Annotated in this window: 49 protein-coding genes (2 of these 49 only partly in view); 38 read left to right on the top strand and 11 right to left on the bottom strand. The window is 45.5% G+C overall.

The features are described from left to right. A protein-coding gene (locus ACYFDN_RS09005; protein ID WP_483510804.1) for a hypothetical protein crosses the window boundary here: on the top strand, window positions 1-3,880 show its 3' portion. The gene continues 407 nt to the left of window position 1, outside the view; 3,880 of the gene's 4,287 nt are visible here — the last part of the coding sequence; its start codon lies beyond the left edge, outside the window; it ends in the stop codon at window positions 3,878-3,880. 30 nt (window positions 3,881-3,910) lie between these two features. Next, window positions 3,911-4,249: a hypothetical protein gene (locus ACYFDN_RS09000; RefSeq protein WP_483510803.1), complete on the top strand. Its 339-nt coding sequence runs from the start codon at window positions 3,911-3,913 to the stop codon at window positions 4,247-4,249. 192 nt (window positions 4,250-4,441) lie between these two features. Here ACYFDN_RS09000 and ACYFDN_RS08995 read toward each other — a convergent pair whose 3' ends face one another. From ACYFDN_RS08995 to ACYFDN_RS08975, 5 genes are all read right to left on the bottom strand, one after another. Beyond that, window positions 4,442-5,020 (bottom strand): hypothetical protein, encoded by a 579-nt coding sequence (locus ACYFDN_RS08995; RefSeq protein ID WP_483510802.1) that lies wholly within the window; start codon window positions 5,018-5,020, stop codon window positions 4,442-4,444. A 716-nt stretch (window positions 5,021-5,736) separates the two neighbouring features. Then, complete coding sequence (locus ACYFDN_RS08990) at window positions 5,737-6,984, bottom strand: hypothetical protein (protein WP_483510801.1); 1,248 nt, start codon at window positions 6,982-6,984, stop codon at window positions 5,737-5,739. Between the two features lie 5 nt (window positions 6,985-6,989). Continuing rightward, window positions 6,990-8,129, bottom strand: a complete 1,140-nt coding sequence (locus ACYFDN_RS08985) for a hypothetical protein (protein WP_483510800.1) — start codon at window positions 8,127-8,129, stop codon at window positions 6,990-6,992. Between the two features lie 471 nt (window positions 8,130-8,600). Further along, the gene (locus tag ACYFDN_RS08980; protein ID WP_483510799.1) at window positions 8,601-9,509 is read right to left on the bottom strand and encodes a response regulator; all 909 of its coding nucleotides are present in this window, start codon (window positions 9,507-9,509) and stop codon (window positions 8,601-8,603) included. Further along, complete coding sequence (locus ACYFDN_RS08975) at window positions 9,509-12,886, bottom strand: ATP-binding protein (protein ID WP_016401338.1); 3,378 nt, start codon at window positions 12,884-12,886, stop codon at window positions 9,509-9,511. The genes ACYFDN_RS08980 and ACYFDN_RS08975 overlap by 1 nt, the downstream gene beginning before the upstream one ends. Before the next feature lie 309 nt (window positions 12,887-13,195). Between ACYFDN_RS08975 and urtA the strand changes: the two genes are divergently transcribed. From urtA to ACYFDN_RS08935, 8 genes are all read left to right on the top strand, one after another. Next, window positions 13,196-14,458 carry an urea ABC transporter substrate-binding protein gene (gene urtA / locus ACYFDN_RS08970; protein WP_016401337.1) on the top strand — a complete coding sequence of 421 codons (1,263 nt, stop codon included), beginning with the start codon at window positions 13,196-13,198 and terminating at the stop codon, window positions 14,456-14,458. A 65-nt stretch (window positions 14,459-14,523) separates the two neighbouring features. Next, window positions 14,524-15,450 carry an urea ABC transporter permease subunit UrtB gene (gene urtB, locus ACYFDN_RS08965; protein ID WP_016401336.1) on the top strand — a complete coding sequence of 309 codons (927 nt, stop codon included), beginning with the start codon at window positions 14,524-14,526 and terminating at the stop codon, window positions 15,448-15,450. An 8-nt stretch (window positions 15,451-15,458) separates the two neighbouring features. Next, the gene (gene urtC / locus ACYFDN_RS08960) at window positions 15,459-16,664 is read left to right on the top strand and encodes an urea ABC transporter permease subunit UrtC (RefSeq protein ID WP_483510798.1); all 1,206 of its coding nucleotides are present in this window, start codon (window positions 15,459-15,461) and stop codon (window positions 16,662-16,664) included. Next, window positions 16,651-17,412: an urea ABC transporter ATP-binding protein UrtD gene (gene urtD, locus ACYFDN_RS08955; RefSeq protein ID WP_221074594.1), complete on the top strand. Its 762-nt coding sequence runs from the start codon at window positions 16,651-16,653 to the stop codon at window positions 17,410-17,412. The genes urtC and urtD overlap by 14 nt, the downstream gene beginning before the upstream one ends. Before the next feature lie 10 nt (window positions 17,413-17,422). Further along, window positions 17,423-18,112 (top strand): urea ABC transporter ATP-binding subunit UrtE, encoded by a 690-nt coding sequence (gene urtE / locus ACYFDN_RS08950; protein WP_221074593.1) that lies wholly within the window; start codon window positions 17,423-17,425, stop codon window positions 18,110-18,112. Between the two features lie 34 nt (window positions 18,113-18,146). Then, window positions 18,147-19,382, top strand: a complete 1,236-nt coding sequence (fmdA, locus tag ACYFDN_RS08945) for a formamidase (protein WP_016401332.1) — start codon at window positions 18,147-18,149, stop codon at window positions 19,380-19,382. 11 nt (window positions 19,383-19,393) lie between these two features. Beyond that, the gene (locus ACYFDN_RS08940; protein ID WP_163132969.1) at window positions 19,394-19,750 is read left to right on the top strand and encodes an FmdB family zinc ribbon protein; all 357 of its coding nucleotides are present in this window, start codon (window positions 19,394-19,396) and stop codon (window positions 19,748-19,750) included. Window positions 19,751-19,911: 161 nt separating this feature from the next. Continuing rightward, window positions 19,912-20,148: a ribosome alternative rescue factor ArfA gene (locus ACYFDN_RS08935; protein WP_152784483.1), complete on the top strand. Its 237-nt coding sequence runs from the start codon at window positions 19,912-19,914 to the stop codon at window positions 20,146-20,148. On the opposite strand, the gene yjjG is transcribed toward ACYFDN_RS08935, so the two are convergent. After that, window positions 20,114-20,791 (bottom strand): pyrimidine 5'-nucleotidase, encoded by a 678-nt coding sequence (yjjG, locus tag ACYFDN_RS08930; RefSeq protein ID WP_483510797.1) that lies wholly within the window; start codon window positions 20,789-20,791, stop codon window positions 20,114-20,116. The two genes, ACYFDN_RS08935 and yjjG, sit on opposite strands and share 35 nt — an antisense overlap. 283 nt (window positions 20,792-21,074) lie before the next feature. Between yjjG and rpsP the strand changes: the two genes are divergently transcribed. Genes rpsP through rplS form a run of 4 tightly spaced genes read left to right on the top strand, consistent with a single transcriptional unit; the run spans window position 21,075 to window position 23,035 of the window. Then, the gene (gene rpsP / locus ACYFDN_RS08925) at window positions 21,075-21,320 is read left to right on the top strand and encodes a 30S ribosomal protein S16 (RefSeq protein ID WP_016401327.1); all 246 of its coding nucleotides are present in this window, start codon (window positions 21,075-21,077) and stop codon (window positions 21,318-21,320) included. A gap of 24 nt (window positions 21,321-21,344) precedes the next feature. Next, on the top strand, window positions 21,345-21,875 hold the full coding sequence (gene rimM / locus ACYFDN_RS08920; protein WP_016401326.1) for a ribosome maturation factor RimM: 531 nt from the start codon (window positions 21,345-21,347) through the stop codon (window positions 21,873-21,875). An 8-nt stretch (window positions 21,876-21,883) separates the two neighbouring features. Continuing rightward, window positions 21,884-22,657, top strand: coding sequence for a tRNA (guanosine(37)-N1)-methyltransferase TrmD (trmD, locus tag ACYFDN_RS08915; RefSeq protein WP_483510796.1), 774 nt, complete (start codon window positions 21,884-21,886; stop codon window positions 22,655-22,657). 27 nt (window positions 22,658-22,684) lie between these two features. Further along, on the top strand, window positions 22,685-23,035 hold the full coding sequence (gene rplS, locus ACYFDN_RS08910; protein WP_016401324.1) for a 50S ribosomal protein L19: 351 nt from the start codon (window positions 22,685-22,687) through the stop codon (window positions 23,033-23,035). Between the two features lie 58 nt (window positions 23,036-23,093). Here the strand turns inward: rplS and ACYFDN_RS08905 are convergent, their stop codons facing one another. Both ACYFDN_RS08905 and mutH read right to left on the bottom strand, forming a co-directional pair. Beyond that, on the bottom strand, window positions 23,094-23,414 hold the full coding sequence (locus ACYFDN_RS08905) for an isoamylase early set domain-containing protein (protein WP_016401323.1): 321 nt from the start codon (window positions 23,412-23,414) through the stop codon (window positions 23,094-23,096). A gap of 98 nt (window positions 23,415-23,512) precedes the next feature. Further along, the gene (mutH, locus tag ACYFDN_RS08900) at window positions 23,513-24,181 is read right to left on the bottom strand and encodes a DNA mismatch repair endonuclease MutH (protein ID WP_338624408.1); all 669 of its coding nucleotides are present in this window, start codon (window positions 24,179-24,181) and stop codon (window positions 23,513-23,515) included. A 638-nt stretch (window positions 24,182-24,819) separates the two neighbouring features. On the opposite strand from mutH, the gene rppH reads away from it, so the two are divergent. The 8 genes from rppH to ACYFDN_RS08860 all read left to right on the top strand — a co-directional run bounded on the left by rppH (window position 24,820) and on the right by ACYFDN_RS08860 (window position 37,034). Then, window positions 24,820-25,359: an RNA pyrophosphohydrolase gene (rppH, locus tag ACYFDN_RS08895; protein WP_163132963.1), complete on the top strand. Its 540-nt coding sequence runs from the start codon at window positions 24,820-24,822 to the stop codon at window positions 25,357-25,359. 3 nt (window positions 25,360-25,362) lie between these two features. After that, a complete protein-coding gene (gene ptsP, locus ACYFDN_RS08890) occupies window positions 25,363-27,630 on the top strand; it encodes a phosphoenolpyruvate--protein phosphotransferase (protein WP_483510795.1) in 2,268 nt (755 codons plus the stop codon). Window positions 27,631-27,715: 85 nt separating this feature from the next. Then, window positions 27,716-28,522: a prolipoprotein diacylglyceryl transferase gene (lgt, locus tag ACYFDN_RS08885; RefSeq protein WP_483511096.1), complete on the top strand. Its 807-nt coding sequence runs from the start codon at window positions 27,716-27,718 to the stop codon at window positions 28,520-28,522. Further along, a complete protein-coding gene (locus ACYFDN_RS08880) occupies window positions 28,519-29,370 on the top strand; it encodes a thymidylate synthase (protein WP_483510794.1) in 852 nt (283 codons plus the stop codon). The genes lgt and ACYFDN_RS08880 overlap by 4 nt, the downstream gene beginning before the upstream one ends. A 192-nt stretch (window positions 29,371-29,562) precedes the next feature. Beyond that, window positions 29,563-30,786: a Na+/H+ antiporter NhaA gene (gene nhaA / locus ACYFDN_RS08875; RefSeq protein WP_051147592.1), complete on the top strand. Its 1,224-nt coding sequence runs from the start codon at window positions 29,563-29,565 to the stop codon at window positions 30,784-30,786. A gap of 65 nt (window positions 30,787-30,851) precedes the next feature. After that, window positions 30,852-31,790, top strand: a complete 939-nt coding sequence (nhaR, locus tag ACYFDN_RS08870) for a transcriptional activator NhaR (RefSeq protein WP_016401316.1) — start codon at window positions 30,852-30,854, stop codon at window positions 31,788-31,790. A gap of 554 nt (window positions 31,791-32,344) precedes the next feature. After that, window positions 32,345-36,601, top strand: a complete 4,257-nt coding sequence (locus tag ACYFDN_RS08865) for a PKD domain-containing protein (RefSeq protein ID WP_483510793.1) — start codon at window positions 32,345-32,347, stop codon at window positions 36,599-36,601. 139 nt (window positions 36,602-36,740) lie between these two features. Continuing rightward, entirely contained in the window at window positions 36,741-37,034 is a 294-nt protein-coding gene (locus ACYFDN_RS08860; RefSeq protein ID WP_016401314.1) for an ArsR/SmtB family transcription factor, read from the top strand. Between the two features lie 65 nt (window positions 37,035-37,099). Here the strand turns inward: ACYFDN_RS08860 and rpsT are convergent, their stop codons facing one another. Then, window positions 37,100-37,360 (bottom strand): 30S ribosomal protein S20, encoded by a 261-nt coding sequence (gene rpsT / locus ACYFDN_RS08855; RefSeq protein WP_152784499.1) that lies wholly within the window; start codon window positions 37,358-37,360, stop codon window positions 37,100-37,102. A gap of 238 nt (window positions 37,361-37,598) precedes the next feature. Between rpsT and murJ the strand changes: the two genes are divergently transcribed. From murJ to ACYFDN_RS08795, 12 genes are all read left to right on the top strand, one after another. Further along, window positions 37,599-39,176 (top strand): murein biosynthesis integral membrane protein MurJ, encoded by a 1,578-nt coding sequence (gene murJ, locus ACYFDN_RS08850; protein ID WP_483510792.1) that lies wholly within the window; start codon window positions 37,599-37,601, stop codon window positions 39,174-39,176. Between the two features lie 42 nt (window positions 39,177-39,218). After that, window positions 39,219-40,157, top strand: a complete 939-nt coding sequence (ribF, locus tag ACYFDN_RS08845; protein WP_152784503.1) for a bifunctional riboflavin kinase/FAD synthetase — start codon at window positions 39,219-39,221, stop codon at window positions 40,155-40,157. 20 nt (window positions 40,158-40,177) lie between these two features. Beyond that, entirely contained in the window at window positions 40,178-43,009 is a 2,832-nt protein-coding gene (ileS, locus tag ACYFDN_RS08840; RefSeq protein ID WP_483510791.1) for an isoleucine--tRNA ligase, read from the top strand. Continuing rightward, window positions 43,002-43,514 carry a signal peptidase II gene (gene lspA / locus ACYFDN_RS08835; RefSeq protein ID WP_152784507.1) on the top strand — a complete coding sequence of 171 codons (513 nt, stop codon included), beginning with the start codon at window positions 43,002-43,004 and terminating at the stop codon, window positions 43,512-43,514. The genes ileS and lspA overlap by 8 nt, the downstream gene beginning before the upstream one ends. Then, on the top strand, window positions 43,511-43,936 hold the full coding sequence (gene fkpB / locus ACYFDN_RS08830) for an FKBP-type peptidyl-prolyl cis-trans isomerase (protein WP_016401308.1): 426 nt from the start codon (window positions 43,511-43,513) through the stop codon (window positions 43,934-43,936). Before lspA ends, fkpB begins: the two co-directional genes overlap by 4 nt. Before the next feature lie 9 nt (window positions 43,937-43,945). After that, on the top strand, window positions 43,946-44,890 hold the full coding sequence (gene ispH, locus ACYFDN_RS08825; RefSeq protein WP_249483306.1) for a 4-hydroxy-3-methylbut-2-enyl diphosphate reductase: 945 nt from the start codon (window positions 43,946-43,948) through the stop codon (window positions 44,888-44,890). Window positions 44,891-45,020: 130 nt separating this feature from the next. Beyond that, a complete protein-coding gene (pilV, locus tag ACYFDN_RS08820) occupies window positions 45,021-45,581 on the top strand; it encodes a type IV pilus modification protein PilV (protein ID WP_338624434.1) in 561 nt (186 codons plus the stop codon). Then, entirely contained in the window at window positions 45,578-46,588 is a 1,011-nt protein-coding gene (locus ACYFDN_RS08815) for a PilW family protein (protein WP_472589045.1), read from the top strand. The genes pilV and ACYFDN_RS08815 overlap by 4 nt, the downstream gene beginning before the upstream one ends. Then, on the top strand, window positions 46,588-47,049 hold the full coding sequence (locus ACYFDN_RS08810) for a hypothetical protein (RefSeq protein ID WP_483510790.1): 462 nt from the start codon (window positions 46,588-46,590) through the stop codon (window positions 47,047-47,049). The genes ACYFDN_RS08815 and ACYFDN_RS08810 overlap by 1 nt, the downstream gene beginning before the upstream one ends. 56 nt (window positions 47,050-47,105) lie before the next feature. Further along, window positions 47,106-50,837 (top strand): pilus assembly protein, encoded by a 3,732-nt coding sequence (locus tag ACYFDN_RS08805; RefSeq protein WP_483510789.1) that lies wholly within the window; start codon window positions 47,106-47,108, stop codon window positions 50,835-50,837. Beyond that, window positions 50,838-51,269, top strand: a complete 432-nt coding sequence (locus ACYFDN_RS08800; RefSeq protein WP_016401302.1) for a type IV pilin protein — start codon at window positions 50,838-50,840, stop codon at window positions 51,267-51,269. Next, window positions 51,253-51,564 carry a hypothetical protein gene (locus tag ACYFDN_RS08795; protein ID WP_406610620.1) on the top strand — a complete coding sequence of 104 codons (312 nt, stop codon included), beginning with the start codon at window positions 51,253-51,255 and terminating at the stop codon, window positions 51,562-51,564. Before ACYFDN_RS08800 ends, ACYFDN_RS08795 begins: the two co-directional genes overlap by 17 nt. A gap of 26 nt (window positions 51,565-51,590) precedes the next feature. On the opposite strand, the gene ACYFDN_RS08790 is transcribed toward ACYFDN_RS08795, so the two are convergent. Next, complete coding sequence (locus ACYFDN_RS08790; RefSeq protein ID WP_406610621.1) at window positions 51,591-52,112, bottom strand: GspH/FimT family pseudopilin; 522 nt, start codon at window positions 52,110-52,112, stop codon at window positions 51,591-51,593. A gap of 333 nt (window positions 52,113-52,445) precedes the next feature. Between ACYFDN_RS08790 and ACYFDN_RS08785 the strand changes: the two genes are divergently transcribed. Beyond that, window positions 52,446-52,784 (top strand): P-II family nitrogen regulator, encoded by a 339-nt coding sequence (locus ACYFDN_RS08785; RefSeq protein WP_016401299.1) that lies wholly within the window; start codon window positions 52,446-52,448, stop codon window positions 52,782-52,784. 60 nt (window positions 52,785-52,844) lie between these two features. On the opposite strand, the gene ACYFDN_RS08780 is transcribed toward ACYFDN_RS08785, so the two are convergent. Next, window positions 52,845-53,582 (bottom strand): outer membrane protein assembly factor BamD, encoded by a 738-nt coding sequence (locus ACYFDN_RS08780; RefSeq protein ID WP_483510788.1) that lies wholly within the window; start codon window positions 53,580-53,582, stop codon window positions 52,845-52,847. Between the two features lie 246 nt (window positions 53,583-53,828). On the opposite strand from ACYFDN_RS08780, the gene rluD reads away from it, so the two are divergent. The 3 genes from rluD to clpB all read left to right on the top strand — a co-directional run. After that, complete coding sequence (gene rluD, locus ACYFDN_RS08775) at window positions 53,829-54,797, top strand: 23S rRNA pseudouridine(1911/1915/1917) synthase RluD (protein ID WP_152784521.1); 969 nt, start codon at window positions 53,829-53,831, stop codon at window positions 54,795-54,797. A gap of 2 nt (window positions 54,798-54,799) precedes the next feature. Beyond that, complete coding sequence (gene pgeF, locus ACYFDN_RS08770) at window positions 54,800-55,528, top strand: peptidoglycan editing factor PgeF (RefSeq protein WP_483510787.1); 729 nt, start codon at window positions 54,800-54,802, stop codon at window positions 55,526-55,528. Window positions 55,529-55,644: 116 nt separating this feature from the next. Further along, window positions 55,645-57,671 carry the 5' portion of an ATP-dependent chaperone ClpB gene (clpB, locus tag ACYFDN_RS08765; protein WP_016401295.1) on the top strand. 544 nt of this gene lie beyond the right edge of the window, so the window shows 2,027 of its 2,571 coding nt (coding positions 1-2,027); it begins with the start codon at window positions 55,645-55,647; its stop codon lies off the right edge, out of view.

Here is a 57,671-nt window from a genome sequence, read left to right as displayed (position 1 = left end):
TGAGGCTCCTTCTGCACCCGATGAACTGATGCCAGGGATGATTGGTAGCACACATAGTAGCGTTCGCTTCTCTAGCTACGTGAAGGGACAAAGATATCAACTGCAAGGCTTACGCATAGATGCGCCAACCGCTGACAATAGCTTTGCCGGCCAGTTGATGAGTGAAAGCGTGTCGGCGCTCATGGAACAAAAGCCACCGCTAAGTTTCTATCTTGGGTACATTGTTCACCTTAAGCAATATTGGCGCAACATGGGGACACATTTAGGCGAGGTTATTCACTCGTTGGCGCTAGCACCCGGCGAGTCGCGCAATATTGCCGTGATTGACTGGTATCGCAAACAAAGCTCTAGCAGAGGCGAGACCACGCGGATTGATGAGCAACTAAGCAATAGCATGACCCATACTCGGGCCCTAGATGAAGTTACTCAAGCTACGGCTTTGGAGCATCAACGTGGCCAAACCAATAGCGAGGCCTCTACCAGCTCGGTGGGTACTGGTTTGTCTGCTGGTGTCGGAGGTGGACGTTCCGATGGGGGCAGCGCTAGTGGCACCTTACCACTCAAAGAGCTGACCGGTATTCCGATGGATCTAGACCTCTCTGCTGCCAGTATTTTATCCAGCGCCGGCGGGGCAGGGGGCTCGGCAGTGTTTTCGCATGTAGCTCAAGAAGGGGTGGTGCAAACCGAGACCAACTCTACCCGGCAACTGGTGTCTGAGTTGCAGCAGAACATTACCGATCGCAGCGTGCAAAACGCCTCATCAATGCGCTCTATTCGCTCTTCGGTGGTGGTCACGGATGAACAACAAGAATCTGAGCAAATTACTACCCGTAATATTACCAATTACAATCATATGCACGCCTTAACCGTGCAATATTTTGAGGTGCTACAGAAATATCAAGTAGAAATAGATACGCTCGATTACACCCCGATCATGTACTTGCCCTATCGCCCCATCACTTTTGACTTCGAGTTTATCCGTGCCCATTGGCGGGTGTTACAAGCCTTAGTAACACAGGATTCAGCGCGGCTCTATCAGCGCTTTGCTTCAATCATAGAGCGGCCTGATTATTCGACAGAAGTGATTGATATTGGCAGCGATCTTTCTGTTACTGCGATCACCGCTCATATTGTCACCCTTGAAGATAGTCAGTGGGCCTTGATCTACCGTAACAGTAGCTCGGTTGAACACCGGGTAACGGGGCTCGGGCCTAAGATAGCTCGAGACTTCGATTTTGGTGGTCGTGACCGCATGCGCTTGAGTGATTTAGTGTTATTGGAAGTGACGACATTTTTACCTCCAGTAGCAGGTAGACCGGATTTATCTCATACCCAATTTATTAAAGCTGAGTTGGATATGACAATAGTCGATGATGGGGGAAACGAAACTAAGGTGAGTCTATCCGTCCCATATACTTCGCTTGCTCAGGACTCAGAAGTACTATTTTCTGATTTGAAATCTGAAGTAATTAGTGCGCTTGAGCAGCAAGCGAGCATTGTCCCCTTGGATTACATTAAAGAGATTGAGCTGTTTTTTAATCGACAGCGTTATGCTGCTACGCGTTTATTGATTTTTACGACCGAACGCGAGCAGTTAAGTGCGGTGCTAGAAAGTATCCACATCCAGTCGGATCTTTATCCACCGTTACCCTTGATGGAATTGGCTTCCGCCACACCGGTGGGCTTCACCGAGAACTTCATTATTCTTAAGCTTCATCAGCCGGAACTACAAGCGGCAGAGCAGTCTTTGGTGCTGAGTGAAGCCGTTAGTACGGTTCACGGTAAGGATCAGCAAGCTTCTTATACTCGGCCACTATCTGGGCGCTTAGAAGTACGAATGCAGGGAGAGTGTTGTCAAATAGAAATAGAGTTAATGTCTTCAGCGGAACGCAGTAGTGATGACATCATTGCAGAAATTACCTTACAGCTGCATGGTCAAGGTCCGAGTTATCAGGGGAGCGGCTTTATCCGAGAGCCTAGTCCTGACGGAGAGCTAGACATTTCACTTCACAAGGTTAGCTTGGATTGGCAGGACACTAAGTTTGAGCTTTATAGTGAATTTCTTAATCAGGGTAAAGTGACCCACTATGACTTAGAGGGCGTTATTAGCCCCGCTATTGCCGAGCCTCATCCTTTACGTTCAAGCATCAACTGTTATTTAAGAACATTGCGTAGCAGCTTTTCGGATCTCATTGGCCAACAGCGCGTTACTGATACTGTTTATCTTCCTTCGGCCGGTGTCTTTGGGGAAGCGATACTTGGGCGGGCGAATAGCGCAGAGAAGATAGATGCCAGCCGTTATTTCAATTGGCAAGACTCGCCGATCCCGCACACAGCCTCAGAGATAGCCGCCATTCAAGCGGGCAGCCGTGACAGCGGTATCCCCGATATGAATGCCACGGTAACTGACGGCAATCTTAGCATTATGCCGCCCACGCCTTTGCCTAACTCACAGACCGCCGCTGCTACGTTAGCCGCATTGGGCACACCAGGACTATTTCGCGATGCTTCAGGCAGTGCCTTATTAAGCTCAACCTTATCTACCTTGGCCGAGGTTGCACTGCAAACCGCACAACACGCTGGAACACTGGCGGGCGATGCGCGCAGTGATGCTTTAAATAGTGCGGTTTCGCTAGGTCAACAAGTATCCGATGTGTTGGCCAGTGTTAACTCCAAGCCATCTGGTCCAATAGCCAATCCCAGCAATGTGACAGAGGCGGGAGCGGGAATTAACCAGGGGTTGGGAATTAATAACAGCAATCAAAACGCTTTTAATGGTGAGAATTCTAGTCAAAATAATAACCATAACCTAAATGACAATGCCGCGAACAATGAAACCAACGTTTCTACCGGTGCTAGTGCCGGAGCTGGTGCAGGATCGGGAGCTAGTGCAGGCGCAAATGCCGGGGCGGGAAGCGCTTCAGGGGGTGGTTCTGGAGGGAGTGGCGGTAGCGGTAGTGGCGGAGCTGGACGTGGTGGAACACAAACGGAAACCGTAAATGTCACGCTCAGGGGCTTTGTGCCCAGCCAGTTATGGGCTCTGTCAAACGCCTTTGATATTAACGAAATGTCAGTCACTTCCGTGGCGAGCACTTTGGTCGATATGAAAGACTTTATCACTACGTTGATCAGTGAGGGCTGGGATAAAGCGGTAACTAAAAGTGGGCTTGGCAATACTGAGTGCGCCGATTTGTTACGGGCAATTTTCCGCTTTGAAGGCGATGACCGAGGGTTTAGTGAAGGTGATGCTCAGGGTATCGGTTCCATGTTCGAGTTAAGCGCCCAAGTTAAGTTGAATAAGGCGACGGGCGAAATTAGACAAGTGACAGAACAAAATAAGGCCTTTGGAACCCCAGGCTTATATACGCAGTTAGACTCTACGGGGGATGTTGGTGACGTTTGGTGGGCTGAAGGTAAGGAGGCTGACGCGACGGTTTTCGATAAAACCGACGTTCATCTTGACGACAAATCGCTGTTAGAGCTAGGGGCCAACGGAAGGACTTTGACTTTGGCTGTGTTAGGGGCGCGGCCTTACGCACCTTATGATGGCGCGAGTTTTGGCGAAATGAAGAGTACCATAAAGTTAGGCGATTATGTGGACTTTGAGTTGCCCTTAAAAGATGTGTTTACCGCCGTAGTTGACCGAATTGGTCTTGGATCTGTTCACGCGCTGTTTGAAGTGAGTTTCAATTGGGAGCATGGTCAACTGAGGGTGTCTGTCGCCGCGGAACACCAGTATTTTCCTTGTTATGAAGTTATCGTTGACTACGCTGGGGAGTCGACCTCGGTTTATACTTTTGATGCGCGACAACATGGTCAAGGGCCGAGCTCATTATCTCGCTCAAAACAAAGCCAAGAAGGTAAAGTTACGAGGTTGTAAGAAGTTTCATCGGTGGGCTAGGATGGTTTGGTGGAATTTTACCGCAGTGATACGCGGGTACAATGGACACCAACCGGTACCAACGTGCCAGACTATCCAAAATTGGCGCAGCTTTGGTGGCAATACGTGGCAGAAGCAGCCAGTGGTGAGAAAACCCCGCAACAAGCAATGGATGGCCTAGCCGCCGCGCAAGACAAAGTGCTAACACGCTTAGAGCGCAGCGGTGCGCAAGGCGAGTGTGGTCCTAAGCTTAATCCCAAGCAAGACGCCTCTTACTGGCTAAACCAACCTGGATCACCTAAAGCCAAGTTAGCCAACGAGAAGCCGCAAGGTAAAACCATTGCTTATAAAGATTTAATTGCCCAATAAGCAAGTGCGTAAATCAAAAGACCCAGCTTAGGCTGGGTCTTTTTGTAAGCAGTTAAGTTCAAACTGTAGGCGGCATGTTAGTGGAAAGAAGGGTCTAGATAGGGAAGCAAAGGTATTTAAAGTGACTCTGCCCCTTTTATTAAGCGAGGAACGAGCAAAAGCCAACTGTTTTTTGTCCGTTTAAGCAACTTGTTAACTTTCGTTATTATTCCAAAATTCGCTTCTTTCTTCTTGTAATGAAGAATGGTAATAATTTATAGCTGCGGCCCAATTTCTTACATCGAGCTCTATTTTCCACTCTTTTTTTTGAAATGTTCCGGTTAAATGGCACAAACCATTCCAGTAAGGAATATTTAAGTTTTCATTCTCTTTAATTAAATAAAACTTTTTTGCATGTATTATTTTATTGCAGCTCTCTCTCAGTGAAAGAGTAAAACTGCCATTGAGTACGTTTCCAATATATCCACCCACAGAATCAATAGCATCTTTGTCAAACGATGAAAAACCACATTCAAAATGATCTTCAGTGAAGTGGTCTTGAAATATTCTTGTTTTAACTGCGCATTCGATCATATAGCTACTAATCAATGTTTCAGTCAAAGCTAAATCATCCTCTAACTCTATTTGAAGTTCCGTTACCTGCCAATCTTCTTCCTTATTAGATTTTAAGTAACTAGATTTCCATTTAGCGTTCTCTTGACTGGCACTGGATAACTGTTGGATAAGAAAAAGTTTTTCTTCGAGGTTTCCGAAATCGATTGGATGACCCACGGACTCTCCTAGAAAGTTAACGCCCCAACCATGGGCGGATTGAGCAGGCTAAATTGAGGAGCGGAGCGACTAAAGCCTGCGAAAAGCCGTCCACGTGGGTTGGTTTGTTATATGACGCCACCGCTATTCGCTTAGTGAAAATATAGATGGCTCGCAAACTTATCCCCTCGACAGTATCCCGAGGATGACCCAAACGACTATGCATGTGAAAGATAGACGCAGCAACGCAAGAGCTATGCCCCGCTTGTCTTCTCGAATCCAGTTATAGACCATCATTTTATAGTTAAGCGCAACCCACCGATCCCCTTTAGAGGCTTTCGAGTCTCTAAAAAAGACAAACAGGACAGCGAGGCAGACCCAACCTAAGATAAATAAAACAAGGCAAGCTTGCCTCGCAATTTCAACAATATACTCTTCAGGCATCACAAGTAGTCATATAACAGCTTATTAATAGGAAAATCTCCTTGTTTAAACACGGAATTTTTCCTCTTTTCACGCATTTGATAAATCCAAGATTACCACCTTTCCTAAACTGCATCAGCCATCTAGCTCTAAAAGTAACAAAAACATCAGCACGAAAGGCGGAATGTGTTTGGGGAAAGAAGGAAAAGCAATTTGTATGTGTAAAATCACAGAACTTTGTTGGTTTGAACTTACTAAAGCTAAGAGTAAGCAGGAGTTTGTTTACTGCTTAGTGCCGCCGAAGCTGCATGCGTTTAATCAAAAACACTGCCGATGTTAGCGCTAGAGATAAATCGTGGATTTTGTTTTATGCGTTGATGCAAGCGCTCTAATTGGATGGCGTCACTGTATTTGGGAAATACGTTTACATCGGCCAGTTGATGATTGGCTATTTTCTTTTGTCGCCACTTGCTACAAACAGAATGCAATAACAGGCGGTCGGTTTCGCGTGCAAAGGCTTTGGCGCGATAACGCCAAATTATCTTACGTAGTACTTGGCTTAATTGGCGGTTGTGCTGCTTTATCGCCAGTTGGTAGAGGTATTCGTAAAAGGAGAGGTCTTCGTCGCTTTTGGGGCTGAGTTTGCTTAGTGCGGAAAACTCGACTTCTTGGGAGAACTGAAAGTGGGAAATGTTATTGAGCTGCAGAGCCATGTAGGTGCGGTGGCATTTGGAGCAGCGCCCACAGTTGCTGCTTGGGTCTTCCCAGCATACCCATAAGTTGTCTAAGGCTTCTGGGTAGTGTTTGATTAAGGCGATTTTAGCGGCTCGATCGGCTTCCAAACCAAGGTGTGAAATTTGGCAAGACTCGCTAGACCATAAGGGGTCTAGTAGCGGGTGGCTGTTAGAAGGGTTAATCGCATCGTAGGTAACTGCCCCACTAATTGCCATGCTTTTAGGGTTGAGCAGTAAGCTAACACTGGCCAAAGACGCGCCAAAGTTGGCAAAGCGGGCTAGGCCTGTCCAACCGGTAAACTCTTTTAAGTTACTTTCTACGCAAATTAGCCTTTTGTTAAACAGCTTGGCGGTTTTTTGGCAGCGGGCGACTAGCTGCTGCCAGGATGGCTGGGGCATAGAGAAGTCGAAGCCATTAATTAGCACTAAATTGTCTAACTGCTCTTGGTGTTTAATTAGGTTATAGGTGCCATCTACTCCGCCAGAGAAAAAGGCGCTGTGGCCTAGTTGGCTAGCTGATGGCTTAAAGGTTTGGGTATTAGCGTTTACCTTAATGCGCTTAAAAATGGGGTTCCAAGCGTGCATCATGGTTTGAATAAGCGGCAGTTTTTCTAACAAGCTTGCCGATACGTAATACCGGCGATCGATCTCGATGTCTTCGCCCAAAAACATGGCTGGAATGAGCGCGGAGCACAAAAACGGGCTAGCGTCGTTACAGGCTATTAAGCACTCACTACTGGTTTTAAACCATAGCGGGAAAGGGCCCAGCATGGCCGATATTTTGTGGTAATTGTTATGTTTTTCTAAGTTGAGCTGGTGGATTTTCATCGATTTTAATGCCGCACGAGTAATTGTTTTAGCTTGTGGGCATAGCCATGCAGGATAAGTTCGTCGGCTTGTTTGATTAAAGCACGCATATCAAAATCATGTTTGATATGCTGCAGCGCTTCGATCATCACTGTGTCGTTTACCGCGATGGCTTGGTCGAGGTTTTCTTCAAGAAACTGTACATCGTGAATGTTATAAAGCTTTTGTTCTCGTAGTTTTTGTTTAACTAATTGGTCGCTAAGCGGGGGAAAAGAGTCGGTCTTTATACCTAATAAACGCAGGCTGCTCATAGTACGCAAACATTTCTCACATTCTCCGCAGTTGTAGCCATGGTCGTGCCAGCAAACCCTTAAAATTTTTAAAAAGTCTTGGTCTTGAGCGAGTTGTTTAAGTTTGTCGATACGCTTCACTTCGGCGCCATGATGGACAATTTGGGTGTGGTGATTACTCCATAAATGGTCGGTAATGTAGTTAGAGCCTTCGGGAACATTGTTTTGGTAGGTTAAGCCAGCGGCAATAAAACACTTCTTTACCCCCAAGGCGAGCGCAATGCTGGACAGGCCGCCACCAAAACATACGCCCCATTTTAGTTGGTTGTGGTAACCCAAAAACCTAACGTTCGTTTCGATTGGATAAAGTAGCTTGTGGTGTTTTTCCAAATACTGTTGATTGCACCTAAAGGCCTGTTGGTATAGCTCGTCGCTAGACAGCTGCATATCAATGCCTTTGGCAAATAGAAGGTAATCGATGTCTTGTTGGTTTTGTTGGTAAGTATGGTAACCGTCGACCCCTCCTGAGAAAAACGACACTTTATCATTGCAGGGAAACGGCTCTTCCTTAGCGGTGCCGCCCTTTATCTTAATATGGTGCATGTTGTGGCCAAGGTAGTCTTGCCAATAAGCAAAAATGTCCTGCAGCTGTTCGAGGTTGCGCAGCAAGGTAGGGGAATAGGTTGCGCTGTCTTCTAGCTGCAAGTCTTGGTTTTTTGCCATGCAAATCAGTAAACAAGCGGCAATAAATGGGTCGGCACTTAAGCACGGCTGGAGCGGGGCGGGGAATTTGTACCATAAGTCGAAGCCAGCGCAATCGGCCCGAAGAATAGCGTGGTCGGGTTGCTGCTCAATGCGGATTTGGGAAATCTTCATAAAGCCTCCTTGCTGACTAGGGTCTGTGGATCTTTCGAGCTGATGTTTGCAGCTGTTTGTGGCTTATACTTATTCAGCCAGACGCTTTGATATGCAGCTAAGCTACATGAGAAGCCGATAACGCAGTAGAAATGAGCCACAAACACTGCCCGAAGGGTTCGGCTAAAACCAGTTTATGCTTTGTTAAGGAGTATTTGCTTAGAATTGCTAGGCAGCACACCCCTTGCCGCGCCTAAAACGATTTTATCTCGAACAAAATTTAACCGCGAAAGTTCAACAGACCCTAGTAAGCGTAGTGCGGGCAAGGAGATTTTAAAAATTCAAGTGCACAAAAATGACTATTTAGCTGCTAGAGAGTTGCTGTGTGTAGTCTGCATTTGTTTACAACAAAGCAGTTATAGAGAGCCCAAGCGCAAGGCCAATTAGGCTTTTTAAGTCGTGCTAAAGCATTCAAATAGCCGCAAGGTTAAGTTAGCTGTCGTTTAAGTGGGCCAAACAAACGGCTGTTGCACTGGTTCGGTTTTCCACTGCCAGCTTGGTAAACACCGCTTCAAGGTGTTTGTTTACGGTACGCGGGCTCATGTCTAAAATCTGCGCGATTTCTCGATTGGTTTTCCCCCGTGCTAGCCACAGCACCACTTCTGATTCGCGCTCGGTTAAGCTGAAGCGCTGGCGCAAGGAGTCGCGCTGGCTTTGGTCGTCGTTATTTACCAAGCGAAGTAAGTGCTCACCTGGTGACGATTGCCCCAAGTAGCGAACTTGCAACGCTGTGTTGAGGTTTTTAAGTGACAGCATGCTGTGTTTAGCTGGGGTATGGGCTAGCCACTGCTTAAGTTGAGGGCTAATCACCTCGGCTGCTGGGGTGGGTAAATCTTTTTGTGATTCCAGTGTTTCGCTTGCTTTGGCGCTTACCCAAATCATTTCGCCTCGGCTATTGGCGGTAAAGCTAGCTTGGCCTATTTCGTCTAGGGCGCCATGAGCACTGCGGGTGAGGCGAGCATTGCTAATATGTACTTTTATCCGAGCAAACAGTTCATCAAGTTTTACTGGTTTATTGATGTAGTCTACCCCGCCAGATTCTAGGCCCTTAACCACCGACTCACTGCTGCTTAATCCGGTCATAAAGATCACTGGAATATCGCTAAGTTGAGTATTTTGTTTAAGTTGCTGGCAGGCTTCAAAACCGTCCATATTCGGCATTAATGCGTCCATGAGTACTAAGTCTGGAGTAATGCGTTGGCTAATGTTGAGTGCTTGTTGCCCGTCCATGGCAATTAACACGGTGTAGCCTTGTTCAATTAAAGCGGTGTTAAGCATGGCCACCGATTCGGTAGCATCGTCAACAACGAGGATTAGTCCCTTTGAGTTTGTGGCGTTCATTAGATTACGACCTTTTCACAATAAGCGGTAATGCTGGCAAATTGATACTGTTCTAATTCCTTTCTTAGGGCGCGAGTTATGGTGTGTAACGCGCTGTCTTTCTCTAGGTTTTTTATTAGTCTATCAATCCCTTGTACAAAGCCTAGTTGCGCCATTTCGGCGATTTCTTGCAGCTGTTCGCGTTGGCTTTGGTTTAGTTGAATGTTTAGCGCTTGCGGCTCGGGCGAGGCGCTTTGCGTGCTGGTGTTTTGGTAGTTCCAATCTATGGCTAAGGCTTTGGCAACTTTTTCTAGTAGCGCGTTATCGCGCATGGGCTTAGCTAGGTAGTCATTGTGTAATGCTGGTTCGTGAATTTCTTCAGCGGCATTGAAGTAAGGTGCTTCTGTGGCATCGGCCGACACCATGATGATCGGTACACTAATGCCATTGCTGCGAAGTTTTTTAAGCAGTTGCCAGCCATTCATATCGGGCATGGAGATGTCGAGCAAAAACAGGTCAATGGCACTTAAGTAGGTGTTGCTTAAACAAACTAATGCATCGTTTGCTTCATGAACCACAAAGCCCAGTGGCGAGAGGATTTCTGATACTAAGTTACGGTGATTAGGGTCATCGTCTACCACCATTACGGTTTTGCTAGGGCCTTTGATAGAGTTTACTGGCGCTTGCACAGATTGCGGCTGCTGCTCTTTGTTTAAGCTAGCCAGCATGATGCTTAGTTTGAAGCTGCTACCTTTTCCAATCTCGCTGCTTACACTAATGTTTCCACCCATTATGTCGGTAAGCAACTGAGTAATGGTTAAGCCTAAGCCAGTGCCGGGAGAGCTGGGGATGTCCCTTTTCTCTACTCGCTCAAAGGGTTTGAATATTCGCTCGATATCTTGCTCGCTAATGCCTACGCCGCTGTCGGTAATGGTGAATTCTGCCACTTGATTACGGTAATAAACGTCTAAGGTTACTGAGCCTTGTTGAGTAAATTTAACCGCGTTGGACAATAGGTTGATGAGTATTTGCCGCAATTGAGTTTCGTCTGCGGTTACCCAGTTGGGCAGGTAAGGGCTAGGGTTGTAAACGAAGGAAATGCCTTTGCTTTTGGCTTGAAGGCTGAACATATCTACCAAGTCATCCAGCAATTCACCAATGGCCACTTCATCACGTTGTAATTCGATGCGGCCTGCCTCGATGCGCGAGATATCTAATAGGCCTTCAATTATGTCGGCGAGGTGTTCTCCGCTGCGTTTGATAAGCGAGACTTTAGCGCTGTGCTCGGGCGCTAAACTTGGCGATTTTTCTAAGAGTTGTGCGTAACCCAGCACCGAGTTAAGCGGGGTGCGAAGCTCATGACTAATGCCCGTGAGGTAGCGGCTTTTAGCTTGGTTGGCTGATTCGGCCGTTTCTTTGGCCTGCTGTAGGGCTTGGTCGGTCACCTCGTGGGCAGATATCTCGCGGCTAAGTAACTCGGTTTGGCGCTGCGACTCATCTAATGCAAATTGGCGACTGTCGTTGGCTAAAACAAATAGCCAAACTAGCACGCCAACAATAATCATCAATAAGAAAAATACGTGGCTTAAGGTTGCTGAAACAGCCGCTTTAGTGGCAAATTCGGTAACTGGGATCCGCGAATAGACCAGATAAAACAAGCTGGCAATGAGCAGGGCAATTAGCGCCATTAAGCCAGAGAAATTCAGCAGGCGAGTATTCATTAAGGATGACACGGCTTTAGGAAGCACCAGGCTAACAAATTGACTTAGTTGCTGACCAAAGCGGGCGTTTTCTTTGCATTGATCATGGCAGCGCGCATCTAGGGTGCAACATAGCGAGCATATTGCTCCGCCATAGGCTGGGCAGCTGGCGAGGTCTTCAATTTCAAAGTGATTTTGGCAAACCGTACATTCTCCTTGGTGGGCCTGCAGTAGATTGGGCTCTCTAGCTAGGTAGTAGCGGCCTTTGGTTAAAATGGCGATAATAGGAGAGCACACAAAAGCGGTGCTTAAGCCAATGTAAGGCGCCAGCGCTTGGGCTGTGTCGCCGGCATTTCCGGTATAACAATAGATACTTAAAACAGATGCAATCACCATAGAGCCAACCCCAACAGGGTTAATATCGTAGAGGTGGGCGCGTTTAAACTCGATGTGCTTGGGGCTATAACCCAAGGGTTTGTTTATCACTAAATCGGCCACCAGTGCGCCAACCCAAGCAACCGCTACATTCGAGTAAATGCCAAGTATGTCTTCTAAAGCGGCATAGATGCCTAACTCCATAATCAGCAGGGCAATGATTACGTTAAATACCAGCCACACTACGCGACCAGGGTGGCTATGGGTTAAGCGAGAGAAAAAGTTTGACCATGCGATAGAGCCGGCATAGGCGTTAGTTACGTTAATTTTAAGCTGACAAACCAAAACAAAAATACCCGCCAAGGAGAGCGCAAGCAATGGGGACTGGGCCATGTAAGAAAAGGCCACTTGATACATTTGAATAGGATCTCCGGCCACATCTTCGGCTACTCCGGCATTAATGGCTAGCACCACTAAAAACGATCCTAAGAGTATTTTAAGTGCACCAACAATAATCCAACCTGGGCCTGCCGATAGCAAGGCTACCCACCAACAGGCTCGGTGTTTTTTCTTGGCCTCGGGCATAAAACGTAAGAAGTCTACTTGCTCTCCAATTTGCGCCATTAACGAGAATAGGATCCCCGATGCTGCACCAAATAAATGCAGGTTAAACTCACCTGAATTACCGCTCTCTAGCTTGCCTTCAAACTGTAGCCAGTTGTTAATTGCACTGGACTCATGCCACAAAATAAAAATGAGTGGAGCCAGCTGTAGTACCAGCCATATGGGTTGGCTCCACAGTTGAAAACGGCTGATGAAGGTGATCCCATGTGTTACTAGAGGGATCACCACAATGGCACTAATTAAGTAGCCAATGCTTAAGGGAATGTTAAATAACAGCTCTAAAGCCGAGGCCATAATGGCCGCCTCAATGGCAAAAAAGATAAAGGTAAACGAGGCGTAAATGAGAGAGGTAATGGTAGAGCCAATGTAGCCAAAGCCCGCGCCGCGCGTAAGTAAATCGATGTCGACGCCATAGCGTGCGGCGTAATAAGAAATAGGCAGCCCGCAGAAAAATATAATTGCCGAAACCAGCAATATGGCGATTAAAGAGTTGTTGAAACCAAAGTTAAGGATTAGTGCACCACCAATGGCTTCTAAGGCTAAAAAAGATATTGCGCCCAAGGCGGTATTGGAGACGCGTGCAACCGACCACTTACGGGCATTTTTAGAGGTAAACCTTAGCGCATAATCTTCTAAAGTTTGGTTGGCTACCCAGCGGTTATAGTTTCTACGGGCTTTAAATACATGCTGGTCCTTCATCCCTTAAACGCCTTCCTTTGCGAATTCACAGGTTTTATAAGCATTTTTCGCGCCGTGGCTTTATCACCCTTTTGTTAAAATGGTTATTAAAATCAGACTGTTATGCTTGTTTAACTGAGTTATTTGTTGGTAGTGGTTTGCCACTCTCTTTAATATCTTGACCCTAAATCAATCTCTTATTCACCGCTATGCGTCAAATGACGTAGGTCGCTAGGGTGAACGGCGAATTTTGCTCAGCCTTGCAATTTCGCATCATGGTATTCACCAAGTACGGACACTTTGTCTTACACACTCAGTAGGGATACCACTATGCAAAATCTCAAGAAAACAGGCTTAAGCAATTCGCTACGCCGTAATCTGTTAAAAGGAATGATGGCTTTGCCTGCCGCAATGCTGGTTTCACAACTAAGCTTTGCTGCGGCGCCTAGCACCGCTGAAGTAAATACTACCGGCTTAGCCGTAACCGACGACACGGTGAAGGTAGGTATTCTGCACTCGGTAACTGGCACCATGGCCATTAGTGAAACTGGCTCGGTGCAAGCCGAGATGCTAGCCATTGAGCAAATTAACGCAATGGGCGGCGTATTAGGGCGCCAAATTGAATATATTCAAGAAGATGGCGCCAGTGACTGGCCAACCTTTGCCGAAAAATCGAAGAAGTTATTAGTTAAAGATAAAGCAGCGGCGGTATTTGGCTGCTGGACCTCTGCTTCTCGTAAAGCGGTATTACCAGTGTTTGAGCAATATAACGGCATGCTTTACTACCCAACGTTTTATGAAGGTTTAGAGCAATCTCCTAACGTAATTTACACCGGCCAAGAAGCTACTCAGCAAATTATTGCAGGGATTGATTGGGTAACCGATACCAAAGATGCCAAGAGCTTTTTCTTACTGGGTTCTGACTACATTTGGCCACGTACTTCTAACAAAATTGCCCGCAAACACATTGAAAAACTGGGTTTAAAAGTAGTGGGCGAAGAGTACTACCCACTGGGTCATACTCAGTTCAACTCGGTTATCAACAAAATTAAACTCAAAAAGCCTGATGTGATTTACGCCATTGTAGTAGGTGGCTCTAACGTTGCTTTCTACAAGCAGCTTAAAGCCGCGGGCATCGATATGAACAAAGAGAAGCCACTGGTACTAACTATTTCGGTAACCGAAGACGAGATCTTGGGCATTGGCGGTGAAAACATTCAAGGTGCTTACGCTGCCATGAAGTACTTCCAAAGCTTAACCAACCAAAACAATGAAGAGTTTGTAGCAGCCTTTAAAAAGCGCTGGGGCGACGACATTGTAATTGGCGACGTGACTCAAGCTGCCTACTTAGGCCCATGGTTGTGGAAAGCTGCGGTAGAAAAAGCCGGCTCGTTTGATATCGACAAGGTACGTGCTGCTTCGCCAAACCTAGAGCTAACCACTGCGCCAGAAGGTTATGTGAAAGTTCACGAAAACCATCACCTATGGTCTAAAACGCGAATTGGTCACGCTCAAGCTGATGGTCAATACGACATTGTTTATGAAACCGCAGACTTAATTGAACCAAACCCATTCCCTAAAGGTTATCAGTAACCGCTGTAGGTGGCTCAGCTCGCTGGGCCACTTGTTCTTTCGCTAGCTTTTAAGAGGGACTGAATATGTTTGCCGATTATACCAGCTCAGAGCTAACCGCCATTTTCGCCATGCAGGGATTTGCCGGTCTTATTTTGTTTTCTGTATTTGTTCTTATGGCCCTAGGTCTAGCCATTATATTCGGTCAAATGGGCGTAATTAATATGGCCCATGGCGAGTTTATGATCCTAGGTGCTTACATTACTTACCTTACTTCGCAGCTATTTAGCAATTACCTTCCGGGTCTATTTGATGGCTACTTTTTTGTGGCAATGCTGCTGGCGTTTATTGTCACTGCAGCGCTGGGTGCGCTGGTGGAGTGGGCGATGATTCGCCATTTGTACAAGCGTCCACTAGATACCTTACTAGCTACTTGGGGTTTAAGCCTTATTTTACAACAGCTCTATCGCACCGTGTTTGGCGCTCGAGAAGTGGGGGTGAGCCTACCTGATTGGCTAATGGGCTCTTATGCGATTACCGACATTATTGAAGTGCCGATTAACGGCATATTTGTGATGGCATTAACCATCATGATCACCATTGGCGTGTACTTGCTAATGCAAAAATCTCGCTTAGGTAAACAAACTAGAGCGGTGGTGCAAAACCGCGCAATGGCGGGCGCTGTTGGTATTAATACCGAGAAGGTTGATCGTTACACCTTTGCCTTAGGTTGCGGTATTGCCGGTATTGCTGGCTCGGCCTTTACCATGGTGGGTTCTACCGGCCCAACAGCAGGGCAGCTCTACATTGTAGACACCTTCTTAGTGGTGGTATTTGGTGGCGCGTCAAGCTTGCTTGGTACCGTTGCATCGGCCTTTACCATCTCACAAGCGCAATCAACCATGGAGTTTTTCCTTAGTGGTTCGATGGCCAAAGTTCTCACCTTATTGACCGTGGTAGGCATTTTAATGCTGCGTCCTCAAGGTCTGTTTTCGCTCAAGGTTCGTCGTTAGGGAGAATGATGATGTTATCTCAACTTAGTGCTACTGCAGCACAAAATACCAGTAAGGTTGATTGGTGGAAGTATCTACTGTTGGCCGCGATTATTTTCATTGTGTTGCCTTTGTCTTTGGATATTTTCCGACTCAACTTAATTGGCAAGTATTTAACCTACGCCTTTGTGGCGATTGGCTTAGTGCTGTGCTGGGGTTGTGGCGGTATTTTAAGCTTAGGCCAAGGCGTGTTTTTTGGCTTAGGTGGTTATTGCATGGCGATGTTCTTGAAGCTGGAAGCCTCAAGCCCCGAAGCCACCTCGATTCAATCAACGCCAGGCATTCCTGATTTTATGGATTGGAATCAGCTCACCGAGCTTCCGTGGTTTTGGCAGCCCTTTGATAGCTTAGCCTTTACTTTGGTGGCGGTGATTGCAGTGCCGGTATTGTTCGCCTTTATTATTGGTGTCGCTATGTTTACCCGTCGGGTAGGTGGGGTGTACTTCGCCATTATTACCCAGGCTATTGCTGCCATTCTCACCATCTTGATTATTGGCCAGCAAGGCTATACCGGTGGGGTAAACGGCATTACCGATTTACGCACCTTTTTAGGTTGGGATATACGCACCGAGTCGGCGCAGTACCTTCTCTACTTTATTAATGCAGTGTTGCTGTTCGGCTGTCTGTTTGCCGCCTTATACATCAAGCGTTGTAAGTTAGGCCGTTTGCTGGTGGCGATGCGTGAGAAAGAAGATCGAGTGCGCTTTTCTGGCTATAACGTTGCCAGTTTCAAAATCTTCATCTTTTGTGTTGGTGCAGCCTTTGCTGCCATTGGTGGGGCAATGTTTACCCTTCAAGTGGGCTTTATGTCGCCCTCCTTTGTGGGCATTGTTCCTTCCATCGAAATGGTGATTTTTTGTGCCGTGGGTGGGCGTTTATCTTTGCTTGGTGCGGTATATGGCACTTTGCTGGTAAACCTCGCTAAAACCAGCTTCTCTGAGTCCTTCCCTCAATTGTGGTTATTTGCCATGGGCGCGCTATTCATTGGCGTGGTGTTAGCCTTTCCCGATGGTTTAGCTGGTCTCTATCAATCTTACATTCAGCCTTGGTTTAAGCGCGTGTTCAAACCTAAAGCCAGCAAACCCGATGTGCCAAAGCAGACGGTTCAGGCTGCAGAGCCTGAGGCAGATAGTGCTTCGCCATCTCTAAAGGAGAGCCCAAATGCCCCAGCCTAATTCATCAAAGAACAAAGATTTTGTACTCAGCGTTGAAGGTTTAACTGTGTCTTTTGATGGCTTTAAGGCCGTTGATGACTTGTCGCTATACGTTGAAGAGCAAGAGATTAGGGTGATTATTGGCCCTAATGGCGCCGGTAAAACCACGGTATTGGATCTGATATGTGGCCGAACTAAAGCCACCAATGGCTCGATTAAGTTCAAACAAAAGGAGCTTACCAAGCTGAAAGAACACCAAATAGTGCATGCCGGTGTAGGGCGTAAGTTTCAAACCCCTTCCATTTATGAAGATCTGAGTGTTTTTGAAAACTTGGAAATCTCTTACCCGCGGGGTCGCAATGTGTGGGGAGCCTTGACCTTTAAGCGTGATGAAGCGGTGCACGCCAAGATCATGGAAATTGCCGAGATGGTATTTCTTAGCGACAAACTTAACGACCAAGCTGACTTGCTTAGCCATGGCCAAAAGCAGTGGTTAGAGATAGGCATGCTGCTTATTCAAGATCCAGAGCTGCTGATGTTAGACGAACCGGTGGCGGGTATGTCGGTAGCCGAGCGCAAACAAACCGCGCAGTTGCTGCAAAGCATTACCAAGCAACGCTCGGTATTAGTGATTGAACACGACATGCAGTTTGTTGAAGACATCGCCGACCGAGTGACGGTATTACACCAAGGAAAGGTGTTGTCTGAGGGCTCGATGCAGCGGGTGAAGAACGACCCTAAAGTGGTCGAAGTTTACCTAGGCCATTAAGGAGAAAGTGATGTTAGAACTGAGCGATTACCACGTGGCCTATGGCCAGAGCGAAGTGATAAGTGGCATGAATTTTAGCCTCAAAGAAAATGAAATTGTGGCGATTCTTGGCCGTAATGGCATGGGCAAAACCACTTTAATGAAATCGCTGATTGGCATGATTCCGAGCAAAAGTGGTGAAGCCAATTTAGATGGAGAGCCCTTAGCCGAGAAAAAGAGCCATCAGCGGGTGGCTTCTGGTTTGGGTTTTGTGCCGCAGGGCCGGATGATTTTCTCCACCATGACGGTGCAAGAAAACATTGAAACCGGCTTAACCAGCACTGGCGAAAACAAAGTACCCGATGACTTATACAGCATTTTCCCAGTGTTATGGGAAATGCGCCATCGTAGAGGCGGCAACCTTTCTGGCGGACAGCAACAACAGTTGGCAATTGCTCGTGCTTTGGCGAGTAACCCCAGCGTACTGCTACTGGATGAGCCCACTGAAGGTATTCAACCTTCAATTATTAAAGATATGGCAAAAACCCTAAAACAAATTCGCGACCAGCGTGGTTTGTCGATAGTGGTGTCGGAACAGGTATTGAGCTTCGCCCTTGATGTGGCGGACCGAATACTGGTGATTGAAAAAGGACAAATCGTGCATGACGTACAGCGCGATGACGTTGATGAACAGCAAGTGGCCGCGTACTTGTCGGTATAGCTTGCTGGGGAATTTACATTCAAGGAGAAAGACCATGGCAGAAACAATTATCAAGATTGACTTAAACAAATCGGCGTATGAAAACGAGAAGTTACATAATCGCTGGCACCCCGATATTCCTATGGCGGCTACTGTAAAACCAGGGGACGATTTCATTTTAGAATGTGTAGATTGGACTGGCGGACAAATCAAAAACGACGATGATGCTTCTGATGTGCGTGATGTTGATTTGTCTCAGGTGCATTTTCTTTCTGGACCGGTTGGGGTAGAGGGAGCAGAGCCTGGCGATTTGTTGGAAGTGGATATTCTCGATATTGGCACCTTTGATGATTCGCAATGGGGCTTTAATGGCTTCTTTTCTAAGCAAAATGGCGGTGGTTTTTTAACTGAGCATTTTCCTGAAGCGCAAAAGTCGATTTGGGATTTCAACGGTATGTTCACTAAATCTCGTCATGTTCCCGGTGTCGAGTTTGCTGGCCTGATTCACCCCGGCCTGATTGGCTGCTTGCCCGACAAAAAGATGCTAGATGAGTGGAACCGCCGAGAGAAAGAACTGTTTGATACCGACCCTGAGCGGGTACCAATGTTAGCGGCACTGCCTTACGCACCTACTGCTCACATGGGGAAAATGAAGCCCGATGATGCCAAAGTAGCGGCTGAAGAAGGTGCTAGAACTGTTCCGCCGCGTGAACACGGCGGTAACTGTGACATTAAAGATTTATCGCGTGGTTCTAAAATCTACTTCCCGGTGTATGTAAAAGGCGCGGGTTTGTCGGTAGGCGATTTACACTTTAGCCAAGGTGACGGCGAAATCACCTTCTGTGGTGCTATTGAAATGGCAGGCTGGATCCACTTAAGGGTTAATTTGATTAAAGACGGTATGTCTAAGTATGCGATTAAAAACCCAATCTTTAAACCAAGCCCAATTACGCCACGCTACGATGACTATCTAATCTTTGAAGGTATCTCGGTTGATGAAGATGGCAAGCAACATTACTTGGATGCTAACGTGGCTTATCGCCAAGCCTGTTTAAATGCCATTGAGTACCTCAAGAAATTTGGTTATAGCGGCGCGCAGGCTTATTCGTTGCTTGGCACTGCGCCAGTGCAAGGCCACTTAAGTGGGGTAGTGGACGTACCTAACTCCTGTGCGACGTTATGGTTACCTACCGATATCTTTGAGTTTGACATTAAGCCGAATGCAGATGGGCCAACTAAGTATTTAGATGGCAGTGTCGATATGCCTTTGGCTCCAGACTTAGACAAATAGAGAGGTGAGCTATGCCAGTTTATGACTATAAATGTGCCGAACATGGTTTGTTCTACGAGCTAGCCACAATGGCCGATAGCGCTAAACCTGCGAAGTGTCCCAAGTGTGAGGCTTTGTCCGCTAGAGTTATCATGTTGCCTCCTGAGATATTGGATATGGCAGCCGAAACCAAACAGGCGATTGAGCGTAATGAGAAAGCGCGGCATGAGCCGCAGCATTCAACGGTGGATACGCGGGCCGAAAATGCCGAAAAGCTTAAAAAAGGCTGCGGCTGTAAGCATACTAAGCGCGGTGGTTCTAAGCTGCTGTATACCGCTAATGGCGAGAAAATGTTCCCGTCTATGCGGCCTTGGATGATTAGCCATTAAGCTGGTGTAGGATAAACCAAGAAGCTGGCGGCGGCTGGCTTCTTGGTTAGGCTGTTTATTTGCGATGTTTAAATAATATACAGTGTGTATTTGGCTTAACTTGGTTTACACTAGCCACCCCAAGTGGCTATAGGAGCTGCAGGGCAAATGAGAGAAAGATTATGGCTAAGAAAAAAGTCGCTAAGTTGTTAGCGCATGAGCACGGTCGTGGGCAAATAAACGACAATGCAATTAAGGCGCTGGTTACCAGCCAGTTATTTAAAGCAAAAGTTGAACGGCCGAAAAAAGGTAAAGGTTCATACACTAGAAAGGGGCATAAGCTGAAGGGCAATGCCCCTTTCGACTTTTTGGGATTAACTCAAACTAAGCGGCTTCTAACAGGGTTTGCAGTTGCTTAAGCGAACTCACCTCATAGTGGGGCTCTATTCCCTCTGGCCTTTCTTCTCCGTGGCGATTTAACCAGCAAGTTCTAATCCCAGCATTAATACCACCTTGTATATCTGAATGTGGATTATCTCCCACCATTAATACCCGATGTTTCTCTGGTTGCTGCATTTGAGCAAAGGCATGCTCAAATATATCTTTATGCGGTTTTGCAACGCCCACTTGCTCAGAGATAACCAAAGGTGAGAAATAGCCGCTCAAACCGGTGCGTTCTAAACGAATTTTTTGTAGCGCGGTAAAACCGTTGGTAATAATGCCCATCTTCACTTTGCTCTTAAGTGCATCTAGCAAGTCTTTAGCGCCGGGTAATAGGCTGCATATGTCTGCCATTGCCTCTAGGAAGGCGTCATTGAGCGCTTGCGGGTGTTGTTCAAGCTGCTTGGCCCAATACTCAAAGCGTTGCTGTTGAAGCTGCTCTGCATTCACCTGGCCGGCTTGATAGGCTTCCCACAAGGGCAGGTTGCGGGTTTGGTAATGTTGATAGTCCTGTTGCTCAAATTTAACCCCATAGCGAGAGAACATTAACTGTAAGCCGGCAAAAGCGTCAAAATGAAACAAGGTCTCATCGGCATCAAACAATATCCATTGGTACTTCATAAACAAATGGCTCGGTGATTAGTAGAGTTAAGCGCCTATGTTGGTAGAAGCTTGCAGCTAAGTCAAAGCGTGCGTTAGTAGCTTGAGTCACTTAGCTTTTTTAGCAGTAAAAACAAGCATAGAAAGTATTGGCCATTTTGCGCCGATAAGCGCTAGCAATTTAGATGCTCGCCAAAGCGGGTTATAGCTTGCAATTAAGCAAAAAAGGAGTACAATTCCGCGGCTTCAATTAGCGGGGATCCCATTTTGGGACCTTAAATTTTTTAACTAGTATGAGGACGATATGGTTACCATTCGTTTGCAACGTGGCGGCGCTAAGAAGCGTCCATTCTATCAAGTAGTTGTTACTGATAGCCGTAATTCACGTGACGGTCGCTTCATTGAAAAATTAGGTTTTTTCAATCCGATCGCAAAAGGTCAAGAAGAGCGTATTCGCTTGGAACAAGACCGCATTGATCACTGGGTTGGCCAAGGCGCTGCGGTTTCTAACCGTGTAGCTAAGCTAATCAAAGATTCAAAAGCAGCTTAATTTAGCCTTTTTAGTGGAGTTAAGATGAGCAATAAAGAACAGCCCATCGTACTGGGTCGCCTCGGTGCCGTTTACGGTATTAAAGGATGGCTAAAAGTTAACTCATTCACTGAAGATGCAGAAGCTGTATTTAACTATCAACCTTGGTTGATAGGTCGTTCTGGCGAATATACTTCAATTGAAGTGACAGAATGGCGGCGACACAGCAAATCTTTCATCGTTAAGCTTGAGGGCTACGATGTAAGAGAACAAGCACAGAGTTTAACCGGAATGGATATTGCGGCTTTGCCGGAAGTTCTACCGGAGCTTGCTGAAGATGAATATTACTGGCGTGACCTAATGGGCATGCAAGTGGTTAATCGTAGCGGCTATAACTTCGGGCATGTGACCGATTTAATGGAAACAGGCTCTAATGATGTTTTGGTTGTGAAAGCCAATTTAAAAGATGCCTTTGGCAAAAAGGAACGGTTAATCCCGTTCATAGAGTCTCAGATAATTGATAACGTCGATCGCGAGTCTCAAACTATTACTGTTGATTGGGACCCTAGTTTCTAGGTTCCTTTATGGCTGAGCAAACACCACAATTGTGGGTGGGAATAGTAAGTCTATTTCCAGAAATGTTTTCTGCCATAAGCGAGTACGGTGTAACTGGGCGCGCGGTAAAACGTGGCCTGATTAAGATTGAGTGTTGGAATCCTCGTGATTTTACTCATGACAAACATCGTACGGTGGACGACCGACCTTACGGCGGTGGCCCTGGCATGCTAATGATGGTGCAACCTTTACGGGATGCGATTCATGCTGCGAAACAGGCCGCTGGTGATGGGGTTAAGGTGATTTATATGTCACCGCAAGGGCGTACCTTGAAGCAAGATGGAGTAATAGAGTTAGCTCAACAGCAAAAGCTGATTATTGTTGCTGGTCGCTATGAAGGCATTGACGAACGCTTGATTCAAGCGGAAGTTGATGAAGAATGGTCGATTGGTGATTATGTGTTAAGTGGTGGTGAGCTGCCAGCAATGAATATGATAGACGCCGTCTCGCGGTTAATTCCGGGAGTTCTGGGGGATAAAGCTTCAGCTGAGCAGGATTCATTCTCTGATGGATTGTTGGATTGTCCACACTATACTCGTCCAGAAGTTTTGGATGGGCAAACAGTACCCGAGGTACTGTTAAGTGGTAACCATAAAAAAATCGAAGAATGGCGCTACAAACAGGCACTTGGGCGAACTTACTTGAGGCGACCGGAGTTATTGGAGAATCTAGCTCTGACTGACAAGCAAGAAAAGATTCTTGCTGAGTTTATCCAAGAGCAAACGCCCTTGGATAGTGAATAAAGATTCAGTTAATTCTAGGAAATAGTAATGAGCAATATCATTAAACAGCTCGAAGAAGAGCAATTGAAGCAAGACGTACCTGCGTTCGCACCTGGTGACACAGTTGTAGTTCAGGTAAAAGTAAAAGAAGGTAACCGTGAGCGTCTACAGGCGTTTGAAGGTGTAGTAATTGCTAAGCGTAACCGTGGTTTACACTCTGCATTTACTGTACGTAAAATTTCAAGCGGTGAAGGCGTTGAGCGAGCATTCCAAACTCATAGCCCGCTAGTTGAGAGTATTACTGTTAAGCGTCGTGGTGACGTTCGTCGTTCTAAGCTTTACTACTTGCGTGAACTTTCTGGTAAGAAAGCACGTATTAAAGAAAAATTGGCTAAGTAAGCCCTTTTCTTCGAGAATAAAAAAGCCCGCAGTAGCGGGCTTTTTTTATGTTTGTGGTTTAAGCCACTTCAAGTACAGAGTTGTCACCATCCACGCCATTTGGCTGGTAGCTGTCTGCTGCCCAGTCATTGTCATAGGCTTCTGCACCGTCGCTCAAGCAAAGTTTGTATTTAAACTGGTAGCTGCTTTGTTGATCTGTTGGCACGTTTACCACTACTTTGAACTTACCGTTTTTTAGCTTAGTAAGTTCTATAGGTTGCCATTCGTTAAACTCAGCTAGCAAGAAAATTTGCTCCGCTTCTTGAGTGGCTTCCTTCTCAATTTCAAAGGTAACTTTTACTTCTGGCTTCGATTTTAGGTATTGCTTCTTCAACGGCATGGTTTCTCCTCCGAGAGATAATATAAATCCGTATACTATGTGACCAATATCGATTCTTTCAAAAAAGTGAGAGCTTGGTCAATAGTTGATTAATTTTTTTACAGTTGAAAGTAGTCTTGAAGCAGGGCTGCGGTGAACTTTGTTCTTAAGTAATAACCACGAGGAAGGGTTTGAATTAGTTGGCCATTTGGGCCAATTGCGCTGGTTCGAGCCTTGTTATTAGCGGCTTTAGGGCGTAACTGTAGCACTTGACCATGACGCGCGGTGATTTGCTCTATTTGACCAAAAGCAATCATTTCCATGATTTCCTCCCAATCTGATCGGAGCAGTTGTTCTTGTTGGGGATTGGGGCTCCACAGGATGGGATTGGCCACAACGCGCTGATCTAAAGGAATATGCCGCTCTGCTAAAATGGGGATCCACAATACCCTCGATAGCTTGTTATACACATTGCTATTGTGCCAAGTTGATCCGGTGACATTGCACAGAGGAGTTATGCACACGTAGGTACTTTCTAGTGGTTTGCCCGAAGCATCAATAGGAATGGTTTTAAGTTCTATACCCAGCTCTGGAAAGTCTTGGATAGGTTTACTGCCCGCACTCGCGCCCAAGCACCATTCGAGCAATTGACCGCTCCAACCTTTTTCTCTTTTTAGATCTTTTGGAATGGCAAAACCTTCACGATGTGCAAGTTCGCCTAAGCTTAATCCGGCTAAAGACTGAGCACGTTCGAAGAGTTCTGTTTCACTTTGTGGTTTAGCGATCATGCATGCCTAGCGCCAACAAAAACACTATTGTATAGAAGCTGTTCAACAATTGCAGCAAAGCTTAAATGCTTAAGTGAATATAGCTAAGGCTATGTTTAAAAAAGGTTTTTATTAGAAAGTGTGGGTTTTGTTAGGAGGCAGTGGGGTTTATTCATAACTAATGTGCACTTACTAACAGCTTTGTCCACACATAATAGGGATAACTATCTGTCATTGTTATTAACTTAGATTTTATGCACAGAATTATACGATTTAATCAAAAGTGGTTTATTTTTAGTCAGAAAGATTAGCCGTTTGCCTAAAAAATTAGAACTGTGTGTTTTTTAAACGCTATGACTTATAAACAGTTTTAACTTGCCAAAAATAAAGCTTACTCAAATCATGGTTTTTTAAACCATTGTTTTTAAATGTATTTGTATTCTATTGCTGGTGTGTTTTTTGTTCGGAGCTGAACCGTGATTTTGTCTCTAGGGGGTTTAACCCAAGTTATGCACAGGATTTCTCACAGATAAGTCGAATAACTTTAGTTAAGCCTGCATTATTACAATTTATTCCCTTTGTGATAGGCGTATTTGCCGCGCTTGTGATTCTGTGAAAGAATCACTTTATCTATAGTTTTTTAGCTGAAGGTTGTTTCAGTGATTGATGGGGATGGTTATCGTCCCAACGTAGGCATCGTTATTTGTAATCAGCGTGGTCAGGTTTTATGGGCACGTAGATATGGTCAACATTCATGGCAGTTCCCTCAGGGAGGCGTAGACGAGGGAGAGTCTGCTGAACAAGCGATGTATCGTGAGTTACATGAAGAGGTCGGCTTGTTGCCGCAAGATGTAAAGATTGTAGCAACAACCAGACATTGGCTGCGTTATAAATTACCAAAGCGCTTAATTCGTTGGGATAGTCCGCCGGTTTGTATCGGACAAAAACAAAAGTGGTTTTTGCTCCGCTTAGTGGGCAAAGAATCTAATATAAAATTTGATCGCTGTGGCCACCCAGAGTTTGATGATTGGCGTTGGGTGAGTTACTGGTATCCCGTAAGGCAGGTTGTGTCTTTTAAGCGGGAGGTTTATCGCCGAGCATTAAAAGAGTTTGTAACGGCGGCCATGCCGTTTAACCGCTCGGAGAAACACCAAGGCAAAGATAAACGCCGGCGTTATAAAAAGCGAAAAGGAGCTTAGTAAGTGTTAGGAGAGTTACGCGCCATTGTTGAACAGGTAAGCAATGCCGATACTCTCGACAGTGCTTTAGCTATTCTTGTCGAAAAGATTCGCCTTACCATGCACACCGACTGTTGTTCGGTGTATGTGATGGACTCGCAGCAACAAAATCTTGTTCTGCGAGCAACCCATGGCCTTGCCAGTGAAGCTGTGGGTAAAGCAATGATGCCTTTGGGAGAAGGGGTTGTTGGTCAAGTAGCGGTTCGCGAAGAGCCGATTAATTTAGCTGATGCGCGTTTAAATCCTCATTTTAAGTATTTACCCGAAACCGCAGAAGACGGTTTCTTTTCATTTCTTGGAACACCAATTACTCACCAACGAAAGGTGTTGGGAGTATTAGTTGTACAACAGTCCGAAACCCGCAGTTTTGATCAAAGTGAAGAGTCATTTTTGGTAACGCTGGCTGCGCATCTAGCCGGGGTATTAGCCAATACCGATTTTCAAACGGTGTTACAAGAACCTACTAAGCACAAGTGGACTGAAGCAATAAAAGCAGGCTCTAGCTCTAGTGGGATAGCCATTGCCAAAGCTTGGATAAATCGCTCTACCGGCGCCTTAGAGCAGCAAGCTGTAGAAAAAGCTGAGGATAGTGAGCACCAATTACAGCGCTTCGATGTTGCCTTAGAAATTACTCGAGATGAATTTCATAGTTTAGCGATTAAGCTGTCTGAGCAGTTGCCCAAAGATGTCGCCTCCATCTTCGATGTTTATCAACACATGTTGGCTGATGCTAGCTTAGCTGGCGATATTCGCCGCAAGATTAGTGAGGGCTATCAGGTTGAAGGTGCGCTGCGTTTAGTGATAGAGCACTACGTGCAGCAGTTTGAAGAAATGAACGACCCCTACTTGAAAGAGCGGGCGGTGGATGTAAAAGATGTGGGTTTACGTTTGCTGCATGCCTTGGAACTAGGCCCTAGCGCAGAAATTATTCCTAGTGAGCCGGTGATTGTGGTTGCTGAGGAAGTCACTGCCACTATGTTCGCAAAAATCCCGCGTAAGTTTTTGGCTGGGGTTATTTCTCAGCGAGGGGCTGCAAACTCACATGCAGCCATTTTAGCTCGCGCCATGGGCATTCCTGCCTTAATGGGCTTAAGTTTTAACGTTAATAAGCTACGCGGTTGTGAGCTTATTTTAGATGGTTACTCCGGCGAGCTGTTTGTTGAGCCAGACAAAATTGTTCGTGATGAGTACATCGCTTTATTGGCGCAAGAGAGCGAGCTAAATAGTTTAGTTCAGCAAGATTTAGATAAACCCGCTGTTAGCATCGACGGTGAAAACGTTGAAATGTTAATTAATGCTGGCCTTAGTGCCGATAGCGACATTGCGATTAATGCGGGTGCCGATGGCGTGGGTTTGTATCGTACCGAAGTGCCATTTTTGATGCAGGACCGCTTCCCTTCTGAAGACGAACAATATACGCGTTATCGCGATATTCTAAACAGCTATCGCGGTAAAGAAGTGTGTATGCGCACCCTTGATGTGGGCGGTGATAAACAGCTTCCTTATTTTCCTATTGTGGAAGAGAACCCATTTTTAGGTTGGCGCGGTATTCGCCTAACTCTCGATCATCCCGAGATATTTTTGGTACAGGCCAGGGCGATGTATCGCTCGGCTATCGAGTGTGGCAATTTATGCATTATGTTGCCGATGATTAGTTGCCTTAATGAGGTAGATGAAGCCTCGCGCTTGCTCGAGCAAGCTTGGGCGGAAGTGGTTGATGAATTAGATTTAACCGAACCACCAGAGCGGCCTAAACACGGGGTGATGCTAGAAGTACCCTCGGTACTATTTTTGTTGCCAGAATTAGCCCAGCGAGTGGACTTTTGGTCGGTGGGCAGTAATGACTTAACCCAGTACTTATTAGCAGTAGATCGAAACAATACCCGCGTTGCCGAGTTGTTTGATACTTTTCACCCGTCTGTAGTGCGTGCATTAAATCAAATTATTGAACAAGCTAATCTGCACAATACTCCCGTTAGTTTTTGTGGTGAGTTAGCAGGTGAACCGGTGGGGGCCTTGTTGGTATTAGCCCTAGGTTACCGCCGCTTAAGTATGTCTAGTTTTAACCTAGCTAAAATTAAATACATAATACGCCATGTAAACCTGAGTGAATTAGCGGCTTTGCGTGAGCAAATCCTACAAAGCCAAAGTGGTTCAGCGATATACAGCTTGTTGTATGAATATTTACAGCAACAGAACTTGTCGCAGTTGGTTCGTGTTAGTAAACATTAATGAATTTGCCATGAGTCAGAGCTTGTTTCATGGCTGATTTAACTGCAAAATGCCCATTCTTTTTATTCCCTAAATAGAGCAAATTATCGTGTCTACACCTTTGCAATTTCCTGAAATTGATCCGATTGCGATTAGCATCGGTCCATTAGACGTACGTTGGTACGGTTTAATGTATTTGTTTGGCTTTTTATTTGCGATGTGGTTGGGTAACCGTATGGCCGATAAGCCTGGCAGCGGTTGGGCACGCGCCGAAGTGAGCGATTTGCTGTTTTATGGATTTGTAGGGGTAATCATTGGTGGCCGAATTGGTTATGTGTTGTTTTACCAGTTCCCACAGTTTTTAGATGACCCCTTATATTTATTTAAAATTTGGACCGGCGGCATGTCCTTCCATGGCGGCTTATTGGGTGTAATTGCGGCGATGATGTGGTTTGCGCGCCGAACCAAACGCCATTTTTTCACGGTAGCCGATTTTATTGCGCCACTCATTCCATTTGGTTTAGCCACGGGACGCTTAGGTAATTTTATGAATGGCGAGCTGTGGGGGCGCGCAACGGACATGCCTTGGGGAATGGTGTTCCCAACAGGAGGCCTGGTAGCAAGACACCCTTCACAGCTTTATGAGTTTGCCCTAGAAGGCGTATTGTTGCTGGTTATTTTGTTGGTTTATGCCAAGCGTAAGCCGCCTATGGGGGCTATCTCTGGTGCCTTTTTGTTAGGCTACGGTAGTTTCCGCTTTATTATTGAATTTTTCCGAGAGCCGGACAGCCACTTAGGCTTGTTAAGTTTAGGCATGAGCATGGGACAAATCTTGTCTTTGCCTATGATTATATTTGGCGTTTTATTTATTCGCTGGGCTTATCGACGCAACACCAAAGAGAGTAACGCATGAAACAGTATTTAGACCTATGCCAACGCATTGTTGATGAAGGCACTTGGATTGAAAATGAACGCACCGGTAAGCGTTGTTTAACCATTATTAATGCTGATCTTGAATATGATGTTGCCAACAATGAATTCCCATTAGTTACAACACGCAAAAGCTATTGGAAAGCCGCTATTGCCGAGTTACTGGGTTACATTCGTGGCCTAGATAATGCGGCTGATTTCAAAGCGCTAGGCACACCTACGTGGTTGGCTAATGCAAATGAGAACGAAGCGTGGTTAAACAACCCGGCACGTAAAGGCGACAACGATATGGGTCGGGTTTACGGCGTGCAGGGGCGTTCTTGGCGTAAGCCAGAAGGCGGGTCGGTTGATCAGCTGAAGAAGATTGTCGATGACCTATCAAAAGGCATTGATGATCGCGGAGAAATTTTGTCGTTCTATAACCCGGGTGAATTTCACTTAGGCTGCTTACGACCATGTATGCATACTCATACTTTTTCTTTAGTGCGCGATACGCTTTACCTTACTTCGTCACAGCGCTCTTGTGATGTGCCACTGGGGCAAAACTTTAACCAAATTCAAGTGTTTACGTTTTTGGCATTGATGGCGCAAATCACCGGCCATAAACCGGGTAAGGCTTACCACAAAATTGTTAATGCCCACATCTATGAAGATCAGTTGGAATTGATGAGAGATGTTCAGCTTAAGCGCGAACCGTTTGCCGCCCCTAAGTTACATATCAATCCAAAGATTAAGTCTTTAGAAGACTTAGAAACCTGGGTAACACTTGACGATTTTGAAGTGACTGATTACCAATATCACGACCCTATCGCTTATCCATTCTCGGTATAGCTATCCAATTAACCCCGCTAGAAAATGTGATTTCTAGCAGGGTTAAATATTCGACCCTTCTGTTAATCAATGGTTAAACCATTGTTTTTCTAATTTATCATCGGTTTTTCCGATGGTAAGTTCAGCTACAAGTGAATATGTTTTGTTCACACTCTCAGTAAAATGACTTTTTATTTTTCTCAGTGAGCTGTTATGAAATCATTTCTTGAACGTTTTTTAAGAATGGAAGCTGCTGGCGGTATCTTGCTAATGCTTGCCGCTGTGGTGGCACTGTTTATGGCAAACAGTGCGTGGTTGTCTCCTGCATATTTCGCTTTTCTCGATACGCCGTTTCAAGTTCGTATCGCGGAACTAGATATTAATAAACCATTATTGCTGTGGATTAACGACGGCTTAATGGCCATCTTTTTCTTAGTGATTGGCTTAGAAGTAAAACGCGAGATGGTAGAAGGCGCGTTGTCGTCTAAAGAGCGAGCGTTATTGCCGGTAGTTGCGGCTATTGGTGGCATGGTTGTGCCTGCTGCTGTTTATCTACTATTTAACATCGGTGATGGTGAGCTAGCCAAAGGTTGGGCTATTCCTGCTGCTACTGATATTGCATTTGCACTAGGCGTTATGGCCTTACTAGGCAAACGTGTTCCAGCTAGTTTAAAGGTGTTCTTACTGGCTCTTGCTATTGCTGATGACCTTGGTGTAATTGTTGTTATTGCGCTGTTCTATACCAGTGAAGTTGCGATTATGCCGTTGGTGTGGGCGGTTGCGGCTACCATTGGTTTATGGATGCTAAATCGTCGAGGCCACGCTGGCTTAAGTGCATATATGTTACTTGGCTTAGTGCTTTGGGTAGCAGTACTTAAATCTGGCGTTCACGCTACTTTGGCCGGTGTAATTGTAGGATTCATGATCCCTATTAAAGCTAAGGTAGGTGGGTCACCGCTTAAGAAGTTAGAGCATGCTTTACACCCTGCTTCTAGCTTTATCATTGTGCCAATTTTTGCTTTTGCCAATGCTGGTGTTCCGTTAGACGGCATTAGCTTCGAGAGCTTCCAAAGCCCATTAGCTTTAGGTGTTATCCTTGGTTTATTGGTGGGCAAACCATTAGGTATTTACACTTGCAGCCGTTTAGCTATACGTGCTGGCTGGGCGAAGCTACCTGAGGGATCCAACAACATGCAATTGCTGGCGACTTCAATGCTATGTGGTATTGGTTTCACTATGTCTATTTTCATCTCATCGTTAGCCTTTGCGGGGCAAACGGATTTGATAGGCTTGTCGCGATTAGCTATATTGGCGGGGTCGGTAACTGCAGCCCTTATTGGCTATGGTTTACTTCATTGGTCTACCCGTGAAGAGGCGGCAAAAATTGCTGAGCAAGAGCAAGGCAAAACCAATACATTGAGTACGTCTTCGGTTTAACTATCAAGTGAAGGCTGTACCCTGTTTAAGCAAACCCCGTAAAGGGGTTTGCTATTAGGTAAGGCATGTCACACTTAAACTACAACCACCTTTACTACTTCTGGATGACCTACAAGCGCGGTTCTGTAACCGCTGCAGCAGAAGCATTATTCCTTACTCCGCAAACTGTGACAGGCCAAATTAAGCAATTAGAACAGCGCTTAGCTGGAGAGTTGTTTATTCGCCGTGGCCCAAAAATTACTCCTACCGAATTAGGCCAATTGGTCTACAAATATGCTGACCGAATGTTTAGCCTCAGCTACGAAATGCTAGATATTGTGAATTACTCTCAGCAAGAAAAACTGCTGTTTGAGGTTGGGGTTGCAGATGCTTTATCTAAGCGTTTAGCGAGCCGTATTTTGTTGTCAGCTGTGCCACCCGACGGCAATATTCGCTTACGTTGTGTTGAGTCAACGCATGAACTGTTGTTATCTCAATTGGCCGAACATAAGCTTGATATGATTTTGTCCGATTGTGGTTTAGATAATGCGCAGCAAGATGGCGTGTTGAGTAAAAAGCTAGGCGAGAGTGGTATAGCTTTTTTTGCCAATGAGCCAATGTCGTTGTTGCCATTTCCTGCATGTTTAGAGCAGCGCAGCTTATTATTACCGGGACGGCGCAGCTCCTTAGGGCGGAAGTTATGGACTTGGTTTGATGAGCTGGGGCTAAAAGTATCAGTACTTGGGGAGTTTGATGACGCCGCCTTAATGAAAGCGTTTGGCGCATATACCGATGGTATTTTTGTTGCGCCAGCCATTTATACCGAAGAAATCTTGGCTAACCCTAATACTCGCTTGCTTGGGGTTACTCACGACTTAACCGAGGAGTATCACGTATTGTTTGCTGAGCGAATGATTCAGCACCCCTCTGTTAAACAGCTCTGTAACAGCGATTTTTCTCCTTTGTTTTCTGGAGAGCAACAGTTGCAAAATGTTGATGCTATTTTAAATTTCAATTCAAAATAAGCGCTAAGGCTAAGTAGTAAGATTCATAATATTTAACTATTTAGCGTAGATTTTATGTTTATTCGCAGATCAGCTTTCTTGTTGTGATTTATATCAAAAAAACGGTTTGACCACGCATTTAGTTTGAACTGACGCATGTTTACCGCTCTGGTTGCTTAATTATTCATCGGGTTAGCGCTACGCTATCTTTCATAGATTACAGAATATCATTCTGAGCTAAAGCAAATATCAAAAATTATCTTTAAGTTCAGCGTGTAAACAACAATAAGGGTTAGCAAGTACTAACCTAATAAATGTTTCTGGTAACTCTTTGTCGCGGTAGCAAAAATAAGCCTCCTTTCATCGAGCTGTTGTACAGAAGCCTCGTTAAACCAGATCATCTCAACTGTGTTTGGCGAGTGATGCTATTTAGCATCTGAGCGCAGAAACAAACGGTAGTAGGGCAATATAAATACGGTTAACACTAAACTTCCCATGTTTGGCTTCTGCATTTTTATCAGCGAGTAAAGCGTATTAGTGGCTTGAGAGCTACGAGTGCGGGAAAGGAAGCAATCATGAAAAAGGTGTTCGCCTTAAGTATGGTGGCTGCGTCGATCTCTGCGCAAGCGGAAATTGCGGCAACTCATATTTATCATAATCACATGCCAAATTTTTGGCCTTACTACGATGTAAGCAAGTACGAAGGTCTAGCTGTAGGTGATCCAATTCGTTATACCTACGACGGCCAAGTTATTAACCTTAAGAATAACCCCCCAGCAAATTATACATTCTATATTCCTGGTAGCGGTGCGCCGATGCCGCATGATGACTTGGTATCTTATTATCAGCATCATGCCAAAAAAGGCGCTTACTTAAGCTGGCCAATGGATACGGCTAGAAACAACAATGGTAATCACCCGCAAAGCCAAACGCATGTCACCATGTCGGCATCGGTGATTAATAATGTGCAGAGTTTTGGCGAATTAGGTAATTTGGATGGTTACAACCTAGGGTGGGGCGCTTATTGGCGCGATACGCAAAACGGTACAAAAACCAGCGGTGGCTTTAACGCTTTAGACACGATTCACTTTTCTGGTCACCATACTATGGGGCCATTGGTGGGTAATGACTATTTCTTAAAAGATTTGATTTATCAGAACGTTACTTTGGCGCAGGATTACTTCTTAGGTGATTCGTTTAAATCATCGAAAGGGTTTTTCCCAACAGAGCTTGGTTTTTCAGAGCGAATTATTCCAGTACTTACCAAGTTAGGTATTGAATGGTCGGTACTTGGGAACGTGCACTATTCACGTACTTTGCGTGACTACCCTTATTTGAATGATCCCGGCAAAGATACTTTGATTTCTCCACCTAACCGCGCAGATTTACAAAATGTTAGCGACATAGGTGCGTGGACCGAGTTACATATGTTCAACGAGCAACAGGTGACTTACAACAAGTTCCCGTTTGCTTCAATTCCTCACTGGGTTCAATATGTTGACCCAGAAACTGGTGAGCAGCACAAAGTTGCCGGTATTCCTGTTGAGCAAGCTAGCTCTTGGGAAGAAGGTTACCAAGGCTCAATTACTGCTGACGTACTAAAAGCTTTTGAAGGCGACGCTGCATCTTTAGGCCGTACCCAGTATTTCACTATTGCGCATGATGGTGATAACTCTTCAGGTCGAGCGGGTGATGGTGGCACTTGGGCTAACTCGGGCAATGTTACGTATGCCGATAGCTCGGTGCGTGGTATGGGCGTGGACGAGTACCTAAAAGCTTATCCAATTCCAGAAGACGACATTGTGCACGTACAAGATGGCTCATGGATTGATACACGAGATTCATCGGCTGATCCTACGTGGTACCACTGGCATATTCCAATGGGCGTTTGGCGTGGTCAGATGGCAGACTTTAACACGGTAAATGGCACCGATTTTGTGGCTACACGTGAGCACATGGTATCGCTTGAGTTAGGCTATCACTACCTAGAGCGTAACTTTGCTTTATTGCAAGCTGCCGAAAACTATGCAAAAACCGCTGAGCAAATATGGTTAGACAATAACCCTAATTACTGGAGCCCAACTACCGCGCGTGATAACGAGGTAACTTACCCAGGTAACCAGCTTAATCCGTGGATGATGTCTTTCCCGGTTAAAGGTGATGCGAACAACAACTATGCTGGCGGTGCAAACCCTGCGGAGTTAGGTTGGTACTTCCTTATGGCCTCAATCGATTCTGGTTTTGGTTATTACGATGAAAACGTTGATGACGGGGTAAAACCTACTATTTCGTTTAACCAGTCATTGCACTTTACAACCCCGTATGTAGAAGCCAACCTTGCTCAAGATAAAACGGGTCCTTCGGTTTGGTGGCCACAGCGTTACCCATACAATCCTGGTAGTGCTAACTCAAGTAAAGCGGAAGGCTGGGCTACGGTATATGCCGATACCAAGTTTGCGATTTATACCTACGGTTATGACGTAAGCGGTATTCAAGATATCAAGGTTAAAGTACGTGTTCACAAAGATAAGTGGGCAACCGCTACCGATAAAACCTTTAAGCTCTATGACCCAAGCGCGCATGCTAGCGATCCTGATGTAGATCCTTCACGGGTTGGCGAATGGCAAACCTTTAGTATGACCGAGCGTGACTTAAACGGTGACATGAATGGTGTAGATTGGCAGCCATCTGGTAAAGAAATGTTCGAAGTAGTGCCTGCTGAGAAAATCGGCAATATGTACTTCACCTACATTGATCAATACCAAGAGCAGTTGTTGGATTACTACATTGAAGCAACCGATAGTAAAGGCAACGTAACTCGTTCTGAGATTCAACAAGTTTACGTAGGTGCTGGTCAGTTTAGTAGCGTTGGCGGCAAAACCGTTGAAGACGTGAACGGCGCAATTGCTGGCGAAGCGATGTTCTTCACCGACAATGTTGTAGTAGGTGATAAGCGACCAACGGCCCATATTAATGCCGCAGGTGGCGAAGTAGAACTAGGCACTGTAGTAACTTTGAGCGCTGCTGGCTCAACTGACGAAGAAGGCCCAATCGCGAGCTACTTATGGAGCACTGGTGAAACCAGCCCGTCGATTACTGTTACTTTGAACGAACGTACCACTATATCGGTAACTGTTACTGACAGTGTTGGTCAGAAAGACTCTACCAGCGTGACTTACCGAATTATCGGTCAATCTGTGTTGAGTACCTTGTATTACCAAGATAACAACGGTTGGGGCAAGGTATGTTTGCATTACACCGTAGACGGCGCAGTTACGTGGACTACTGCACCAGGTGAAGAAATGCAAAGCCTAGGTGACAACTGGTATAGCTTAACCGTAGATTTAGAAGACGGTAACCAGCTGGAGTTTGTGACGAATAACTGTAGTGGTGCTTGGGATAATAATGGTGGTCAAAACTATCAAATTGATGAGGGTAGTTGGAATGTAAGCGGCGGTGCAATTGCTGCAGGTATTCCAGACGGTTTAGACGGAAACAACGCACCCGTTGCCGCGATTAGCCCAGGAAGCCAGTCAGTGGCTAAAGGGTCACAGGTTGTGCTAAGCGGTGCTGGTTCAAGTGATTCTGATGGCTCTATTGCTAGTTACAGCTGGAGTACTGGTGAATCTAGTGAGTCAATCACCGTTACAGTGAATGAGACTCAAACAATTAGCCTAACGGTCACCGACAACCAAGGGAAAACCGCAACTACTTCGGTAACTCTAACGGTTATTCCAAACAAAGCGCCAGTAGCAACCATCTCTCCAGCTACTCAAACTGTAGCTGCCGGAACAACAGTAAACTTAGATGGTTCAGGTTCTAGTGATGAAGATGGTTCTATTGCTAGCTACCTATGGAGTACCGGTGAAACAACCAGCTCTATCTCTGTAGTTGTAGATGCCAGCCAAACTATTAGCTTAACCGTTACCGACAACGAAGGTGCGACTGCAACCGCAGAAGCCGTGCTAAGTGTTGAAAGTGATGAAAAAGCGAAGAACTTCAATCAGCTTTACTTCCGTGGTACTGCCAATGGTTGGGCGACAACGGCCATGGACTTAGTGGCTGATCATACTTGGCAAGTTGTGGTTGATTTTGATGGTCAAGCAGAGCAACGCTTTAAGTTAGATGTTAATGGTGATTGGACCCAGAACTACGGTGATACCAATAGTGATGGTGTGCTAGAACAAACCGGTGGAGATATCTTCACTGATGTGGTGGGTTCTTACTTGATAGAAGTGAATGACCAAACTTTGGCTTACAGCATTACCGAGCTTAACGCTAACCAAGCTCCTACTGCAATTATTGGTGCATCGGCAACTCAAGTAGATATAGGCCAAAGCATCACCTATAGTGCAGCGGGCTCAAGTGATAGTGATGGCGTTATTGCCAGTTACTTATGGAGCAATGGTGATACGAGTGAAACCACAACAGTAACCTACAATACTGCGGGTTCACACAGTATTAGCTTAACCGTGACTGACGATGGCGGTAAAACTGCACAAGCGTCGGTAGTGGTTGAGGTGATTGATCCAAATGCTAACTTTACAGCTAACTTTGAGCAGTTGTATTTTCGTGGTACTGCTAACGGATGGCAAACTACTGCTATGACTTTAGTTGCTAACAATGTTTGGCAAGTTAGCGTGGACTTTGATGGCCAAAACAATCAACGTTTTAAGTTTGACGTAAACGGTGACTGGTCAAATAACTACGGCGATAACAACAACGATGGCACTCTAGAGCAAACTGGTGGCGATATTTTCACTGGTATTGTTGGAAGCTACATTGTTGAAGTGAATGATGCCACGATGCAGTATCGGGTTATTGCTCAGTAAGGTATTGGTTTAGTAACGTTAAAGCCGCTTAATTGCGGCTTTTTTGTGCTTCGCTCAAAAACCATGTGCCCAGCTTTAACCTAGCGAGCTATAGCCATTTCACGTATAGTTTGGCTTAAGTGAGTTAGTAGGTAGAAAGATGAACATTCAAGACATGCAAAAAAATGCTGAACCTGCATTAAAATTGTTAAAGGCGCTAGCAAACGAAAGCCGCTTAATGATTTTATGCCACTTAGTGGAAGGTGAGTTAACGGTAGGAGAACTGAACCAACGGGTAACCTTAAGTCAGTCTGCGTTATCTCAACATTTAGCATGGTTACGAAAAGATCAGCTTGTGAGCACGCGTAAGGAGTCTCAAACCATTTACTACTCAATCGCTAGTGAAGAGGCTAAAGCCGTGCTAGGGAAGCTACACGAGCTTTACTGTAAGTAATTAGCACTAAATAGCAGACATAAAAAAACCGGCTTAGGCCGGTTTTTTTCATCAAGCGCTTTAAATTAAAGTGCGTTGATTTTTGCAACAATGCGGCTCTTATGACGAGCTGCTTTATTTTTGCTGATCAAACCTTTAGACGCGTAACGGTCTAAGATAGGTTGAGCTGCTTGGTATGCTGCTGTAGCTGCTTCTTTATCGCCTGCTTCGATAGCTGCAATAACTTTTTTCAAATTAGTGCGCATCATAGAGCGACGGCTAGCGTTATGTTGACGACGCTTTTCAGCTTGGATAGCGCGTTTTTTAGCTGACTTAATATTAGCCAAGTGTAACTCCTGAACTTTGTCTTGGAATTATGAATTTAAAGGCCGTGGAATATGCCCGTTTTTCATGTTTATGTCAAACAATTTTTAACCAAGTATAAATATCAAAGCAAGGAAAACCTAACTAAACGTCATGACCGTAGCATCGATCTTTATAGGCGGTTAAACTGTGCCGCGATTCTACCAGCATTTTTAATGTTAGGGCAGAGGAATTTGTGTAATTTAGCAACAGGACAGTGCATTGAGTAAAACCTTGTTAAAATCTGGCGCCATTGTTAGCGCTATGACCCTGATTTCCCGCATATTGGGTTTGGCTCGTGATGTAGTCATTGCTAATTTAATGGGAGCGGGAGTAGCTGCCGACGTATTTTTCTTTGCTAACAAAATTCCTAACTTTTTGCGCCGCCTATTCGCCGAGGGCGCGTTTGCCCAAGCATTTGTACCAGTACTTACCGAATACAAGCAAAAGAGTTCTGAAGACGAAGTCAGAGAGCTTATAGCCAAAGTTAGCGGTACGCTGGGCTTAGCCGTTACCATAGTTACTTTGTTTGGCATTATTGGTTCGCCTTTAATCGCAGCGCTATTTGGCACGGGGTGGTTTATATCGTGGTTAAACGATGGCCCCGATGCTGCTAAGTTTGAACTGTCGGCCTTTCTACTTAAAATCACCTTTCCCTATTTATGGTTTGTCACCTTTACCGGCTTATCGGGCGCTATTCTTAACGCCTTTGGTCGTTTTGCCGTGGCGGCATTCACGCCTGTATTGCTAAATGTGGCAGTGATTAGTTTTGCGATATTTGTTTCCCCAAACCTAGAACAACCTGAGGTTGGCTTGGCCATGGGGGTTTTCTTCGGCGGGCTAATTCAGTTTCTATTTCAATTACCTTTCTTGTTTAGGCTTAAGTTGTTGCAAAAGCCAAGTTGGGGCTGGAAACATCCTGGTGTGGTAAAAATTCGCACCTTAATGATCCCTGCATTGTTTGGTGTATCGGTCAGTCAAATAAACTTGCTGTTGGATACCTTAATCGCCAGTTTCCTAATCACTGGCTCTATATCCTGGCTGTACTACTCCGACCGCTTGTTGGAATTTCCCCTAGGTTTGTTTGGCATCGCCATTGCCACCGTGATTTTGCCTAGCTTATCGCAGCGTCATGTTGATAAAAGCCCGCAGCAGTTTCAGCAAACCATGGACTGGGCAGTGCGCATGGTGTGTTTTTTGGGCATACCCGCCACAGTAGGTTTGGCGTTACTTGGTCAGCCTATTTTACAAGTCTTATTTATGCGTGGCGCCTTTGATCAACAAGATGTATTAAACGCCTCCTACAGCTTAATGGCTTATAGCGGTGGCTTGTTGTTCTTCATGCTAGTGAAGGTGTTAGCGCCAGGGTATTACTCGCGCCAAGATACCAAAACACCGGTAAAGATTGGCATTATCGCCATGGCAAGCAACATGGGCTTTAACCTTATCTTCGCGATTCCTTATGGTTATATTGGTTTAGCTATTGCCACAGCCTTGTCGGCGTTGCTTAATGCCAGTCTGCTTTATCGAGGTTTACATAAACAAGGTGTTTACAAACTCGGCTCTGCTACCTTGGTATGTATTGTTAAAATTTTAGTGGCGTCGACATTGATGGGGGGGCTCATTGTGTGGCTTTCTCCCCTTGCTGAACAATGGTTTGCGTTGACGTGGATAGACAGTGTTTGGCAACTTTTAATCTGTGTTGCAGCGGCCGTGATTAGCTACTTGGTTTTGCTATTTTGCTTGGGGATAAGATTAGCTCACTTGAAAAGCAGTTTCGGGGCTGTAACTGCGGACTAAACAAGCTATAATCCGTCGGTTTTTGACGAAATAGGCGCGGGAATGGAGTTAATTCGCGGAATACGCAACATTAAAGCGCGTCACTATGGCTGTGCATTAAGTATTGGTAATTTTGATGGCGTGCATTTAGGCCATCAACAAGTAATTAAGCGTTTAGTTGATCAGGCTCGCCAGCGGAGTTTACCCGCTGTGGTGATGATTTTTGAGCCACAACCGCTTGAGGTGTTTGCTAAAGATAAAGCACCCGCTCGAATTAGCCGATTTCGCGATAAGTATCAGCAACTAAAAAGCTTAGGTGTAGACCGCTTGTTGGTGGTGCGTTTTAGCCATGAGTTTGCTCAACAAAGTGCTGACTATTTTGTTCGCCAGTTATTGGTTGAATTGCTGGGAGTGAAATACCTAGCAGTGGGAGATGACTTCCACTTTGGTAAAGGCCGAGAAGGTAATTTCGCAAGCCTACAAGCAGCCAAAAAACAGTACGGTTTTGAGCTTACAGCAACCAATTCGTTTTGCTTAAATCAGCAGCGAGTGAGCAGTACCTTATTACGTCAGCATTTAGCCGAGGCTGATTTCTCAACGGTGGCTCAATTGCTAGGCAGAAAGTTTAGCTTTAATGGCAAAGTCATTCATGGCCAAAAGTTGGGGCGTCAATTGGGCTTTGCTACGGCAAATTTAAAAGTTGCCCGCCATGTATGCCCCTTGCATGGGGTGTTTGCAGTTAAAGCCTATATACAAGATCAGCCAGAGCATCGCTTTTCAGGCATTGCTAACATAGGCTGGCGGCCAACCGCCGCAGGAAAAGATTTATTGGTAGAAGCTCATTTGTTTGAGTTTGACGCCAATCTGTACGGCCAACGATTAGTGGTTGAACCGCAGTTAAAAATACGAGATGAACAAAAATTTGATTCGCTTGATGCGCTTAAAGCTCAGGTGAATCTCGATATTAAGCGTGCAAAAGCCTACTATGGCCTTGCAGAGTAATTGACTGGAAAAGTGATTCGATGAGCGACTATAAAGATACTCTTAATCTACCTGATACTGAATTCCCGATGCGTGGTAATTTAGCCAACCGCGAACCTGCAATGCTTAAGCGTTGGAGCGAAAAGGATCTGTACGGCCAAATTAGACAGGCCAAAAAAGGTAAGAAGAGCTTTATTTTGCACGATGGCCCTCCATACGCCAACGGCAATATTCACCTTGGCCATGCGGTTAATAAGGTGCTTAAAGACATCATTATTAAGTCGAAGACTTTATCAGACTACGATTCTCCTTATGTGCCTGGCTGGGACTGTCACGGTTTACCTATTGAGCTACAAGTAGAAAAGAAAGTTGGCAAGCCGGGCAAAAAAGTGACCGCTGCTGAGTTTCGTCAAAAGTGTCGTGATTACGCCGCTAAGCAAATTGATGGTCAGCGCAACGACTTTATCCGCATGGGCATTTTAGGTGATTGGCAAAACCCTTACCTAACCATGAACTTCGATACTGAAGCAAACATCATCCGTGCCTTGGCAAAAATCATCGATAATGGCCACCTATTGCAAGGTTCTAAACCTGTGCACTGGTGTACCGATTGTGGCAGTGCTCTTGCTGAAGCTGAAGTTGAATATGAAGATAAAACCTCTCCTGCCATTGATGTGCGTTTTACCGCTGTTGACGAAGCCGAGGTATTAGCCAAATTTGATCACCCAGAAGGCGTGACCGGTGAAGGGCCAATCTCTGCAGTTATTTGGACTACTACGCCGTGGACTTTACCTGCTAACCGTGCGGTAGCCTTAAATGCTCACCTTGAATATGTATTGGTTCAAATTGAAACTGAAACTGGCAAAGAGCGTTTAATTTTGGCGCGCGACCTAATGGAAGAGTGTGTAGAGCGCTTTGGTGCTACTCACTTCCATGCTTTAGGTTACTGCCAAGGTGATGCCTTAGAGTTAGTTAAACTTAAGCACCCATTTTATGACTTTGAAGTGCCTGTTATTTTAGGTGACCACGTAACTACTGAGTCAGGTACAGGTTGTGTTCACACTGCTCCTGGTCATGGTCAAGAAGATTTCGCGGTAGGCCAGAAGTACAACTTAGAAGTGGCTAATCCAGTTGGTGATAATGGTGTTTACCTTGCCGATACCGAATTTTTCGGTGGTCAGCATGTATTTAAAGCTAACGACAACGTAGTTGAAAAACTTAAAGAAACGGGCGCGCTGCTGCATCACCATGCTTACCGTCATAGCTACCCACATTGCTGGCGCCACAAAACCCCTATTATTTTCCGTGCTACGCCGCAGTGGTTTGTGAGCATGGACCAAAATGGTTTGCGTAAGCAAGCGATGCAAGAAATCGAGAAAACCCAGTGGATCCCAGATTGGGGCCAAAGCCGTATCGAAAGCATGGTAGAGAATCGCCCAGATTGGTGTATCTCTCGCCAGCGTACTTGGGGCGTACCGATTGCATTGTTTGTGCACCGCGAAACTAACGAACTGCACCCTCGTGCGGTAGAGTTGATGGAAGACGTTGCTAAACGTGTTGAGCAAAGCGGTATTCAGGCTTGGTGGGATTTAGATGCTACTGAACTACTGGGTGATGAAGCCGAGCAGTACCGCAAAGTAGAAGACACGCTAGATGTATGGTTTGACTCTGGTTCAACTCACTCAAGTGTAGTTGCTGCACGTGAAGAGTTTAACGGTAAAGCTGCAGATATGTACTTAGAAGGCTCTGATCAACACCGCGGTTGGTTCCAGTCATCACTAATGATAGCTACTGCAATTAACGGCAAAGCGCCTTACCAGCAAGTACTTACTCATGGTTTCACCGTAGATGCTAATGGCCATAAGTTCTCTAAATCATTAGGTAATGGTATTGCTCCGCAGGATGTTTGGAACAAACTTGGTTCAGACATCTTACGTTTGTGGATTGCATCTACCAACTACACCGCGGAAATGAGCGTATCGGACGAAGTATTCAAACGTAGCGCCGATGCTTATCGCCGTATTCGTAATACCTCGCGTTTCTTATTGGCTAACTTAGCTGGATTTGAGCCTGAGCAGCATTTAGTAGCAAGCGAAGACATGGTAGAGCTTGACCGCTGGGTAGTGGGTCGAGCAGCCGCTGTTCAACAAGAAATTGTAGAAGCTTACGAGCAATACCAGTTCCACGTTGTTTATCAAAAGCTAATGCACTTCTGTTCTATTGAACTAGGTAGCTTCTATTTAGACATCATTAAAGATCGTCAGTACACCGCAAAAGCTGATGGCCTAGCGCGACGCTCTTGTCAAACGGCACTATTCCACATCGCTGAAGCGTTAACCCGCTGGATTGCACCTATCTTAAGCTTTACCGCTGACGAGATTTGGCAGGCATTACCTGGAGAGCGTAGCGAATTTGTATTCACTGAAGCGTGGTACGAAGGCTTAGCTGCGTTATCACAAGATAGCAAAATGAATGATGCATTCTGGGCTCAATTGATCACTATTCGTGATGAAGTGAACAAGAACCTAGAGCAAGCACGCCGCGACAAGAAAATTGGTGGCACCTTAGAGGCTAAAGTAACGCTGTTTGTAGATAGCCAGCTAGAGCAAGTGTTGAGCCAGCTGGGTGATGAGTTACGCTTTGTGTTGTTAACTTCAGATGTAAGCTTACAGGCTTTAAGCGAAGCGGGTGATAATGCCGCTGCTACTGAGTTGGACAACCTTAAAGTTACCGTAGAAGTAGCCGAAGCCGCGAAATGTGACCGTTGTTGGCACCACCGCGAAGATGTTGGTCAAAATGCTGAACACCCAAGCTTGTGTGGTCGCTGTGTAACCAACGTAGCGGGTGAAGGTGAGTCTCGTAGCTATGCATAACGACGCTGTAGTAAGTAAAACAAATAGCACGGGTTTACGCTGGCTGTGGTTAAGTGTGGTGGTATTCATTGTTGACCAAGTTACCAAGTTTGCCATTGCTAAAACCTTCGATTTATATGAGTCGGTAGCGGTAACGCCATTCTTTAATTTGGTTTCGGTTCGAAACTACGGTGCTGCTTTTAGCTTTTTAAGTGATGCCGGTGGCTGGCAACGTTGGTTTTTTACTGCCATAGCGCTTTTTGTGAGTGGTTTGCTGGTGTGGTGGATGAAAAAAACACCGGCCGAGCAAAAGTGGCCAGCCATTGCTTACGCCTTAGTATTAGGCGGTGCAATTGGTAACGTATTTGACCGCGTAGTGTTTGGCTATGTTATCGACTTCCTCGATTTTTACGTGGGCAGTTACCATTGGCCATCTTTTAACGTTGCTGACTCAGCCATTTGTGTGGGTGCGGTATTGTTAGTGTTAGATAGCTTTTTGTCGCCGCAAGCCAAGGAAACTAAATGATTCAGCAAGGAAGCAAAGTAGAACTTCATTTTGTATTGAAGTTAAGCGATGGATCGATTGCCGAAAGTACTTATAACTATCCAAAGCCAGCTCAATTGGTAATGGGTGATGGTAGCCTAACCGAAGGCTTTGAAGCGTGTTTATTGGGTTTGAAAACGGGTGATAAAAGCCAATTTGAGCTTAATGCCGAGCAAGCCTTTGGCCAAAGCAATCCGGATAACATTAAGTACTTTGAGCGCAGCAAGTTTGGTGATGAAGCACCTGCCGAAGAAGGCAGTATTATTGCGTTTGCTCAGCCTGATGGTAGTGAAATTCCGGGCATTGTGCGTGAAGTAACCGGTGATTCAGTAACGGTAGATTTTAATCATCCGCTGGCTGGCCAAACGGTTATTTTCGAAGTAGAAATTTTAGCGGTTAATTAAGGAGCGATAGTGGAAATACTGTTAGCTAATCCTCGCGGTTTTTGCGCTGGTGTTGACCGCGCTATTTCTATAGTTGAACGTGCTTTAGAAATGTTTGGTGCGCCTATTTATGTTCGCCATGAAGTGGTTCACAACCGCTATGTAGTAGACGGTTTACGTAAACGTGGTGCTGAGTTTGTTGATGAACTTAGCGATGTGCCCGAAGGCAGTATTTGTATCTTTAGCGCTCATGGCGTGTCTCAAGCTGTGCGTGCAGAAGCCAAACAACGTGATCTTAAAATCTTCGATGCTACCTGCCCACTCGTAACTAAAGTGCACATGGAAGTTACTCGCGCCAGCCGTAAAGGCATTGAGTGTATTTTGATTGGTCACCATGGCCACCCTGAAGTTAATGGCACTATGGGCCAATATGACAACGCTGACGGTGGTATTTACTTGGTAGAAACCGTAGAAGATGTTGCTAAGCTGCAGGTTAAGAAACCTGAACAGTTGTTTTATTGTACTCAAACTACTCTGTCGGTTGACGATACCTCCGCGATCATCGACGCATTACGTGTGACTTTTCCTGAAATTCAAGGGCCTCGTAAAGACGATATTTGTTATGCCACCCAGAACCGCCAAGATGCGGTGAAAGATTTGGCAGAAAAATCTGACGTGGTATTGGTAGTAGGATCGAAAAACTCTTCTAACTCTAACCGACTGCGTGAAAAAGCTGAGAAGTCAGGTGCAGCTGCCTACCTTATTGATGGCGTTAGCGACATTAATTGCCAGTGGTTTAAAGCCGATAGTCGCATTGGTGTTACAGCTGGAGCTTCAGCTCCTGAGGTGCTGGTGCAAGAGGTGGTTTCTGGACTTAAAGCAATGGGCGGAGTAACCGTTGTTGAAAACCCTGGCCGCGAAGAAAACACCATTTTTGAAGTCCCCGCAGAGCTTAGAGTTACTCAAACCAGCTAACTGAGTCATCTCTCAACTAAACCAAAAAAGAAGGCATAGCCTTCTTTTTTGCGCTATACCCTAATTAATTGCTCGCTTCGGAAGGCTCCGCTATCGAAGGCCACAAAGCATCAAGGATGGGTAGGTTGGGATGCAACTAAAATACTCAAAAATCAGAGGGTTTACTCTGATTGAAGTTATTATCACCTCTTTTATATTGGCGGTAGGTTTGCTAGCGGTTGTTGCTATGCAAGCGGTTGCCAAGCGCTCAAGTTTCGAGACCCATCAACGTACCGTTGCCATGATTTTAGCTGAAGATATGGTAGAGCGGGTTCGCCTTAATCATATTGCATGGCAAGCAAATAATCCCGCTACGGTTACCGTTGGTGATGGCCAAACGGCCAGAGCTAAACCCGCTTGCGCCGAGGATAGTGGTTTGATGACCGCTTGTAGCCTTGCCGATGTAGTGAATTACGATCTTTACCATTGGGAGTATGGCCTCTATGCCAAAGCTGCAGGTGCTAAGGGCGGCTTAGTTAAGCCAAACGGTTGCGTATTGTTAAGCGCTAACGGAGAGCTTACCGTGGTGGTTACTTGGTTATCGAGGCAGTCTTTTAGTGGCATTACCAGTAGTAATACGGTTACTGCCAACTGCGGAGCGCAGTCAGATAAACGCCGCAAAATGGCCTTAACGACGCGGGTGGCCTCATGATTAGGCATTCTCAGCAGGGCTTTACCCTTATTGAATGGCTAATTGCCATTGTGATCGGACTATTTTTAACTGCAGGGATCAGTAGTTTTTTGGTCGCCTCGCAGCGCAGTACCGAATCAACCTACCATAGTGAGCAATTGATGGAGAGTGGCAGAATAGCCATGCACTTGATTACTCGTGATTTAAGAATGGTAGGTTTTTTTGGGGAGTATACCGGCAATCCAATGGTTCGCGGCTCTGGCGTTGAGCTAGTTGCCACCGATGTTACCGCAGCTAATGATTGCACAATAGATTGGATTGGTAGCACTCCAGAAGGTTCATTTCCCTCTGTGGATGGCCGATTTAGCTCGTTGTTTGTAGGACAGATAAATAGCTCAAACTCTCTTAATGGCCAATATAGTTGCGTGAGTAGCCGCAGTAATTTGGTTGTAGATTCAGATGTCATTGGCATCAAAAGAGTGATTGGCTCACCCATACAATCTGCGGGGGAATTAGATTCTGACCGCTACTACTTTGCCGCAAATGCGGCCAGTGCCCAAATATTTACCTCTACAGACCCTTGGCCCACCGAGACAGTGATGCCTGGCAGGCAAATATGGGAATACCAGCATATTGTTTACTATCTGGATGTGAGCGCTCAGTCAGGTTTGCCGGTGCTTCGTCAGTTATACCTTGATAATAACAGCGGGATGCAAATCTTGGGATCTGGCCCCTTGGTGGAAGGCATCGAGCGGATGCGCGTATTGCTGGGAGTTGATACCGATACCACTCAAGATGGTGTGGTGAATGACTTTGTCTCCTCAGACAACGTGACACCTCAACAATGGAGTGAAGGCAGAGTGATTGGCGCTAAAGTATTTTTGTTGGTTCGCTCCTTAACCGAGGATAAAAACTATACTAATGGGAACAGCTATGAATTAGGCGATTTGAGTGTCGCTGCTGCTAACGATCATTATCGACGTGCCTTATTTGAGTCGGTGGTATCACTAAGAAATATGGTGTATTGATGCAACTAACTGTTTTGCTTAGCCAAAATAAAGCCAAAAGCCAGCAAGGGGCAGCTCTGTTTGTGGCAATGTTGTTTTTGCTCATTTTAAGCTTTTTAGGTGGGGTATTGTTAAGTAGCGCTAACCAAGGACTAAAAGTGGTGTCGGCGATGGGGGACCGGGTAGGGGCAGAGCACTTACTTGAAGGCGAAATGAATGAGTTAATTATTGAGCCTAATCTTCAAGGGGTGATTGGCGCTATGGCACCTGCCGCATCGATGGCTGTGTCAACCATGGTAACCGGGGCTGACGGTACCATGATTCATACGGTAGACAGCGTGTGTGCGCGCAGTTTTGCCGCCAGTAGCAATAACGCCATTACGCAGTGTCGTTATGTACGAGTAGATGCAACAAAAACATATGGAAAGGCTAATCGAGCTTCAACGTCAATAGCTGCCGGTATAGAGCAGCCGATGCTATAGCCAAAACGGTAAAGCCGCTTGCATAGTGTGCAGGCAAGGCAACAAGGAGAGAGCAGATGAACGGTCGGTTAAAGTCGGGACTGCTTGCATGGTTGTGTTCCGCAGCAGTAACTCTTCCAGTTTGGGCTGATGATACAGAGCTATTTTTATTTGATTTTAATAGCTTGAGTTCGGCTGACCCGAAGGTGTTAATTATATTTGATACCTCTGGCAGTATGGCTTGGAATATAACGACTCGCCAAGGCTACAACCGCGACAGTAATGGCGATGTTAGTTACCAAGATTATCCTATTGCGGTTAGCTCTCAAAATAGCCTAGATAATGATTTCATCTATTTTACGGTTAACGGTGTTGATGGCTCGTATATTCCCACCGGTGCCAATGATGATCGGCGGTTTATTTGGGACATTAATAATTGCGCAGCATCTTATGAAGCCTTAGCTAAAAACGGTATTTTTACTGGTTACTTTCGTGAGCACCGGGTGCAAGGTGGCACTGGCTCATGGGACGACGTTCGCCTAAACAATGGGGCAAACTATACCGTTCTTGATTGCATGGATGACTATGAACTTAGTAGCGATGCGAGTGATGGTCGTTTATTGGATGACGAAGGAGACCCTCGCTCATTTACCGTAAAACTGCAGGCTTCCGACGGGAGTTTTGTGGATAAAGTCGTTTCCACAATTAACCCTGGTCAATATCGCGAGAGTAATAACTCTTATGTAGATGCACCGCAGGGCTACCCAATTAATGGTGCAGCAAATAACACAGATGATTTTTATACCCTAAATAAAACCGATGCAGAGCAAACCACCAAAGACTCATTTGATGATGGCTATTTAATTACGCTCTACTCTGCTAATTATCTACGTTGGTATCATCACTCAGATGCAACGACTACTCGACCTCGTATCGAAATTGCTCAAGAAGCAATGGAAAATGCGTTAAGTACCATTAATGGGGTTAAATTTGGCTTGATGGTGTTTAATCGCTCTAACGACGGCGGCAGGGTGATTCGGGGGATTCAAGCCTCAGATGATAATCAGGATCTTATATCAGATATTATAGAGCTCACCGCCGATGGCGGAACCCCGCTAGTAGAGACGCTAATGGAGGCCAAACATTACTTTGCTGGAGAAGCGGTAGATTATGGAGAAAGGGGGAATAACAACGAGAAAAACGGTCGAGATAAAACTATCGAGACATCCGGAGGAACAAATACGTATATATCTCCCTATGAAGTGGGATGCGATAGCTCAATCAACATCATTTACGTCACCGATGGCACACCGAGTGTTGATGCCGACGAAAATGAAAATGTAAAAAACCTGCCAATTAATACCGACAATGTATTTGGTTGTGATAATGCCACCACGGTTAATGGTTGTACTTGGAAGGATCCAGTTGGTTTTGGCACTGGCAGTGAAACCTCGTATTTACCTGTGCTATCTAAGTGGATGAATACCAACGATATTAACCCCAACATGACGGGTAGGCAGTACGCAAAAATATCTACTATTGGTTTTGGTGAAGATGTTATCGAAGGCGGTACGGCAATGTTAACTGCTACTGCCGAAAATGCGCAGGGGCGCTTTTATCCTGCCGAAGATGGCGTCTCTTTAGAAGCGGCTTTTCGTCAAGCCTTAATCGGAATCTATGAAGAGAGTTCTTCTTTGGTTTCTCCCGCTGTAACCAGCAACAATTTTGACCGTACTCGTACTCTAGATAGAGTTTATTACGCCATGTTCAAGCCTTCACTTAATCCACGTTGGCGAGGCAACTTGAAAAAGCTGGAACTGTCTTCTGAAGGCTACATGGCAGATCAAAATGGGAATCCTGCTATTGGGGCAGATGGTTCTATCATCGACGAAGCCAAGACATTTTGGTCTTCAGTCAAAGATGGTAACAACGTAGAGCTAGGAGGGGTCTCTGAAACCTTACTCAGCAATGATGCTCGAATGGTGTATTTCAATCAAACAGATAGCGGAAGCTTCACCACTTTAACTACCAACAATCTGGTCACAAAGGCGGGTAGCAATGCCGATTTGGCTAACCAACTTGGTGTTGTTGAAGACGATATTGTTGAGCATGTAAGTTGGATCCGTGGTACTGATGTAGATAATGATGACGGAGATACCAGTACTACTATTCGCAGTGACTTAATGGGCGATCCGCTGCATTCTCGTCCCTTAGTCATTAACTACGGTTTACGCAGTGGCGCAGCTGCCGACAGCACAGATCCCGACGATATGGACATAAGAATTATTGTAGGTACCAATGGTGGTGCTATGCATATGTTCAAAGATACCGGATCAAGTGTTACAGAAAGCTGGGCATTTTTCCCCTATGAGCTATTAGGCAGGCAGCTTACCTTGCGTAGTAACATAGCAAGCTCGCAACATGTATATGGGATAGACGGCACTCCAACAGTATTCCTCAAAGATGCCGACAATGATGGCAAGTACAGCAGCAGTGGTGACAAAGTGCTTGTGTTTACCGGACTACGCCGCGGTGGAGATGCTTATTATGCGATGGACTTGACCAAGCCTGACCTACCTAAAATGTTGTGGCGGATTGATAGTTCCAGCACCGGCATGTCTGAGCTTGGTCAAAGTTGGTCTCAGCCTACAGTCGGTTATGTACCGGGCCATAGTAATCCGGTAGTTATATTTGGTGGTGGTTATGATACCAACCAAGATTTAGCCACTCCTGGTGATGATGATCGAGGTCGTGGAGTATTTATTGTTGATGCTTTCGATGGCAGTTTAGTGTGGAGCATTACACCGGGAGATGATGACCGCCTGACTCACAGCATTCCTGCTAAAGTCGCGACTTTAGATAGTGATGGGGATGGAAATATTGACCGCTTGTACTTTGGCGATACCGGAGGCCAAGTATGGCGAGTGGATTTGTTTTCAGCCACCCAATCCAAGTGGAAGATGACCGCTTTAGCGAGCATTAGTGATAGCTCAGTCGTTACCGATAAACGTAAGTTCTTTACCGAGCCGGTTATTGTAAGAACCTACCTGAAAAAGCTCACTCGCATCACTTCCGGACAAGGGGATGACCAAGTAACCATTACTGACTCTCAGCAAATACCCTACGATGCCGTATTAATCGGAACGGGTGACAGAACTAAACCGGTGAGTGATAAAGATCCCAACGGAGTAGACAACCGCTTCTATATGTTCCGTGATTATAATGTTCAAGTTACCGATTTTGGCGCGCTTGACGACGATGCTCAGCCAGTAGCCATTGTTTCTAATGATTTATACAACATTACCAGTGATCCTATTGGTGCATTAAGTGATGAAAGCGCCATTGAAACACAGCTCATTGCGCTGGGTGCTTCCAAAGGTTGGGTATATAACTTGCTTGAGGACGGCGAAAAGTCCTTGGGAGCGGCTTTGGTATTAGGTGGTGAGTTGTATTTCACTTCGTTCATTCCAGAAACCACTAACTCGGCAACATGTACTATTCCCACCATCGGTAAAGGTCGCACTTATGCTGTAGATATGCACATAGGTACCAGTATCAATAACAGTCGCTACTATGATGTAGATAATAAAGTACCCGATGATTTGATTATTCACTCTGGCGAGGATGAGCAAGGTGAGTCGGTGGTAAGAGTATTTGGTGGAGACCCTGGCGAAGAGCTAGAGTTTGATGATCAAGATGAAAACAATGATCATACTTGTGAAAATGCCGGCGAGTGTAAGGAAGGCTCGAGAGAAGCCAATATGGACATGAGTCCAAAACAAATTTACTTCTATTTTGATGAGGGCTAAATGAAACACTCGATGCGCGGTGTCACCTTAATGGAGCTCATGATTGCGGTAGCTATTGTCGCCATATTGGCGGCGGTAGCTTACCCTGCTTATACTTCATTTGTCGCCGAATCTCGGCGCAGTGAGGCCAAAAAAGAACTAGCCACCTTAGCGGTATTACAAGAACAGTATTATGCCGATAATGCGAGTTATGCAGCTAACCTTGCCAGCTTGAGCTTGGCAGCCTCTGGTGCTGGCTCTTATAACACCGAGAATGGCTATTATGCCATTACGCTAAGTAGTTCTGCAGCGGCTAGTACATTTACAGCTAAGGCCACTGCTTTAGGTACTCAACTTAGTGCTGATACCGACTGTAAAATTTTCTCTATCGATGATGAGGGCAGCAAGTCTGCTGAGGATTCGTCGGGAAATTCAAATGCTGATTGTTGGTGATCTTATGAAAGGTTTAGCTATTTTCTTATGTTTGATTTTGCCCATGTCTTCAAGCTGGGCGATTACCGTTAAGTGCTACATGGCTGGCTCCACAGGTTATGATCAAGTGGTAATAGCTTCGCCTAAAGATCTAGATTCAATAGCAGAGATTACAGCGGAAATTAGACAGCGGTATACCAATCACACCGCTAGTGCACAAAAGTTTGGCAGTATTTCTCAGATTGAATGTGTTGAATTTAACAGTGAGTTTAGTAGTGATATTGCCAATGTAAGGTTTGCAGAACTTGAATACTAATTAGAGTGAGGAGCTCAGTCACAGGATTAGATAGGGCAGCTGCTTTTTTCACTATCGGTGATAAAACGAATATTGCCGCCTTTTGAGATAACTACGCCATCAATGTAGCTATTATCATTTGAACAAAAGTAGAGGCTTCCCGAAGCCCCGGCAATTAAACCATCGCTCTGAAAAGAAAATGAATCTATTGCTCCTTTAAAGTCGATATTGCCTGCCTTAGTAAATGGTTCCGCTGCCAGTAGAACTTTCTCACCACTATCTAGTTTCCCGTTGCTATTATCGTCGGCGAATACCGTTAAACCAGAATTCACTTCTCCGCCACAGTCGCTGCCATTGGCCTTTAGGGCACAAACAACTACACGTTGATTAAGGTTTATTGCTTGGCTGCGAGCAAAACGCACTTCTCGCATCATCCGGTTGCTTGATGCATCCGCCGCCATTGACTGAAACAAACTGTTCATACTGGGTACGCCGATACCCAGTAATACCACCGCGATTGCAATGGTTATCATTAATTCAAGTAAGGTAAATCCGGTTTGCTTAGTCAATTAAGGCACTCTTAACTCAAGTCTTTACTGTAAGTGTATACGCTTATGGCGGGTCTGCAGCTACAGAGGGATTTTTTGTACGAAGTGTGTGGTAAGTTCAATGAATAAAATCAAGGGCTGGTTGAAATGTTGAATCATTTATTCAATTGATGATTCTTGCGATGACGTTAAAGTCGGCAAAATTCAGCTAAGATATTGATTTTGCGTGAGCCGAGTGGTGTTTTTTAGCCAATTCCCTGATTAAGCTAAGTGTATAACGTTGTCACATGCGCGCGCTTGGCTTAAAGTAAGGACATAGATACTCAACAAAATGATAAATAAAAGGAAGTACACATGAAGCAAGTCACGGCAATTATCAAGCCATTTAAAATGGATGATGTTCGCGAAGCTTTAGCTGATATTGGTATTACGGGTATGACAGTTACCGAAGTAAAAGGCTTTGGTCGACAAAAAGGCCACACTGAGCTTTACCGTGGCGCTGAGTACAAAGTAGACTTCTTGCCAAAAATGAAGCTAGAGCTAGTCGTTCAAAAAGATGATCTAGAGCGTTGTATTGAAGCCATTGTGCAAACCGCGCAAACAGGCAAGATTGGCGATGGTAAAATCTTTGTTCGCGATGTAGACCGCGTTATCCGTATACGTACTGGTGAAGAAAACGAAGATGCGATTTAACGCGTACCCAGATATAAAAAAGGCGAGCTCTTAGCTCGCCTTTTTTATGCTTAGTCAATATTAATTCACACTAAGTATTAATGCTGTTTGTTCCGCTTTATCAGTAATGCCTAGAGCCTTGTAGCCATCCTCCATCACTTTAAGTGCATCGCGTGCAGATGGAGTATCAGAGAAGTTCTCAATCACATAGCGAGCGCGATTTACCGCACCAATATACGCTTCACGCTTAATGTAGTAACGCGCCACTGATACTTCGTAGCGGGCTAGGTTATCTTTTAAGTGAACCATGCGCTGCTTGGCATCTGCAGCATAATCACTGTGCGGATAACGATTAATCAAGGTTTTAAAGTCGTTAAAGGCTTGGCGAGAAAAGCTTGGGTCTCGGTCAAAACGATCAATACCAACAACGCTTTGGAATAAGTTGTAGTCTGCCGCCATATTGGTAAGTCCGCGCATGTAATAGACGTAATCTAACTCACTGTGGGTTGGGTTATTGCGAATAAAACGGTCAGTGCTAGCTAAAGCCATCGCTGTATCACTACGTTTGTAATATACGTAGATAAGGTCAAGCTGTACTTGATTAGAGTAGGGGCCAAAAGGATAGCGCGTATCTAAGGCTTCTAAGTTCTCAACTGCATCGGTAAACGTGCCATTGTTGATTGCTGTTTGGGCTTCAGCGTATAGCTCCGACGCTGGTTTGTCAGGGATCTTTGGCTTTTCTTTTGAATTCGAAGAACAAGCTCCAAGCATCAAGCCGAGCAGTATTACTGAAATTGTTTGCTTATAAACGCGCATCATGGACTAAAAATCGTCTTTGTTGTTTCTGTGATAACCAAATAACAATACTCGTCTCAACGTCGAAAAGTATTAGGTTAAACACCTCAAATAATGGGCAAACAGTATCCTCTATGCCACTTAAACCGTCAATCACCGAGTGACATATATAGTGGGAGGTGCATCTAACAAACCATTTTCTTCTATGCTTTAAGCTAGGAATGATTACAATAGCCCGTTTTGGCCTTCCTGTTAGAGGTAAAACCTAAGATGAGTCAACCTTTAGAGTTGCGAGCAATCGTTGATGATGAGCTAGCTGGAGCTCGCCTCGATCAGGCGTTAGCTGCGTTGTTTCCAGATTATTCCCGTTCACGGATCAAAGAATGGATCCTTGGCGAATGTGTTCGTTTAGATGGCGAACTGAAAGTTAAGCCTAGGGAAAAGGTAGTTGGCGGGGAAGAAATTGTATTAAATACCGTGTTGGAAGACGTGGTTGAAGCCCAAGCTGAAGATATCGAGCTCGATATCGTTTATGAAGATGACGATATTCTGGTGATTAATAAGCCTATTAACATGGTAGTGCACCCTGGTGCTGGCAATAACAGCGGCACTGTACTCAATGCTTTATTGCATCGTTATCCATCAATTGCCGAAGTGGCTCGCGCCGGTATTGTGCACCGTTTAGATAAAGATACCTCTGGGCTTATGGTGGTGGCTAAAACCGTACCTGCACAAACTCATTTAGTTGAAGCGCTTCAGGCTCGCCATGTAACCCGTGAGTACGAAGCGATTGCTACCGGGGTAATGACTGCTGGTGGATTGGTGGAAGAGCCGATTGGTCGCCATCCTACTAAGCGCACTCATATGGCAGTAGTTGCTACTGGTAAACCTGCAGTAACGCATTACCGCGTAGCGGAGAAGTTTCGCCAACATACGCGTATCCGCTTGCGCTTGGAAACAGGTCGTACTCACCAAATTCGGGTGCACATGGCGCATATTGGACACTCACTTTTAGGTGACCAAACCTACGGCCGTTTGCGTTTACCTAAAGGCTCTAGTGACGAGCTGATTGCTGCTATGCGCGGTTTTCAGCGCCAAGCATTGCATGCGGTAATGTTGCGTTTAGAGCACCCAATTACGGGCGAAATGATGGAGTGGCACGCACCGGTTCCTCAAGACATGTTAGATATTGCCGATGCCTTGCGCGCCGATCATAAACTCAATCCTGATTTAGGCTAAGTATGGCTAAATTGCTGATTGATTGGCCCTGCCAAAAAAATGTAAAAGCGGTTTACAGTGACCGCTTAGCAGGCGCTAGCTTGGCTCCCTATGATTCCTACAATCTAGGCGATCATGTGGGGGACGACGCCAGCGCAGTGCAGAGCAATCGGCAGCATTTCCAACAAGGTATGCCACAGCAAGTGTGTTGGTTAAAGCAAGTTCACAGCACTCGTGTGGTAGATGCTAGTGAGCCTAGCATGCGTTTTGCTGAGGCAGATGCAAGCTTTGCGCAGCAAGAAAATGCAGTATGTGTAGTCATGACCGCAGATTGTTTACCAGTACTTTTTTGCGATAAACAAGGCACGGTAGTGGCGGCGGCGCACGCCGGTTGGCGCGGTTTGCTCGATGGCGTGTTAGAAAATACCGTAGCTGCAATGAACATTGCTCCCAGTGAGATCATGGCTTGGTTTGGTCCTGCGATTGGCCCAGATGCCTTTGAAGTAGGTACTGAGGTTTATCAGCAATTTGTGGCTAAAGACTCAAAGTCGGCCAGCGCTTTTACGGCTAGCGCAAATAGCGGTAAGTATTATGCCGATATTCACCAACTGGCTAAGCAGCGTCTTAGCGCGCTAGGTTTAAATGATGTTTATGCTGATGCGAGCTGTACTTTAAATAATGCCTCACGTTTCTTTTCTTACAGGCGTGATGGCCAAACCGGACGAATGGCTGCTGCCATCTGGCTTAGCTAAAGCAATAAAGCTCACAAAACCATCGTCTTGATGGTTTTTTAATGCCATTTATCTTGAATTTTTTTACATCTAATCCCACATATTCATTAATAGCTTAATATATGTGGAGGTGTGACATGCGCCTAGATAGATTCACAAGCAAATTTCAATTAGCGATTTCAGACGCTCAATCTTTAGCATTGGGGCGCGACCACCAGTTTATTGAACCGGTGCATTTAATGTCGGCCATGCTAAATCAAGATGCCGCTTCGTTAAGGCCGTTATTAGTGGAAGCGGGAATTGAAGGCAGCGCCTTACGTTCTCAGCTTTCTCAAGCCCTAGAGCAGTTGCCACGTGTTGAAGGCACTGGTGGCGAAGTACAGCTTTCGAACCAGTTAGTGGTGTTACTTAACCTTTGTGACAAGTTGGCGCAAAAGCGTAAAGATAAATTCATTTCATCAGAAATCTTCTTTTTAGCTGTTACCGAAGACAAAGGTAAGCTTGGCGATATTATGCGTGAGTTAGGCGCAAATAAAGAGAATATAGAAAAAGCCATTACCAAAATTCGAGGTGGCCAAAAAGTTGATGACCCTAATGCCGAAGACCAGCGCCAAGCACTAGAAAAATACACCATAGATCTTACCGAGCGTGCCGAGCAAGGTAAGCTTGACCCGGTGATCGGTCGTGACGACGAGATTCGTCGCACCGTGCAGGTATTGCAGCGTCGTACCAAAAATAACCCAGTATTAATTGGTGAGCCCGGAGTGGGCAAAACCGCGATAGCCGAAGGCTTAGCTCAGCGGATCATTAACCACGAAGTGCCGGAAGGACTAAAAAACAAACGCGTCTTATCGCTTGATATGGGTTCTTTGGTGGCCGGGGCTAAATATCGCGGCGAGTTTGAAGAGCGCTTAAAAGCAGTGCTTAATGAGCTTTCTCAAGAAGAAGGTCAAGTAATACTTTTCATCGATGAGTTGCACACTATGGTTGGTGCCGGTAAAGGCGATGGCGCGATGGATGCGGGTAATATGCTTAAACCCGCCTTGGCGCGCGGTGAACTGCATTGTGTAGGTGCAACAACGTTAAACGAGTATCGTCAGTACATTGAAAAAGATGCAGCGCTTGAGCGTCGCTTCCAAAAAGTGCTGGTGGAAGAGCCTAACGTTGAAGATACCATAGCGATTTTACGTGGTTTAAAAGAGCGTTATGAATTGCACCACTCGGTTGAAATTACTGATCCCGCGATTGTTGCAGCGGCCAGTTTGTCACATCGCTATATTTCCGATAGGCAGTTACCTGATAAAGCTATCGACCTAATAGACGAAGCGGCTTCAAGTATTCGTCTGCAAATAGATTCTAAGCCTGAAGCCTTGGACAAACTTGAGCGCAAAATCATTCAATTAAAGCTGGAGCGTCAAGCGCTGCAAAAAGAAGCGGATAGCGCCAGCCTTAAACGACTAGCTTTACTGGACGAAGAGTTAGCTGAAAAAGAAAGCAAATTTAAAGAACTAGACGAGGTTTGGAAGGCCGAAAAAGCCGCTTTATCGGGCACCCAGCATATTAAAGCCGATTTAGAACAAGCTCGTTTAGATATGGACGTTGCGCGTCGAGCCGGCGATTTAAATCGTATGTCTGAGCTCCAATATGGTCGTATTCCAGAATTAGAACGTCAGTTAGATTTAGCCTCGCAAGCCGAAATGCAAGATATGAGTTTGTTGCGTAACAAGGTGAGTGATGCAGAAATTGCCGATGTTTTGTCTCGTTGGACTGGTATTCCAGTTAATCGAATGCTAGAAGGCGAACGCGACAAATTGTTGCGTATGGAGCAACAGCTGCACGATAGGGTGATTGGTCAAGGCGAGGCCGTAGAAGCAGTATCCAATGCTATTCGCCGCAGCAGAGCGGGTTTATCTGATCCCAACCGCCCGATTGGCTCTTTTTTGTTTTTAGGGCCAACTGGTGTGGGTAAAACAGAGCTATGTAAAGCGCTCGCCGAATTTATGTTTGATACCGAAGAATCAATGGTGCGTATCGACATGTCGGAATTTATGGAGAAACACTCGGTTGCTCGATTAGTGGGGGCGCCTCCCGGTTATGTGGGTTATGAAGAGGGGGGGTATTTAACAGAAGCGGTAAGGCGTAGACCTTACTCGGTTATTCTACT

The organism is Agarivorans sp. D1326 (assembly GCF_056958115.1).
Note: the sequence above shows the minus strand (reverse complement) of the source record. Positions and strands in the feature narration are given on the sequence as shown.

Coding starts and splice junctions, on each gene's coding strand:
- urtA (WP_016401337.1), top strand. CDS start 13,196: ATGCAAAATCTCAAGAAAACAGGCTTAAGCAATTCGCTACGCCGTAAT.
- urtC (WP_483510798.1), top strand. CDS start 15,459: ATGATGTTATCTCAACTTAGTGCTACTGCAGCACAAAATACCAGTAAG.
- ACYFDN_RS08985 (WP_483510800.1), bottom strand. CDS start 8,129: ATGAAGATTTCCCAAATCCGCATTGAGCAGCAACCCGACCACGCTATT.
- ACYFDN_RS08795 (WP_406610620.1), top strand. CDS start 51,253: ATGCTGATTGTTGGTGATCTTATGAAAGGTTTAGCTATTTTCTTATGT.
- urtD (WP_221074594.1), top strand. CDS start 16,651: ATGCCCCAGCCTAATTCATCAAAGAACAAAGATTTTGTACTCAGCGTT.
- pilV (WP_338624434.1), top strand. CDS start 45,021: ATGCAACTAAAATACTCAAAAATCAGAGGGTTTACTCTGATTGAAGTT.
- ileS (WP_483510791.1), top strand. CDS start 40,178: ATGAGCGACTATAAAGATACTCTTAATCTACCTGATACTGAATTCCCG.
- nhaA (WP_051147592.1), top strand. CDS start 29,563: ATGAAATCATTTCTTGAACGTTTTTTAAGAATGGAAGCTGCTGGCGGT.
- mutH (WP_338624408.1), bottom strand. CDS start 24,181: ATGATCGCTAAACCACAAAGTGAAACAGAACTCTTCGAACGTGCTCAG.
- trmD (WP_483510796.1), top strand. CDS start 21,884: ATGGCTGAGCAAACACCACAATTGTGGGTGGGAATAGTAAGTCTATTT.
- lspA (WP_152784507.1), top strand. CDS start 43,002: ATGCATAACGACGCTGTAGTAAGTAAAACAAATAGCACGGGTTTACGC.
- ACYFDN_RS08810 (WP_483510790.1), top strand. CDS start 46,588: ATGCAACTAACTGTTTTGCTTAGCCAAAATAAAGCCAAAAGCCAGCAA.
- ACYFDN_RS08865 (WP_483510793.1), top strand. CDS start 32,345: ATGAAAAAGGTGTTCGCCTTAAGTATGGTGGCTGCGTCGATCTCTGCG.
- fmdA (WP_016401332.1), top strand. CDS start 18,147: ATGGCAGAAACAATTATCAAGATTGACTTAAACAAATCGGCGTATGAA.
- ACYFDN_RS08785 (WP_016401299.1), top strand. CDS start 52,446: ATGAAGCAAGTCACGGCAATTATCAAGCCATTTAAAATGGATGATGTT.
- yjjG (WP_483510797.1), bottom strand. CDS start 20,791: ATGAAGTACCAATGGATATTGTTTGATGCCGATGAGACCTTGTTTCAT.
- ACYFDN_RS08800 (WP_016401302.1), top strand. CDS start 50,838: ATGAAACACTCGATGCGCGGTGTCACCTTAATGGAGCTCATGATTGCG.
- urtB (WP_016401336.1), top strand. CDS start 14,524: ATGTTTGCCGATTATACCAGCTCAGAGCTAACCGCCATTTTCGCCATG.
- rpsP (WP_016401327.1), top strand. CDS start 21,075: ATGGTTACCATTCGTTTGCAACGTGGCGGCGCTAAGAAGCGTCCATTC.
- ACYFDN_RS08940 (WP_163132969.1), top strand. CDS start 19,394: ATGCCAGTTTATGACTATAAATGTGCCGAACATGGTTTGTTCTACGAG.
- pgeF (WP_483510787.1), top strand. CDS start 54,800: ATGGCTAAATTGCTGATTGATTGGCCCTGCCAAAAAAATGTAAAAGCG.
- rluD (WP_152784521.1), top strand. CDS start 53,829: ATGAGTCAACCTTTAGAGTTGCGAGCAATCGTTGATGATGAGCTAGCT.
- ribF (WP_152784503.1), top strand. CDS start 39,219: ATGGAGTTAATTCGCGGAATACGCAACATTAAAGCGCGTCACTATGGC.
- ACYFDN_RS08780 (WP_483510788.1), bottom strand. CDS start 53,582: ATGATGCGCGTTTATAAGCAAACAATTTCAGTAATACTGCTCGGCTTG.
- ACYFDN_RS08935 (WP_152784483.1), top strand. CDS start 19,912: ATGGCTAAGAAAAAAGTCGCTAAGTTGTTAGCGCATGAGCACGGTCGT.
- ACYFDN_RS08815 (WP_472589045.1), top strand. CDS start 45,578: ATGATTAGGCATTCTCAGCAGGGCTTTACCCTTATTGAATGGCTAATT.
- urtE (WP_221074593.1), top strand. CDS start 17,423: ATGTTAGAACTGAGCGATTACCACGTGGCCTATGGCCAGAGCGAAGTG.
- nhaR (WP_016401316.1), top strand. CDS start 30,852: ATGTCACACTTAAACTACAACCACCTTTACTACTTCTGGATGACCTAC.
- ACYFDN_RS08980 (WP_483510799.1), bottom strand. CDS start 9,509: ATGAACGCCACAAACTCAAAGGGACTAATCCTCGTTGTTGACGATGCT.
- rplS (WP_016401324.1), top strand. CDS start 22,685: ATGAGCAATATCATTAAACAGCTCGAAGAAGAGCAATTGAAGCAAGAC.
- ACYFDN_RS08990 (WP_483510801.1), bottom strand. CDS start 6,984: ATGAAAATCCACCAGCTCAACTTAGAAAAACATAACAATTACCACAAA.
- fkpB (WP_016401308.1), top strand. CDS start 43,511: ATGATTCAGCAAGGAAGCAAAGTAGAACTTCATTTTGTATTGAAGTTA.
- ACYFDN_RS08975 (WP_016401338.1), bottom strand. CDS start 12,886: ATGAAGGACCAGCATGTATTTAAAGCCCGTAGAAACTATAACCGCTGG.
- ACYFDN_RS08805 (WP_483510789.1), top strand. CDS start 47,106: ATGAACGGTCGGTTAAAGTCGGGACTGCTTGCATGGTTGTGTTCCGCA.
- ACYFDN_RS08880 (WP_483510794.1), top strand. CDS start 28,519: ATGAAACAGTATTTAGACCTATGCCAACGCATTGTTGATGAAGGCACT.
- rimM (WP_016401326.1), top strand. CDS start 21,345: ATGAGCAATAAAGAACAGCCCATCGTACTGGGTCGCCTCGGTGCCGTT.
- ACYFDN_RS08860 (WP_016401314.1), top strand. CDS start 36,741: ATGAACATTCAAGACATGCAAAAAAATGCTGAACCTGCATTAAAATTG.
- ACYFDN_RS08905 (WP_016401323.1), bottom strand. CDS start 23,414: ATGCCGTTGAAGAAGCAATACCTAAAATCGAAGCCAGAAGTAAAAGTT.